This is a genomic window from Marinirhabdus gelatinilytica, from assembly GCF_003353425.1.
GTDB classification, from domain to species: Bacteria; Bacteroidota; Bacteroidia; order Flavobacteriales; family Flavobacteriaceae; genus Marinirhabdus; species Marinirhabdus gelatinilytica.
Genome location: NZ_QRAO01000008.1, coordinates 1 through 57,671 on the forward strand (window position 1 = coordinate 1; position 57,671 = coordinate 57,671).

The 57,671-nt window shown below is 40.5% G+C and carries 49 protein-coding genes and 1 other RNA gene (1 of these 50 running past the window's edge); 23 read left to right on the forward strand and 27 right to left on the reverse strand.

Annotated features, from left to right (window positions below):
* Positions 1-577: 577 nt before the first annotated feature.
* The 4 genes from thrS to rplT all read left to right on the forward strand — a co-directional run bounded on the left by thrS (position 578) and on the right by rplT (position 3,962).
* On the forward strand, positions 578-2,524 hold the full coding sequence (thrS, locus tag C8D94_RS14375; RefSeq protein ID WP_115124670.1) for a threonine--tRNA ligase: 1,947 nt from the start codon (positions 578-580) through the stop codon (positions 2,522-2,524).
* 77 nt (positions 2,525-2,601) lie between these two features.
* Complete coding sequence (gene infC, locus C8D94_RS14380; protein WP_262510553.1) at positions 2,602-3,120, forward strand: translation initiation factor IF-3; 519 nt, start codon at positions 2,602-2,604, stop codon at positions 3,118-3,120.
* A 171-nt stretch (positions 3,121-3,291) separates the two neighbouring features.
* Positions 3,292-3,489 carry a 50S ribosomal protein L35 gene (gene rpmI, locus C8D94_RS14385; protein WP_115124672.1) on the forward strand — a complete coding sequence of 66 codons (198 nt, stop codon included), beginning with the start codon at positions 3,292-3,294 and terminating at the stop codon, positions 3,487-3,489.
* A gap of 128 nt (positions 3,490-3,617) precedes the next feature.
* The gene (gene rplT / locus C8D94_RS14390) at positions 3,618-3,962 is read left to right on the forward strand and encodes a 50S ribosomal protein L20 (protein ID WP_115124673.1); all 345 of its coding nucleotides are present in this window, start codon (positions 3,618-3,620) and stop codon (positions 3,960-3,962) included.
* A gap of 75 nt (positions 3,963-4,037) precedes the next feature.
* Here the strand turns inward: rplT and C8D94_RS14395 are convergent, their stop codons facing one another.
* Complete coding sequence (locus tag C8D94_RS14395; RefSeq protein WP_115124674.1) at positions 4,038-5,300, reverse strand: asparagine synthetase B; 1,263 nt, start codon at positions 5,298-5,300, stop codon at positions 4,038-4,040.
* Between the two features lie 67 nt (positions 5,301-5,367).
* Positions 5,368-5,862, reverse strand: coding sequence for a YkgJ family cysteine cluster protein (locus tag C8D94_RS14400; protein ID WP_115124675.1), 495 nt, complete (start codon positions 5,860-5,862; stop codon positions 5,368-5,370).
* Positions 5,863-5,994: 132 nt separating this feature from the next.
* Here C8D94_RS14400 and C8D94_RS14405 point away from each other — a divergent pair, with 132 nt between their 5' ends.
* On the forward strand, positions 5,995-6,711 hold the full coding sequence (locus C8D94_RS14405) for a class I SAM-dependent methyltransferase (RefSeq protein WP_115124676.1): 717 nt from the start codon (positions 5,995-5,997) through the stop codon (positions 6,709-6,711).
* Between the two features lie 23 nt (positions 6,712-6,734).
* Here C8D94_RS14405 and C8D94_RS14410 read toward each other — a convergent pair whose 3' ends face one another.
* The gene (locus C8D94_RS14410) at positions 6,735-7,004 is read right to left on the reverse strand and encodes a hypothetical protein (RefSeq protein ID WP_115124677.1); all 270 of its coding nucleotides are present in this window, start codon (positions 7,002-7,004) and stop codon (positions 6,735-6,737) included.
* 45 nt (positions 7,005-7,049) lie between these two features.
* Here C8D94_RS14410 and C8D94_RS14415 point away from each other — a divergent pair, with 45 nt between their 5' ends.
* Positions 7,050-7,808, forward strand: a complete 759-nt coding sequence (locus C8D94_RS14415; protein WP_115124678.1) for a zinc metalloprotease — start codon at positions 7,050-7,052, stop codon at positions 7,806-7,808.
* 14 nt (positions 7,809-7,822) lie between these two features.
* Here C8D94_RS14415 and C8D94_RS14420 read toward each other — a convergent pair whose 3' ends face one another.
* From C8D94_RS14420 to C8D94_RS14435, 4 genes are all read right to left on the reverse strand, one after another.
* Positions 7,823-9,457, reverse strand: coding sequence for an amidohydrolase (locus C8D94_RS14420; RefSeq protein ID WP_115124679.1), 1,635 nt, complete (start codon positions 9,455-9,457; stop codon positions 7,823-7,825).
* Positions 9,458-9,605: 148 nt separating this feature from the next.
* A complete protein-coding gene (locus C8D94_RS14425) occupies positions 9,606-9,821 on the reverse strand; it encodes a hypothetical protein (RefSeq protein WP_115124680.1) in 216 nt (71 codons plus the stop codon).
* A gap of 35 nt (positions 9,822-9,856) precedes the next feature.
* On the reverse strand, positions 9,857-11,716 hold the full coding sequence (locus tag C8D94_RS14430) for a TonB-dependent receptor (RefSeq protein ID WP_245946347.1): 1,860 nt from the start codon (positions 11,714-11,716) through the stop codon (positions 9,857-9,859).
* Between the two features lie 42 nt (positions 11,717-11,758).
* Positions 11,759-14,779: a tetratricopeptide repeat protein gene (locus C8D94_RS14435; RefSeq protein WP_115124681.1), complete on the reverse strand. Its 3,021-nt coding sequence runs from the start codon at positions 14,777-14,779 to the stop codon at positions 11,759-11,761.
* Positions 14,780-14,928: 149 nt separating this feature from the next.
* Between C8D94_RS14435 and C8D94_RS14440 the strand changes: the two genes are divergently transcribed.
* A complete protein-coding gene (locus C8D94_RS14440; protein ID WP_115124682.1) occupies positions 14,929-15,393 on the forward strand; it encodes a tail fiber protein in 465 nt (154 codons plus the stop codon).
* A gap of 37 nt (positions 15,394-15,430) precedes the next feature.
* Complete coding sequence (locus C8D94_RS14445) at positions 15,431-16,117, forward strand: cell division ATP-binding protein FtsE (protein WP_115124683.1); 687 nt, start codon at positions 15,431-15,433, stop codon at positions 16,115-16,117.
* Here the strand turns inward: C8D94_RS14445 and C8D94_RS14450 are convergent, their stop codons facing one another.
* Entirely contained in the window at positions 16,118-17,764 is a 1,647-nt protein-coding gene (locus C8D94_RS14450) for a S8 family peptidase (RefSeq protein ID WP_147278570.1), read from the reverse strand.
* A 173-nt stretch (positions 17,765-17,937) separates the two neighbouring features.
* On the opposite strand from C8D94_RS14450, the gene C8D94_RS14455 reads away from it, so the two are divergent.
* The 5 genes from C8D94_RS14455 to C8D94_RS14475 all read left to right on the forward strand — a co-directional run bounded on the left by C8D94_RS14455 (position 17,938) and on the right by C8D94_RS14475 (position 23,178).
* A complete protein-coding gene (locus tag C8D94_RS14455) occupies positions 17,938-19,446 on the forward strand; it encodes a glycosyltransferase family 87 protein (RefSeq protein WP_147278571.1) in 1,509 nt (502 codons plus the stop codon).
* Positions 19,447-19,485: 39 nt separating this feature from the next.
* Positions 19,486-20,481, forward strand: coding sequence for a glycosyltransferase family 2 protein (locus C8D94_RS14460; RefSeq protein WP_115124686.1), 996 nt, complete (start codon positions 19,486-19,488; stop codon positions 20,479-20,481).
* A gap of 110 nt (positions 20,482-20,591) precedes the next feature.
* Positions 20,592-21,332, forward strand: a complete 741-nt coding sequence (locus C8D94_RS14465; protein ID WP_115124687.1) for a class I SAM-dependent methyltransferase — start codon at positions 20,592-20,594, stop codon at positions 21,330-21,332.
* A gap of 15 nt (positions 21,333-21,347) precedes the next feature.
* On the forward strand, positions 21,348-22,238 hold the full coding sequence (locus tag C8D94_RS14470; protein ID WP_115124688.1) for a glycosyltransferase family 2 protein: 891 nt from the start codon (positions 21,348-21,350) through the stop codon (positions 22,236-22,238).
* Complete coding sequence (locus C8D94_RS14475) at positions 22,231-23,178, forward strand: glycosyltransferase family 2 protein (RefSeq protein ID WP_115124689.1); 948 nt, start codon at positions 22,231-22,233, stop codon at positions 23,176-23,178. The genes C8D94_RS14470 and C8D94_RS14475 overlap by 8 nt, the downstream gene beginning before the upstream one ends.
* Here the strand turns inward: C8D94_RS14475 and C8D94_RS14480 are convergent.
* Positions 23,161-23,580: a sugar 3,4-ketoisomerase gene (locus C8D94_RS14480; protein ID WP_115124690.1), complete on the reverse strand. Its 420-nt coding sequence runs from the start codon at positions 23,578-23,580 to the stop codon at positions 23,161-23,163. The genes C8D94_RS14475 and C8D94_RS14480 overlap by 18 nt on opposite strands.
* Positions 23,561-24,643, reverse strand: a complete 1,083-nt coding sequence (locus C8D94_RS14485; protein WP_147278572.1) for a glycosyltransferase — start codon at positions 24,641-24,643, stop codon at positions 23,561-23,563. The genes C8D94_RS14480 and C8D94_RS14485 overlap by 20 nt, the downstream gene beginning before the upstream one ends.
* A gap of 158 nt (positions 24,644-24,801) precedes the next feature.
* On the opposite strand from C8D94_RS14485, the gene C8D94_RS14490 reads away from it, so the two are divergent.
* Entirely contained in the window at positions 24,802-25,947 is a 1,146-nt protein-coding gene (locus C8D94_RS14490; protein WP_115124692.1) for a glycosyltransferase, read from the forward strand.
* Between the two features lie 134 nt (positions 25,948-26,081).
* On the opposite strand, the gene C8D94_RS14495 is transcribed toward C8D94_RS14490, so the two are convergent.
* The 3 genes from C8D94_RS14495 to C8D94_RS14505 all read right to left on the reverse strand — a co-directional run bounded on the left by C8D94_RS14495 (position 26,082) and on the right by C8D94_RS14505 (position 29,554).
* Positions 26,082-27,377 carry an O-antigen translocase gene (locus C8D94_RS14495; protein WP_115124693.1) on the reverse strand — a complete coding sequence of 432 codons (1,296 nt, stop codon included), beginning with the start codon at positions 27,375-27,377 and terminating at the stop codon, positions 26,082-26,084.
* Between the two features lie 90 nt (positions 27,378-27,467).
* Positions 27,468-28,568 carry a DegT/DnrJ/EryC1/StrS family aminotransferase gene (locus C8D94_RS14500; RefSeq protein WP_115124694.1) on the reverse strand — a complete coding sequence of 367 codons (1,101 nt, stop codon included), beginning with the start codon at positions 28,566-28,568 and terminating at the stop codon, positions 27,468-27,470.
* On the reverse strand, positions 28,565-29,554 hold the full coding sequence (locus tag C8D94_RS14505; protein ID WP_245946348.1) for a GNAT family N-acetyltransferase: 990 nt from the start codon (positions 29,552-29,554) through the stop codon (positions 28,565-28,567). The genes C8D94_RS14500 and C8D94_RS14505 overlap by 4 nt, the downstream gene beginning before the upstream one ends.
* 86 nt (positions 29,555-29,640) lie before the next feature.
* Here C8D94_RS14505 and C8D94_RS14510 point away from each other — a divergent pair, with 86 nt between their 5' ends.
* Positions 29,641-30,936: a hypothetical protein gene (locus C8D94_RS14510; RefSeq protein WP_115124695.1), complete on the forward strand. Its 1,296-nt coding sequence runs from the start codon at positions 29,641-29,643 to the stop codon at positions 30,934-30,936.
* Positions 30,926-32,071: a glycosyltransferase family 2 protein gene (locus tag C8D94_RS14515; RefSeq protein WP_115124696.1), complete on the forward strand. Its 1,146-nt coding sequence runs from the start codon at positions 30,926-30,928 to the stop codon at positions 32,069-32,071. The genes C8D94_RS14510 and C8D94_RS14515 overlap by 11 nt, the downstream gene beginning before the upstream one ends.
* Here the strand turns inward: C8D94_RS14515 and C8D94_RS14520 are convergent.
* Positions 32,068-33,561 carry a hypothetical protein gene (locus C8D94_RS14520; protein WP_115124697.1) on the reverse strand — a complete coding sequence of 498 codons (1,494 nt, stop codon included), beginning with the start codon at positions 33,559-33,561 and terminating at the stop codon, positions 32,068-32,070. The genes C8D94_RS14515 and C8D94_RS14520 overlap by 4 nt on opposite strands.
* A gap of 131 nt (positions 33,562-33,692) precedes the next feature.
* Here C8D94_RS14520 and C8D94_RS14525 point away from each other — a divergent pair, with 131 nt between their 5' ends.
* Positions 33,693-34,412: a glycosyltransferase family 2 protein gene (locus tag C8D94_RS14525; protein ID WP_115124698.1), complete on the forward strand. Its 720-nt coding sequence runs from the start codon at positions 33,693-33,695 to the stop codon at positions 34,410-34,412.
* 8 nt (positions 34,413-34,420) lie between these two features.
* Here C8D94_RS14525 and C8D94_RS14530 read toward each other — a convergent pair whose 3' ends face one another.
* The 5 genes from C8D94_RS14530 to typA all read right to left on the reverse strand — a co-directional run bounded on the left by C8D94_RS14530 (position 34,421) and on the right by typA (position 40,887).
* On the reverse strand, positions 34,421-35,893 hold the full coding sequence (locus tag C8D94_RS14530; protein ID WP_170134788.1) for a sulfatase-like hydrolase/transferase: 1,473 nt from the start codon (positions 35,891-35,893) through the stop codon (positions 34,421-34,423).
* A 23-nt stretch (positions 35,894-35,916) separates the two neighbouring features.
* Positions 35,917-37,377 (reverse strand): sulfatase-like hydrolase/transferase, encoded by a 1,461-nt coding sequence (locus C8D94_RS14535; protein WP_115124700.1) that lies wholly within the window; start codon positions 37,375-37,377, stop codon positions 35,917-35,919.
* A gap of 25 nt (positions 37,378-37,402) precedes the next feature.
* Positions 37,403-38,806 carry a class I SAM-dependent methyltransferase gene (locus C8D94_RS14540; RefSeq protein ID WP_115124701.1) on the reverse strand — a complete coding sequence of 468 codons (1,404 nt, stop codon included), beginning with the start codon at positions 38,804-38,806 and terminating at the stop codon, positions 37,403-37,405.
* Positions 38,790-39,002, reverse strand: coding sequence for a hypothetical protein (locus C8D94_RS14545; protein WP_115124702.1), 213 nt, complete (start codon positions 39,000-39,002; stop codon positions 38,790-38,792). Before C8D94_RS14545 ends, C8D94_RS14540 begins: the two co-directional genes overlap by 17 nt.
* A 91-nt stretch (positions 39,003-39,093) precedes the next feature.
* A complete protein-coding gene (gene typA, locus C8D94_RS14550) occupies positions 39,094-40,887 on the reverse strand; it encodes a translational GTPase TypA (RefSeq protein ID WP_115124703.1) in 1,794 nt (597 codons plus the stop codon).
* A gap of 197 nt (positions 40,888-41,084) precedes the next feature.
* On the opposite strand from typA, the gene C8D94_RS14555 reads away from it, so the two are divergent.
* Positions 41,085-42,500: a T9SS type A sorting domain-containing protein gene (locus tag C8D94_RS14555; protein WP_115124704.1), complete on the forward strand. Its 1,416-nt coding sequence runs from the start codon at positions 41,085-41,087 to the stop codon at positions 42,498-42,500.
* A 2-nt stretch (positions 42,501-42,502) separates the two neighbouring features.
* Here the strand turns inward: C8D94_RS14555 and C8D94_RS14560 are convergent, their stop codons facing one another.
* The gene (locus C8D94_RS14560) at positions 42,503-43,234 is read right to left on the reverse strand and encodes a hypothetical protein (RefSeq protein WP_115124705.1); all 732 of its coding nucleotides are present in this window, start codon (positions 43,232-43,234) and stop codon (positions 42,503-42,505) included.
* 145 nt (positions 43,235-43,379) lie between these two features.
* Here C8D94_RS14560 and kdsA point away from each other — a divergent pair, with 145 nt between their 5' ends.
* A complete protein-coding gene (gene kdsA, locus C8D94_RS14565) occupies positions 43,380-44,198 on the forward strand; it encodes a 3-deoxy-8-phosphooctulonate synthase (protein ID WP_115124706.1) in 819 nt (272 codons plus the stop codon).
* Here the strand turns inward: kdsA and C8D94_RS14570 are convergent.
* Positions 44,188-44,547, reverse strand: coding sequence for a DUF1801 domain-containing protein (locus C8D94_RS14570; protein WP_115124707.1), 360 nt, complete (start codon positions 44,545-44,547; stop codon positions 44,188-44,190). The two genes, kdsA and C8D94_RS14570, sit on opposite strands and share 11 nt — an antisense overlap.
* Positions 44,548-44,867: 320 nt before the next feature.
* On the opposite strand from C8D94_RS14570, the gene C8D94_RS15580 reads away from it, so the two are divergent.
* The 3 genes from C8D94_RS15580 (at position 44,868) to C8D94_RS14585 (ending at position 49,441) form a co-directional block, all read left to right on the forward strand.
* Positions 44,868-44,915 (forward strand): DUF1361 domain-containing protein, encoded by a 48-nt coding sequence (locus C8D94_RS15580; RefSeq protein ID WP_115124732.1) that lies wholly within the window; start codon positions 44,868-44,870, stop codon positions 44,913-44,915.
* Between the two features lie 221 nt (positions 44,916-45,136).
* Positions 45,137-47,098 carry a DUF3857 domain-containing protein gene (locus tag C8D94_RS14580; protein ID WP_115124708.1) on the forward strand — a complete coding sequence of 654 codons (1,962 nt, stop codon included), beginning with the start codon at positions 45,137-45,139 and terminating at the stop codon, positions 47,096-47,098.
* A 129-nt stretch (positions 47,099-47,227) separates the two neighbouring features.
* Entirely contained in the window at positions 47,228-49,441 is a 2,214-nt protein-coding gene (locus tag C8D94_RS14585; protein WP_147278573.1) for an ATP-binding response regulator, read from the forward strand.
* Between the two features lie 386 nt (positions 49,442-49,827).
* On the opposite strand, the gene C8D94_RS14590 is transcribed toward C8D94_RS14585, so the two are convergent.
* From C8D94_RS14590 to C8D94_RS14600, 3 genes are all read right to left on the reverse strand, one after another.
* On the reverse strand, positions 49,828-50,481 hold the full coding sequence (locus C8D94_RS14590; RefSeq protein ID WP_170134789.1) for a hypothetical protein: 654 nt from the start codon (positions 50,479-50,481) through the stop codon (positions 49,828-49,830).
* 264 nt (positions 50,482-50,745) lie between these two features.
* Positions 50,746-51,372 (reverse strand): hypothetical protein, encoded by a 627-nt coding sequence (locus C8D94_RS14595; RefSeq protein WP_115124711.1) that lies wholly within the window; start codon positions 51,370-51,372, stop codon positions 50,746-50,748.
* Between the two features lie 127 nt (positions 51,373-51,499).
* Entirely contained in the window at positions 51,500-52,708 is a 1,209-nt protein-coding gene (locus tag C8D94_RS14600; protein WP_115124733.1) for an NAD(P)-dependent oxidoreductase, read from the reverse strand.
* A gap of 268 nt (positions 52,709-52,976) precedes the next feature.
* Between C8D94_RS14600 and ssrA the strand changes: the two genes are divergently transcribed.
* Positions 52,977-53,375, forward strand: a transfer-messenger RNA (tmRNA) gene (ssrA, locus tag C8D94_RS14605).
* Positions 53,376-54,035: 660 nt separating this feature from the next.
* Here ssrA and C8D94_RS14610 read toward each other — a convergent pair.
* The 3 genes in view from C8D94_RS14610 to C8D94_RS14620 are tightly spaced (at most 8 nt apart) and all read right to left on the reverse strand, a layout consistent with a single transcriptional unit that may run on beyond the window.
* On the reverse strand, positions 54,036-55,460 hold the full coding sequence (locus tag C8D94_RS14610; protein ID WP_115124734.1) for a TolC family protein: 1,425 nt from the start codon (positions 55,458-55,460) through the stop codon (positions 54,036-54,038).
* An 8-nt stretch (positions 55,461-55,468) separates the two neighbouring features.
* Complete coding sequence (locus C8D94_RS14615) at positions 55,469-56,815, reverse strand: HlyD family secretion protein (protein WP_115124712.1); 1,347 nt, start codon at positions 56,813-56,815, stop codon at positions 55,469-55,471.
* On the reverse strand, positions 56,808-57,671 hold the 3' portion of the coding sequence (locus C8D94_RS14620) for a peptidase domain-containing ABC transporter (RefSeq protein ID WP_115124713.1). 804 nt of this gene lie beyond the right edge of the window; 864 of the gene's 1,668 nt are visible here — the last part of the coding sequence; its start codon lies beyond the right edge, outside the window; the stop codon is at positions 56,808-56,810. The genes C8D94_RS14615 and C8D94_RS14620 overlap by 8 nt, the downstream gene beginning before the upstream one ends.

Consider the following 57,671-nt stretch of genomic DNA (forward strand, 5'->3'; position numbering starts at 1 on the left):
CCCGTGTTTCTGAGTCACTCATCCGTTTTGCGGGTGCAAATATACAACCATTTTCCAAACCTGCAAGCAGTTTTAAAAAAATATTCCAAAAAAAATCCTGAACGTTGCCTATCCGACTATCCGCTATCCAGATCTCTCCTTCAAAGCGGGTGCAAATATACGACCGCCACAACATAACAAGCAAACATTTTGCAATGTTTTTTCAAAGAAAAATACACCCCGGACCACAACACGCTGTGGGTATTGGATTTAGCCTCAAAAATTTTTTTCAGCCAAGATCCATAGGGCACATTACCTTTATATATAACCTAATATATCCTCAGTTCAATTTGCGTTAGGGATAGAGGCGGCATCCCCTCCTTTGCCCTTCAAGCCACGGAGGGATATAGCCGAAAGCCCGACCCCCTGAACAGCCGACTAAAAGACTTTAGTTATACTACATTGATATGTAGGTTTTTTCCAAAGATGGAGGAATGATGATGAGGGGGTAACGCCCAAAATATCTAATATAAACTGAAAACCTGTATTGTGAAACGTAGAAAACCGTAGTATCTTTGCGGCTTAAATTTGTAAGATTATGATAGGGATTACCTTGCCTGATGGCACTGTGAAACAATTTGAACCTGGTAGCACTCCTATGGATGTTGCCAAGAGCATAAGCGAAGGCTTGGCCAGGAATGTTATTTCGGCTTCCTTTAACGGCACCAAGGTTGAAACCACGACCCCGCTTAACACAGATGGTGATCTCGTATTGTTTACATGGAGGGACAAAGAGGGGAAAGAGGCTTTCTGGCATTCCTCTGCACATATCTTGGCACAGGCACTGGAAGAATTGTACCCAGGGGCTAAGCTGACCATTGGTCCAGCTATAGAAACTGGCTTTTATTACGATGTAGATTTTGGGGAGCATACCATCTCTGAAAAGGATCTTCCTACCATTGAGAATAAGATGCTAGAGATTGCCCGTGGAAAGCATACGTTTGCGATGCGTGAAACCTCTAAAGCAGATGCATTGGATTTTTATAAGCGCCAGGGCAATGAGTACAAGGTTGAACTTATTGAAAACCTGGAAGACGGCACTATTACATTTTGCGATCACGATACGTTTACCGACCTGTGCCGAGGAGGGCATATTCCCAACACGGGCATTGTAAAGGCTGTAAAACTTATGAGTGTTGCGGGAGCTTACTGGCGGGGTGATGAGAACAATACCCAATTAACCCGTATATATGGTGTATCCTTCCCAAAGCAAAAAGAACTAAAAGAATATCTTGAGTTGCTGGAGCAGGCCAAGCAACGTGACCATAGGAAATTAGGGAAAGAACTGGAGCTGTTCACTTTTTCGCAAAAGGTGGGGCAAGGACTCCCGTTATGGCTGCCCAAAGGAACAGCTTTGCGCGAACGATTGGAAAATTTCCTCAAAAAAGCCCAAAAGAAAGCTGGCTACGAAATGGTAATCTCCCCACATATAGCCCAAAAGGAACTGTATGTTACTTCGGGACATTATGCTAAGTACGGTGAAGATAGTTTTCAACCCATTAAAACACCCAATGAGGGTGAGGAGTTTTTCTTGAAGCCCATGAACTGTCCGCACCACTGCGAAATGTACAAGAACAGGCCTTGGTCCTATAAAGATTTACCAAAGCGGTATGCCGAATTTGGGACCGTGTACCGTTATGAGCAAAGTGGTGAGCTGCATGGCTTAACTCGTGTACGTGGTTTTACACAAGATGATGCGCACATTTTTTGTACCCCAGACCATCTAGATGAAGAATTTAAAAAAGTAATTGACCTTGTGCTGTATGTATTTGGGTCACTAGGGTTTGAAAAATTCAAGACGCAAGTTTCTATTAGAGACCCAAAAAAACCTGAAAAATATATTGGGAGCCCAGAAAATTGGGAAAAGGCAGAACAGGCCATTATCAATGCAGCAAAGGAAAAAGAATTGGACTTCATTATTGAAGAGGGCGAAGCTGCTTTTTATGGACCTAAATTAGATTTTATGGTCCAGGACGCATTGGGCAGGAGCTGGCAACTGGGAACCATACAGGTAGATTATAACCTGCCAGAGCGGTTCGACCTAACCTACAAAGGCAGCGATAACGAGCTACACCGCCCAGTGATGATACACCGTGCACCATTTGGAAGCATGGAACGATTTGTGGCTATTTTACTGGAACATACAGCTGGAAATTTCCCGCTTTGGCTTATGCCAGAACAGGTTAGCATCCTGTCACTCAGCGAAAAATATGAAAATTACGCCGAAAAAGTTTTAAATTTGTTGGAAAATGACGAAATTCGCGCCCTTGTAGACAATAGAAACGAAACTATTGGCAAGAAAATACGGGAGGCCGAAATGAACAAGTTTCCGTATATGTTGATTGTTGGTGAACAGGAAGAGAAAGACGGCACGGTAAGTGTAAGGAAACACAGTGAAGGCGATATTGGAACGATGACCGTGGCAGAATTTTCTGAACTCATTAACACAGAAATTAAAAATAATATCGTAGATTTTAACGTATAACCAATCTGCCAAAAGCAGATATTAAATATTTATAAGCCATAGCAATACGAAGAAAAAGAAGTAGAGGTCCTGCAAGGATCAAAAAAGAAGACCAGCACAGAATTAACAAGAAAATCCGTGCCGAGAAAGTGCGTGTGGTTGGGGATAATGTTGAAGTTGACATTTACCCAATAAAAAAAGCACTGGAAATGGCAGAGGAGCAGGGACTGGATCTTGTAGAGATCTCCCCAAATGCCGAGCCACCGGTAGTGAAGATCATGGACTACAAGAAATATGTCTATGAACAAAAGAAGCGTGAAAAAGCAATGAAGGCGAAAGCCTCTAAAGTAACCGTTAAAGAAATTAGGTTTGGCCCTAATACCGATGATCACGATTACGAGTTTAAAAAGAAGCACGCAGAAAAATTTTTAAAGGACGGTGCCAAATTGAAAGCGTATGTTTTCTTTAAAGGACGTTCCATTATTTATAAAGACCAAGGGGAGATTTTATTGCTCCGTTTGGCTCAAGAATTGGAAGAAGTTGGAAAAGTAGAGCAGATGCCAAAACTTGAAGGAAAGAGAATGATCATGTTCATTGCTCCCAAGAAAACGAAATAACCCTTCGACTTTGCTCGGGGAACTTGTTCTGGCGTTAGTCCAGTAAGCCATAGTTACCTCTTGCAAATTTGAAGAAACTATAAAGATATCCCTTCTGTTTTTACAGGAGGGTATTCCCTTTAGAACACCTAGAGTGAAGAAAAAAGCGAAATAATAATTAAAAACAAAGACATGCCTAAACAAAAGACAAATTCTAGTGCCAAGAAGCGTTTTAAGCTTACAGGTACTGGGAAAATTAAGAGAAAGCACGCGTTTAAGAGCCACATCTTGACAAAGAAGAGCAAAAAACGTAAGCTTGCACTTACTCACGACACCTTGGTACACAAGGCAGATGAGGACAATGTTAAGCAAATGCTTCGATTGAAGTAAATCTTAACCGGTTAAAACAAATTTTTAAACCCTGGAGTTGGGCCTTGAAGATTTAAGATTTCGATTTTAGATTTTTGAACTAAAGTGTTTGGTAATACAGACCGCCTACTACAAAAAACAATTAAATTATGCCAAGATCAGTAAATTCAGTAGCTAAAAGAGCCCGAAGAAAAAAGGTGATTAAGCAAGCCAAAGGATACTTTGGAAGACGTAAAAATGTTTGGACGGTAGCAAAGAACGCTGTTGACAAAGCGATGCAGTATTCTTACCGTGACAGACGACAAAAAAAGAGAACCTTTAGAGCGTTGTGGATTACCCGTATCAATGCGGGTGCGAGACAACACGGAATGTCTTACTCTCAATTTATGGGAGGGATGAAAAAAGCAGGAATCGAATTGAACCGTAAGGTACTTGCAGATTTAGCGATGAACCATCCTGAAGCTTTCGAAGCCATCGTGAAGAAAGTAAAATAAATTAGAAACCTATTATTTCGCAAAAAAGCCCGCTCGATTTGAGTGGGCTTTTTTATTTTAAAAACATTTTACAAATCATGTCTTCTGCTTCTTCTTCTTGGCCGCGGGGAACAGTACATTATTAAGTATCAATCTGTATCCAGGAGAATTGGGGTGTAGCGCCAGTTCGGTCTTGGCATCCCCTACCCTGTGTTGGTAGTCCTCTGGATCGTGACCGCCATAAAAGGTAAAAAATCCTTTTCCTTTTATTCCGTGGATATAGCGGGCCTCCCCATTCGTTTTGTTCTCCCCCATTACCAAAACATTTGCTTTTACCGTGTTTGGGTCGTAGGATGTGGTTTGTCCCATAAAGCCCTTTACCAAAGCTGTATGATTCTGTACCAGCATACAAGGGATGGGGTCCCACTTGGCACTATAATCCATAAGGCTGAAATAGTCTGTCTCTTTTGGAATACGTCTTTTTCGCGTCATATCTATGCTAGAATATTCATACACCATCGGGCTACGTTCCAATATAAATTCCTTGAACGCAAAAGTTTTATTATAATCTATTTTGCTTTGGTAACCTGGTTCGCTGGGGTCACCATCGAACATAGGCTCACAAATATCTACCCCTTCGGCCGCTAGGGCAATGTCAAAACTATCGGTAGCACTGCACATAGCAAACATAAAACCGCCACCTATCACATAGTCACGAATTTTAAGGGCTACATCTCTCTTTTCTTCTGAAACTTTATCGTACCCTAATTTGTTGGCGAGCATTTCGGCCTTTCGCTTTTCTTCAATATACCAAGGTGCCGCTCGGTACGCACGATAGAACTTTCCATATTGACCCGTAAAGTCCTCATGGTGCACATGTAACCAATCGTACAACAGCAATTGGTCGCTCAACACTTCTTCATCATAAACAACAGTATAGGGAATTTCGGCATAGGTCAACACCATGGTCACTGCATCGTCCCACGGTTGGTTTCCTTTAGGTGAGTACACGGCAATCCTAGGGGCTTTTTCAAGTACCACGGCTTCCATATTTTGTGACGGACTGGAAATTTCCAGCAGAATCTGCTCTGTCTTCGAGTCGCTCAAGATTTCAAAGGATACGCCACGAATCTGGCATTCCTTTCGTATTTCTTCAGCATCCGGCAATAGAAAAGAGCCACCACGGTAGTTGAGCAACCACTTTACTTTTTGGTTTTTCTCAAGTGTCCAATAGGTGATTCCGTAGGCCTTAAGGTGTTCCTTCTGCCCCTCGGCATCCATGGGTATCAATATATATGAAGCTGAAGCCGAGAGGCTACAACCCAAAAATAACAAGACTATTAAAATACGTTGTATCATACGGGGGAAGGTACAAATTTTGAGCCAAAGTAAAGTATAGAATATATTGTCATAAATTAGCAACGTACTACAATTTTAGACGGCTCTTCATTGCTTCTAAAATATTAAAAGCCGCTGGACAAATAGCTATATTTTTTAGGGTTAGGTTCGAGATTTGCTGAAACTTCCTCCTATCGGTATGTGGAAATTCACTACAGGCTTTTGGGCGCACGTCATAAATACTGCAGTAATTATCGGCTCCCAGAAACGTACAGGGCACCTCTTGCAGTACATAGTCGTTATCTTCGTCTACCCTAAGATAGGTTTCAATAAATTGCTGGGGCTTCATCCTGAAATGTTTGGCGATACGTTCTATATCCTTATTGGTAAACAACGGTCCTGTGGTCTTACAGCAGTTGGCACAGGTTAGACAGTCGGTTCGCTCAAATTCAGCCTCGTGCAATTCCTGCATCAAGCTATCCAAATGTTTTGGCGGTTTCTTCTTCAGTTTACTGAAAAACTTTTTGTTATCGTTATGTGTATCTTTGGCTTTTTGTGGGAGCTGCCGTAGAGTATCTTCCATAGTGCAAAGGTAGGGCGATTTTAGAAAAGAATGTATTTTATCCAACAATGAGGGGCTTGACCTCAAAACTATTTCTAAAAGTATTTCCAATCAATGTGAACAGTACCATTGGACAAATTTTTAACAATTAGAATGAAAGATATTCTTGGCAAAGCGTTATTGGATTATCACAACGGAAACTATTCCGAAGATATTATAACCGCTACCAACATTAGTGAGGAGGATACCCTCCCGCTTCCCTATCTGTTCAGGAGTTTTGTCGAAATGCCCAAAATTGAACAACGCGCACTGGAACTTTGCCGTGGTAAAATACTTGATGTGGGATGTGGGGCCGGAAGCCATTCGCTTTGGTTGCAGGAGAAAGGGATGGAAGTTGCCGCAATAGATGTATCGAAAGGAGCCATACAAGTAGCAAAAGCACGGGGTGTACACAATGCATCACACAAAAACATTCTTGACATAACCGAAGAAACCTACGACACTATCCTACTACTTATGAACGGTACGGGAATTTTTGAAACTGTAGAAAAAACGGCAACCTACCTTCAGCATTTAAAAGGTATTTTAAAACCTGACGGACAAGTACTTATAGACTCTAGCGATCTGCAGTATATGTACGACCGTAATGAGGATGGTAGTATCTGGGTGCCTATGGAACGTTATTATGGTGAGCTGGATTTTACTATGGGCTATAAAGGTGAAGCCACACCTGTGTTTCCTTGGCTATGCCTTCACGAGAAACTTTTCAAGGATATTGCTGTAGCAAATGGGTTTCATTTTAAAGTGGTGCAACGGGGCAATAATTTTGACTATCTGGCACGTCTCAATGTGGCAAATGACAGCCTTTAGCCTCAAGTTTTTGAGCGGTCTGCTTAAAAAGGTCCCGGCTTCAAAGTGAGTATTTCCTCCACGCTGGTATCTTTATCGCTCTGTAGTTCCTCCCACAGTGCATCCGGCACCTCCTGGCTGCTACATTGTTGCCGCAGCATTACAAGCAGTTGGTCGTACGCATTGCTATATTGCTCTTGCGTTCTGTGTATGTGCATATATTTTGTCAATTTTTCCTGAAAGTTTTGCGCGGTAATGGCGACCATAGACGAAATAAAGAAAAATAGCGTTAAAAAAAGGCGTGTTATTTTCATAGTGCCATATTTACATTATGTTTGCTAAAATTACTAAAATTATACATGAAAACATTCTTTCCCAAATTCCTCTTCCTTCTCTCTCTACTTATACTTACCGGGTCTTGTAAAAAGGACGATGACAATGGTATAGACGATACTAAAGCTGAAAATTTATTAGGACTGGGCGAATCTGCCGAAGATCTTCTCTCTGACGATATCTACAAAAGTCTTGTGATAGAATTTGTGTACAGTAACGGTTTTAGGCCAGAGCAGGAAACTATTGACGGATTTAGGCAGTTTATTATGGAACGTGTAAATAAGCCAGAGGGTGTTTCGATTGTTGAGACCGTAATTGCTCCTCCCGAAGGTGCGCCCTATTCCACTCAGGAAATAAGGGATATTGAAGATGCGAACCGTACCCGTTATACACAAGACGACCAGATTGCAGTATACGTGTTTTTTGCCAATGGTAGTTTTGTGGGAGATACCAATACTTCTGTTACATTGGGTACTGCCTATAGAAATACATCTATAGTTGTGTACCAAGAAACACTGCAAAGCCTACAAGTAGATAGGTTTTTGATAGAATCTACCACATTGCGCCACGAGTTTGGGCATATTTTTGGCTTGGTGAATATATTGAACGACGATATACATACAGACCACGAAGACCCAAGCAGCAATAAGCATTGTGTGGTTGAGGATTGTTTAATGTACTTTGCCAGTACCGTCCCAAAAACCATTCCCAATCCTACCGAGAAAGATATCCCCGTGCTAGATCCACTTTGTCTCGCAGACCTTCAAGCAAAAGGTGGAAAATAGATTGTCTTAATAGTTTAATATAGACTGAAAACTTTTTCTCCGTTTATAAATGTAGCGAGTACTTTTACTTTTGGGATACTGTCCGCTGGTATTTCCATGATATTTCGGTCCAGTACCGTGAAATCTGCTGGTTTACCTTCTTCAATACTACCTTTTTCATCTTCCTCAAAATTTGAAAAAGCCGCCCATAAGGTCATTCCCTTTAAGGTTTCTTCCCTAGTTAGTGCATCGTCCACCCTAAAGCCATTCTCGGGATAATTATTTAAATCCTTACGGGCAACAGCACTATAGAAGGTATACATTGGGTTTACCTGCTCTACGGGGAAATCGGTCCCCAACACTACTATTCCTGCTTTTTCCAACAGGCTTTTGTAGGCATAGGCTCCCTTTATTCGCTCACCACCTACTCTATCTTCGGCCCAATACATGTCACTGGTGGCGTGGGTGGGCTGTATAGAGGGAATTATATTTTTTGAAAACAGTTCGAAATCTGTTGGGGTCACAATTTGGGCGTGTTCTACTTTCCACCTAGCATCGGGATGGTTCGCCAAGGCTTTTTTATATGCTCGCAATACTGAAATATTCGCCGAATCCCCAATAGCATGTGTATTCATTTGAAAACCTGCACTTGCTAATCTTTCCGCAAGTTGTTGTAAACTATCGCTAGGGGTAATCATTGCGCCAAAGTGGTTTTCCTTATCTGTATATGGGGCTCGAAGCGCAGCACCTCTAGAGCCAAGGGCACCATCGGCATACACCTTGACCGAGCGTACATGCAGCCTATCGGTTTTTAGGATTCCCTTTGTTAAAAAATGGTCCAAATTTTCAGGAGTGTTGCTAATCATTGCATACACTTTTATCTTCAGTTCGCCTGCTTTTTGAAGGCTATCTATCAATTCAATTATATTTTTGTCCAGTCCAGCATCGTTCACTGTAGTGAGACCGTTTTCCAGACATATCGCTTCGGCATCCTTCAATGCCTGTATGGAAAACTCGCGAGTGGGTTGAGGGATAGACGCACGCACCAGCCTCATGGGGCTGTCTATCAAGATTCCCGTAAAATTCCCTAAACTATCCAGAACCACTTCGCCACCTTCCAGTTTTGTTTCCTTCGTGATATTTGCACGCTCCATAGCTTTTGTGTTTATAATCATAGCGTGTCCATCCACTCGTGTAAGGGCAACGGGCGTGTTGGGAAATAGGGAGTCCAGCTCGTTTTTGCTAGGGAACTCTTTAACGTCCCAATCGTTCTGGTCCCAACCGCGACCCGTAATGTAGTCTACATTTTTTTTCTGCTGAAATGTTTGCACACGCTCCAAAACCTCGGCATAGCTGGTAGTACCCACCAAGTTGACCTGCTGCTGGGTAACGCCTAGATTGTACAAATGTGCATGCGCATCTATCAGTCCCGGGACAATCGTGGTCTCGTTGGCATTGTATATTTTTTCTACGTTGTATTTCAGTTCCAGTTCGGGCTTAAGGCCTATTTCCAGTATTTTTCCATCTTTGACCACAAAAGCATTTGCGGTATCAAAATTTTCGTTCACTGTGTAAATGGTGGCGTTTTTAACTAAAAGGTCTGCTGAAATTTTATCCGGTGCACAACTGCTTAGAAACAATACCGAAAATAGAAAAAAGATATATCTCATCGTGGATTTGGTTTTCAGTAAAAATAGAGATTTTAAAGGAAAACCACTCGCTACACTTGTTGAAAGAATTATGAATAGACAGTAAAAAAATAGGCAGGGTTGCAAGCTTCAAGGAAAAACGGACAGCGATTACAGCTAAAGTTTCAGCTTAATAAATCCTTCCGCGAGATACCATTTTGTACATTCCGTACCCAAAGAAGTAGCATACTGCCTGTATGGCAAATACCAAGAAAGAAAGCAAAAAGAATTTAACCGCTAATTGCCAGATACTTGCGTAGGGCTCTTCACTACCAATCCAAAAGCCCAAGGAGATGAGGACAATGGAAATCCCGGCAAAGATAAAAAGCATTTTTCTGTGGTTCATACCCAACAGATGGAGTGCTCTTTAAAAGGTTGCGTTTACCAATCGAATTTATAGGTAGCGCCCAACAATCCCTGAATCCCCAAAACGGGATAATTAATCCAACGCTCGTAATTATCGCTCAACAAATTACTGCCCTTCGCAAAAATAGAAAGGCGCTCACTAACCTTATATCCTAAATGTACATTTGCATCCAGATAGGCATCTACCGTAACTATTTCAGCTGGTGAATTCATAAAAATACCACCTTTAAAAAATGTATCCTGCCGCTCTCCTACATAGAACAGACTGGCCCCGCCGTATATATTTTCAGTGATGCTGAAATTTGAGAACAACGTTGCCTTTAGTTGTGGTAAGTTCCAGGCTTCTTGTTCATGGGTTGTGTTATAGCTTAAATATTCTGCGTTTACACCCAAATTGAAATTTTCGGCAACATCTACCTTCAATTCCCCAAAGACAGAAAGTGTGTTCACATCGTCATATACCACCTGAAAAGAATTTCCGTAGCCATAGCCCTCAGAAGGGCTGGTATCCGACTGTACATCTGGATTGTTCCTAAAAAGAGCTTTATCATCTTCTTTACCGTAAGAAGCACGTAAGTTGTAACCCACACTATTGGTAAGTTTTCCCTTTATCCCTCCAAAACCATTGTACAACTGGCTGGTGGGCATTATGAACAACGTTGGGGAAACATAGGGGTTTTCTTCTTTAAAATCGTAATAGCTGTTTTGCGTCAAGCCACCTTCTACCCCTCCATACAAGATGATAAACTCTTCCAACACTCTATAGGAAGCATTTATCTGGGGGTATATAAAAAAGTCCGTATCGCTATTTTCCAAATCCATTCCTGCCATTGCGGTAATTCCCAAAGAAAGCGTGAGGTCCTCGTTGGTATATACCAATGATGGTGAGATACCAGCATTTAACAAGCTATACTCAATACCTCCCAGTCCTACATCGATATACTGTTTTTCAAAACTACCTCCCAGATAGTCTACTTCTCCATCAATTTTTAAAGTGAAGGTGGAAAGTGGAAATGAAAATTCGGGCTTGGCTCTAAAGTTAAACTCCGACGACCCAAAGGCATCGCTCAAAAACCGGATGTTCGCTGCGGCTTTTTCAAAAAAGGAATCGTCCACAGAGATGCTCCCGCCCAAATTTCCACTAAAGTAGGTTTGTTGGGGATCCAAACCGTTTATAAATTCATCATCAGCTTCGTCATAGGTTTCATTTAAGCCGTACCAGTTGAACAATTGATGCTGTATCCCAGCATCCAATTGATATGACACATCACGTTGCCTGCTCGTGTAATTTGCATCCAGTTGGGTGTCGTAATATTTATTCTCCAACCTAACACCATCTATCCCTCCTTGGGCAGAGTTATGCCTAAAGAAGAAGCCTGCATTATCTGTCCTACTGATCTGGAAATTACTGTAGAGTTCGGCCAAAATACTAGTATAGCTACCAAAACCTAGTGTAGCATAATTATCGTACAATTTTATGGGTTTAGCTTTTTCAACTGTTGCAGCTTTCCCCTTAGCTGGCGTAAACGTTGAAGCCACGGGTACCGAAAAGATCTGGTACTGTACCTTCTTTTTCTGTGTATTTACCGAATCGTTGAGCACTGGGGTTTCCTTTACCTTGAAAGCATCGCTAATGGTGGGCGTGTAGGGCTTTACGATGTTTACTACTTCTGTACCTATGTTATCATCGTCTTCTTGGGCAAAGGTGATGAAGGGGGACAGTAGCAAGAGCAGGATGAACACCCCCCTAGCCCGTTCAAGTAGGGATTTAAAGTTAAATCCTATAACCTTAGTTAAAGGCTTATCGATTCCCCTTTTGAGGCGGGCTAGTGAGGTGTCTTGCACAGTGTTTATATTTTTTAAATTACGAACCATATCCGTACAGTATTATTTTGATAAATTGATGAATGTTGAGGCTTAGTTTTTATCGGTCTCTACTGAAGCATTGGTCTTTGCCTCGGTGTTTTTGATGAGAGAAAGTTCAGCCTTGGCCTCGTTTACGATCTCGGGGTAGTCGGTAAAATTTTGTATCACACTTTCCAGGATATAGGTTGCCTGGTACGCATCGCCCAGGGCATAAAAATTCTTTGCCATGAGCACCAACCCCTTGGCACCAAATTCCTTATAGCCCGAATAGTCTTTTGCCAAGGCCTGTACCGAAACATTGGAAGCCTCGTATTGTTGTGCCTTATTCTTAAAATATGCGTCGTAATAGAGCGCTTCTGCAGCTAGGGCACCCGTGGCTATTTTGGAAACTTCGGCATAGGCGGTTTTTGCTTTATCCTCGTCCCCGGTTTTTATGGCAGATCGTGCAATGATAATTTGCGCATCACTCTTAATGGTATTATCAATCTTTTCATTTTTCAGCACCTTTTCAGCATAGGTTACGGCTTGTGCATATTGTTGCAGTTCATAGCTAGCTTTCATACTATTGGTCTGCGCAAAGATGATGTTCTGCGGAAAATCGGCTTCGGTTTCCAATCGGGCTAGGTATGTAAGGGCATTGTTATAGTCCTTTTGGCCAAGGTATACTTCTGAGATACGGGCCAGTGCCTGTTCGGTAAATTCGTTTCGCTCCTTGGAAACCACAAACTCGAAATGTGGTATGGCCTTGGTTTTGTTTACTTCAGTAAAATATAACTGTCCCAAATAAAAATGCGCCTGCAGTGCGTGCTGCCCATTGGGGAATTGCTGCAAATAATTCTCGAACCTGGTAATGGCCTGGCCTGTATTGTTTTCCAGATAGGGTTGTTCGGCAGCTTTGTAGGTAGCATCGTCCAGCTCGGCATCTTCAACTTGTACATAGTCCAATCCTTGGATCCATTTGGCATATTCGTTCACCCGCCCCTGGTCTATATAGATAAGTTTTGCTGATGTCACTGCCTGCAATGCCTCGGGAGTGGAAGGAAAGTCTCTCGCCACGCGCTTAAAGATATTGAGTGCCTCGTTGCTCTTTCCCGAATTATCGAACACCAGCGCTTTTTTCATCAAGGTCTTGGCCACGTAACTGCTCTTGGGCATTTGTGAGATAAGCTTATCGTAGGTACGCAATGCTTCGGCAGTCTGCTCTTGGCCCAAATAGGTGTTGCCCAGCTCATACAGTGCATCGTCCCTATAGATTGAATTGGTAAATTGGTTCACAAAATCCTGCAAGCCCTCAATTTTCTGAGGCGTGCGGTCCACAAAGCCATAGCTAATGGCTTTCTGGAAGGAGGCATAGTCCTTATCTGGTGTACCCAGTTCCAATGCTTTGTTGTAGTTTTCCATAGCAGGCCAGTACTGGCTGGTCACAAAATAACTATCGCCCAAGCGTACATAGGCATCTTTAACACGAGCACCATTACTGGTAGTGTTTTCCAAATATCCCTTGAAATGGGTAATAGCCTCTGGGTACTTTTTCAGTTTGAACTCATTGTACGCCAAGTTGTACGTACTGTTCTCCCATTCGGGTGTTTGGGAGGCGCTGGGCAATTGCATAAACTGTTTGTATCCAATGAGGGCTTCCTCAAAGTTGTTCAGCTGAAAGCCGCTCTCTGCTTTCCAGTAGGTGGCTCTTGCAGTAAATGTGGTATCCCGTGGCTCCTTTAGTGATTTATTGAACATTGCAATGGCTTCGCTGTAATTACCTTGACTGTACAATTCAACACCACGGTAAAAAGCTACTTTTTGATAGGCCAGCTTATTCTCGAAATTCTTGTTGTTTTCCAGCAGTTCCATCGCTCCCTTGTAGTTTTTTGAAGTGATATAGCTATCTATCAACAAGTCCTTTAGAGCATCGTTGTTCGGGTTTTTAGGGTAGGTTTCCATAAAGCCCAAGAGAATTTGGGGTGTGCTCTGGTAGCTGTTCCCAATCTCGTAACTCAGTTTTGCATAGTTAAGGTAGGCATCTTCTTGGATTTCAGCAGAAAAATCCATTTCCGAAGCATTCTTAAAAGCATTCAACGCCTGTTGTTTTTGATCTAGTTCCAGGTAACTTTCGGCTAGATGATAGTAGGCATTTTGTGCCACAGCGTCGTTTCCATCGATTATTTTGTTGAACTCCCCTATGGCACTTTGGTAATCGCCCTGTTTGTAATAGGCATAGCCAAGCTGGTAATAGTCGGTATTGTTCCAGCGGCCTCGCTTTCCTTTATACTCCCTTAAGTATGGGATTGCTTCGGCATACTGTCCCAAATTAAAATAGCTTTCTCCAATAATTTTTGATAGCTCACTTTTTTCCATGGGACTGGAGGTATCAAACTGTTCTTTACCCAAGTCTATCGCTTTTTGGAATTTGCCCAGCTTAAAATTCATATCTGCCTGGTAGTAACTAAGCCCCTCGTTGTAGCGCTCGTCTCCTTTTACTTCTTCGAAGAGGGTATTGGCTTCGGTATAATTATCACCCTCGTACGCTATAAACCCTAAATAGTATTTGGCCTGGGAGCCATAGGTTTCAGAAGTGTTTACCCTGTTAAAATATTTCTTGGCCTCTTCATAGCGCTTGTTCTTGAAATAGGCATACCCGTTGTTGAAGTAGAATTTCTCCCTTTCGCTACGGGGCAGACTAGCTTCGTCCACTTTATCGTACCATTTGCGGGCGTAGGAGTATTTTCCGTTCTCAAAATAATAGTTGGCCACATTTATGTAGGCATCGTTGCGCTTGATACTGGTGGGGTACTCTTCCACAAATTCTTCCATCAATTGGTCTGCATCCTGCTGGTTAAGGCGTACCGCACAATTGGCAATGTAATAGGCGCAGTCTCCCTCTATGGTAATCTCGCTAGTGTTCCCCTTTACTTTGGCAAACAGGGATTGTGCAGCCAGAAACTGGTTGTTGTTATACAGTTCAACTGCCTTGTTATAATCTACAAGAGCATTGGTATGCGTTGCTGTTTGTTGCGAAAACGATGTAACGGAAAGGCACAGCAAAAGTGCAAAAAGTACGAGGCTTTTGGACATATTTGTAGGGTTTCAGAATTTTTAGGGTAGAGGTGTTGCTAGGATAGTAACGTTTTTCTGGCAGGTTAATTATATAGTTCGGGTTGTTTCTGTTTTGAACATAAAATTACCTAATTTTAAAGCACGAAAAATTGAAAATTCAAATTCTTATGAAGAATATACTGTTAATAGTAGTTGCCCTAGTCTCAATAGTATGCAATGCGCAAAGGGACACGTTCGAGAATATTTCAGAAAAAAATGGGAAAATTGGCATTGGCACCAACAATCCAGACGAGCTGCTCACCGTGAAAGGGAAAATACATACCCAAGAGGTGCTGGTAGACCTCCAAGGAGCCGTGGCACCAGATTATGTGTTTGAATGGTATGCACAGGGAACCTCAACACTAAAATCAGAGTACCAGTTGTTACCCCTACCAGCTCTTGAGGAATTTATACTAGAGCACAAACATTTGCCCAAAGTGCCAAGTGCCGAGACGTTGGAGAAAGAAGGAATGTCGCTCAAGGAAATGAATCTCCTGCTACTGGAAAAGGTGGAGGAACTTACCTTGTACACCCTTAAGCAACAAAAAGAAATTGACGGGTTGAAAGAAAAACTTTTGGAGTTGGGAGAATAGCGTTACTTTTGAAACGTTATACACAAAACACTTTCTAATGGCCGAAAACACAGTACTTTCCCTAAAAAACGCATCTATATTCCAGCGTGAAAACCTGATCCTTTCTGATGTTACGGTCTCGATAGAAAAAGGTGAGTTTGTGTATTTAATAGGTAAAACCGGGACAGGGAAAAGTAGTTTTATGAAAACCCTTTATGGAGATTTGCCGCTACAAAAAGGTGAAGGACATATAGTGGGCTACGACCTCCCTACGCTGAAGGAAAAGGACATTCCATTTTTACGCCGAAAGCTGGGGGTGGTTTTCCAGGATTTTAAGTTGCTGAACGACCGCACGGTACATGATAATCTTCGCTTTGTACTCACAGCGACGGGGTGGAAGGATAAAACCGAGATGAAGAACAAAATCGAGGAAGTTTTGGACAAGGTGGCAATGAAGACCAAGGCATTTAAGTTTCCCTATCAATTATCCGGTGGTGAACAACAACGTATTGCCATTGCAAGAGCATTGTTGAACGACCCCGAACTTATTTTGGCCGATGAGCCCACGGGAAACTTGGACCCACAAACTAGCGTAGAGGTAATGCAAGTATTGCAAGAGATTAATAAGAATGGCAATACCATTTTAATGGCCACGCACGACTATGCGCTGCTATTAAAGTATCCTTCAAAGACCCTGAAGTGTGACGAGAGCCAAATTTTTGAGGTGGTGCAAAAGACGGTTTAATTATTCCTCTTCGAACAACGAAGGATCCCTAAAACGCAAATCACAATCCCTTTTAAGCTCAGGTGCTATTGTAATGCGTATATAGCCTTCTTTATTAGGCTTCAATACTGTTCCAGATTGGATTACCACTTTGTTTTTTGCCTTAAGCTTTAATTGTGAGCTATCCCTGAATTTTTGATTTTTTATCACCGTTCTTTCAGAAAACGAACGTACCGTAAATTTCCATCTAGAAAAATCTTGGTTTTGGATTGTTGAAGTGGCATCTTCAGTATACAGATCATAGAGTAGTTTAATAGTGTTTCCAGTACTCAAAGCTCCCGCACCGTACCTTCCTTGATAGGGCTTGTTTTCTTCAACATAATCTATATTTGTAGATGCCATCTTTAGGATTGGCTCAATTTCCTCAACGGGAAGACAGGGCACGAGGCTGAGCATAAGGCCAATAGTACCGGACACAAGAGGAGCTGCCCCAGATGTAGTGGCATACTCACTATACATTAATTTGTAGTCTTCCAGCAAGTATCTCGAGTACCTAAACAATCCAACTGTAGGCGTTAACAAATCTACATCGGTATTTAATGTAGGGATGGATATAGGCCAAATTATTGGTTTTGTGAGGGTATCATTATTCCTGAACCCCATGGTTCTCCCTAAGTAGTGCCTAATATTTTCTCCATAATACCTATTTGTTTGGCCAACTTTTAAGTTGCCATGCCAAGTTTCATTTCGATACATCACTGAACCCACAGAAATCACATGGTCATACGATGCTGGATAGTGGTATACTTTCCCTTTTGTATCTTTCCATTTTTTGTTTCCCGACGAGGCTATCACAATAGTACCGTTGTCCCACATTTCGTTTATAATCTCCTGTGCTGTATCGTATCTGCGAGTGGTGGCCCAACTACAATTAATAATACGAACACCCATATCCGAGAGCTCTTTAAGGTAGCTCAACTTACTCAAATCGATATAGGAGGTACCATATACAGAGCAGTTATAACAAACCCCTACGGTACCGTGCGCATTATTTCCTTGTGCAGCTGCATTTGCAGAGCTACTATAGCCGTGTCCATCTGCAATGCTGGATTTTTTTATAATCTTGGTTTTTCCTTTAAAATCTGGGTCAATAGTATCTACACGGCCATCAGATATGCCTATAATCACATCCCGCTCCCCTACTGTATAATACCAAGCCTCCGGGGCTTTCAAGTAATCCAGGTAATCTAAGATTATAGGTTCTCCCAAATTTTCGCCAATGGTACTGGTAAGTCCATAATCGTTGGGTTCGAATATTTTTTTATCTTCTCCCAAAATGGTTTCACCAAACACAAAGAGTCTTGGTAGCCCATCAAGCAGCTCCTCTTTAAAGCTTTCACTCTCGGCAATCACAAAGAATGTTTTTTTAAGGTTTTTTCTAGTGGCTTTTCTGTACGTTTTTTTGAATTCGTAGATTGTGTGGTTTTCAAAGAAACGCCTCATTTTTCTATTGGTACCGGAATATTTCAACACTTCTCCTACCCTTTCAAATTGCGGTTCAATAAGGGTATCTGCAGCTCGAATATAAAACCAAGGTTTATCGTATTGCTGTGCGGTCGCCGAGAAGCCCAAGCAACAGATGATAAAGAAAATATGTATTGATTTCAATGCTAGAAAGTTTCAGTTTAAACAATAACAAGCCCAGTCTTTATTAAAAATGTATATTCGCAGTACAGCTAAAACCTATCGCCATGGGCTTGCAGCAATTTGCAGTTTCAATTTACAAAAACCCTTTTACTTTTCTGTTTTTTGCAGTGCTAATTTGCTATATACTGGTGTATATGCCGTACGGATTGGAAGATGGCGACATGGGAACTATCGTGAGCATTTCTTGGAGCATGTACAACGGGTATTTTCCCCATCTGGACTTTGTGTACATAAAACCTCCATTTTCCCCTTACTTCCACTCTTGGCCTTTCTATATTTCAGAAACGTATGGGTATTTGATCAATCGCACGATGTACTATTTGCAAATTTTCCTGTACTCCTTATGGGCCATTAAGATATTATGCAGGGAATTCAATATTGAAAGGCGGGATACCGTCTACTTCTTAGCATTGTTGGGAGCGCTTATCTCAATTCACGATTATCCACCAATGCCCTGGAATACTGTAGATGGCGTATTTTTTACGATACTTGGTGCCTGGTTTTTACTCAAGCCAAAACACAAATGGTTCCATATCGCTTTGGGTGCCTTTTTTGTATCTCTAGCAGTATTGTGCAAACAGTCGTTTTTCTTCGTGCCGGTACTGTTGGTAGTCTATTTTTTGTTGAAAAAAGATTTTAGGCAATCAATCTATTTCATACTATATGGATTGTTTTTTGCTATGCTCTACGTAGGAATTATTTATATAAATGGGGCTTTTGATGCGATGTGGGAACAGCTCTTCAGTTTTACTACCTCTTCCAGTTTTAAGCGTACTGGGTTTTTGTCCTATATAGATTCATTACGATTATATCCTTGGATAGTTCTTGGGTATCTAGCCATTGTGTTTACAGTACGATATTTTGCAAATAAGAATACGGTATTTGCCGTGGTTCTTGCTGGTCCAGCTATCTGTTTTTTGTACATATACCTTACCGAAGAAAACTACGGGCTTTTAAAACAGGTACTCATACAGGCCATGTGGATGCTCGCCACAGGTTTCACCTTTTTGAAATCACTACAAAACAAACAGTATAGAATGTTGCTTTTATTCTTAGGATTTGGGTGGTGTGCCTCCATAAGCAATGGCTTTAATACCCCTGTAGATTTTTCGGCACCCATACTATTCGCATTTTTTGTGTTTAGTTATTCTGAAACTTATACACTGAAGAAAAGCGTTGGATTGGCAAGTATCGCAGTATTCTTGGCATTATTTTACTTAGGATATCAAACTCCTTATCTGGATAGCCCTCGGAAGGAGCTTACCTATAATATGGGTGAGGTATTCCCGCAACTGAAGGGTATAAAAAGTGATGCTGAAACTTTCAATAAATACAAGGAATTGAAGCACCTTGCTTCCAAATATGATAATTTCACCATCCTTCCTTCAGTTACACTTGGACATTATCTCACCAACACCAAAAACCCCATTGGCGTGGATTGGGTGTTCAACCACCATTTGGCAGATCAAATCCCAGAATACATCAACAAACTAGAGGATAAAGATGTAACCGTTTTTCTGGAGAATTTTGAAAACCACGCAAACAATTACGAAGAAACCTCTACCCTCACTATGTACGTTAAAGAAAACTGGCAACTTGTGGCAACGTATGACTATTTCCGCATCTATCAAAAACAAAGATAGGCCTACCCCAAAAATGCTATATTTGTAACACACATTTTTATGAAAAACCCTGATGCCTTGCTATCTGTTGTAGTACCTGTTTACAACGAAGAAGAAAACGTCCCCCTACTTACCCAAAGGATAGAGAAGGCCTTGGAACCTTATCGTTTCCAACTAATCTACATAGACGATTTTTCTACCGATGGTACTGTGAAAGCCCTTAATACACTGGAAGATCACAATGTTCATATAATTGAGCTTAAAAAGAATTATGGCCAGAGTCTAGCATTGGCAGCAGGGATAGATTATGCCACTGGAGACTATATCATCACGATGGATGGGGATTTACAGAACGATCCCGCCGATATCCCCAAAATGATCGAAAAGCTGGAAACCCAAGAGGTAGATGTTGTCACCGGTATACGTGCAAAGCGAAAGGATTCTTTCTTAAAAAAGATACCTTCAAAGATTGCCAATTTCATCATACGCAAGACAACAAGATTGGACATACAGGACCAAGGGTGTGCTTTAAAAGTTTTTACCAAGGAAACAGCCAAAGAGCTCAATCTTTATGGCGAAATGCACCGTTTTATAGCACTGTTGGCATATTTAAACGGGGCCCGTGTTCGTGAGATGCCCGTAAACCATTTGCCTAGACAGTTCGGGAAATCCAAATATGGCCTAGGCAGGACCTTCAAGGTTATAAACGATTTGTTGCTTATCCTCTTTCAGCGTAATTATTTACAAAAGCCATTGTATCTTTTTGGGAATATTGGATTGTTTTTCTTCAGCTTGGGAGTTATCATAAATATTTATTTGGTTATCGAAAAGATTATGGGTGAGGACATAGGAACCCGCCCACTATTATTCTTGGGGGTACTCTTTATATTGGTTGGTATACAGCTATTTACCATTGGTATTGTTATAGACCTCCAAATGCGCACTTACTATGAGTCGCAGCACGAACGCCCATACCGTATACGGAAGATAACCCGCAAAGGAGCCCAAATACCACATGAAAAAGTTGCGGGCAACCAACCTTCACAAAGGTCATAATAAAAAGATGGGACAAACAGTGTGTAACAATAAACAACTTTTTATAAACACGCTTCCAAAAATGCGAATTCCCAAAGTAGAAAAGATGCTAATATTTGTAATTTAGTTTTATGTACAAAGCGGTAAAGAAATTGGCCTTAACCATCATTCCAAAAGATTTTTTGGTCAAGAACGAGCTATTTTTCAGGTCTTTATTTGCGCAGCGCTTTAAAGGGAAAGATCACCTCTGTAACATTTGTGAAAATTCATTAAAGAAGTTTATAATACTAGACGATGGAGACCAACTATGTCCATTTTGTGGCAGCAGGCCCCGTACGCGGCGACTCTTTCAAATTTTAAATTCTGAAGAGATCCTTAAGGGAAACGTATTGCACTTCTCGCCTTCTAGAAGCCTATATAGGCTATTGAGCAAAGATCAAAATATACAGTATACAAGTACCGATTATGAAGATGAGTTTATTGCAGACCACAAATACGACATCACCAATATAGACTGTCCAGATGCACATTTCGATCTAATTATTTGTTATCATATTCTAGAACATATCGAAAAAGACCAGAAAGCAATGCAAGAGCTGCACAGAGTATTAAAACCAGGTGGAATATGTTTGGTACAAACACCGTTCATGGGTAGAAACGGTATTTATGAAGATGCTAGCATTACATCAAACGAGGGCCGTTTGGAAGCTTTTGGACAGGAGGATCACGTGAGGGTATATTCTGTAGCAGGATTAAAAGATAGATTACAGGACAACCTGTTCACCCATGTACAGCATAAAGAGTATGCCGAAGACCCCTATAAAGGATTTGCTGCTGAGACCGTACTTTTCTTGAGAAAAAACAAATTATAAATTTAATCCAAACAAATGCTTTCAATTTTAATTCCTACATACAACCACAATGTGTACCCATTGGTCACCAAGTTGGATGAGGAATTGGCGGCTACGAACAGCACCTATGAAATCTTAGTTTTTGACGATGGCTCTACCGAACCACTTGTTCAAAATGAAAAAATAGAAATTTTTAAAAACACTTCGCTACGTAAACTACCACACAATATTGGTAGGAGCGCCGTTCGTTTACAATTGGCAAAAAACGCCACCTATAACTTCTTACTATTTATAGATGCAGACGTAATGCCCGTATCTACTTCTTTTGTCACAACCTATATCAAAACTATTAAAGAGAAAGAGCCAGAAGTGGCCTTTGGGGGTATCTTCTACACTGAAGTAAAACCACCAATTGAAGAGCGATTACGCTGGGAATATGGTAAAAATCGTGAGGTCCAACCTGTTGCTGAACGAGAAAAAAAGCCACACTTTATAATCACCCAAAATGTTTTGATTAAAAAAGACGTTTATTTAAACCTTTCCATCCCTACTGAAAATTTCTATGGAGATGACCTTGTATTTTCACAACAACTCAAAACAAAAGGGATTGAAGTACTCCATATAGACAATCCGGTGATCCATTTAGGGCTGGAATCTTCCAAGCAATATCTCGAAAAAGCATTGAGCGCAGTTTCATCTATTGTAGCCTTAGAAAAGAAAGGAGTCTTGGATCCGGATCTAACAAAACTACAACAAGCATACAGCACGTTAAAAAAATGGAAAGCTATACGTTTATTTAAATGGTATGTAGCTTCAAGAAAACGTAAAATGGAGCAAAATTTTCTATCCGAAAACCCAAATTTGAGATGGTTCGACATGTACCGCTTGTTATATTATATTGAACTAAAAGAAAAAAGACATGCCTAAATTTTCTATCATAATTCCGTTGTACAACAAAGAAAAAGATATAGGCAAGACCCTTAATAGTCTTTTTTTGCAAACCTTTACAAATTTTGAAGTAGTAATCGTGAACGACGGCTCTACAGATAATAGTGAAGCTGTTGTCAACCAATTTAAGGACGACCGTATAGCATATTTCAGCAAAGAGAATGAAGGTGTTTCCAAGACGCGAAACGTTGCTGCAAGCAAAGCCAGTAGCCAATACATCGTGTTTTTAGACGCAGACGATTATTGGCACGCCAACCATTTAGAAAACCTCAACAAGCTCGTAACAAAATTTCCCGACAACCTTTGGTACGCAACAGCTTACGAGAAGAGGCACAACCACAAACTTACAACCCCCATGATTTCTCCTATCTTGGAAAAAGGGGGAGATTGGATGGGGTTGGTGCACAATTATTTTGAGAACAGCTTGGTAGATCCTCTTGCTTGGACAAGTGCCGTATGTTTTAAAAAATCTTTTTTTGAAAAACTGAACGGTTTCGACACCGCCATAACCCACGGCGCCGGTGAGGATACCGATTTGTGGCTGCGGGCAGCATTGGAGGCCCCATTGGCATTTAGCAATACCATTACCGCAAGACATAATCTGGATGGTAGTAACCGAATATCACACACTCCTACTTTATTGAGAAATTTCATGGCGCTCGATCGTTATGAAAGTCAAACCGAAAAACATCCTGGTTTAAAAAGATATTTAGATTTAAACCGTTTTTCCTTTGCCATGCAACACAAAATGGCAGGCGATAGTGAAACTTTTAAAAAATTTGCAAAACAGATCACCCCCGAAAGCCTCACCACCAAACAGCGCTATATGCTGAAGCAACCCAAACAAATGTTGAAATTATTATTAAAGGGAAAAGCCTTTGCTGAAAGATTGGGTATACGCTTAACGTCGTTCAATTGACTTAAAATCCTTATACTCCCGGATGTAGTCGTCCTCGTCATATTCCTCGCTCACCAACGAGAGGCACACCGCGCCGGCCGAAAAATTTTCCAGCTCACGCCATACACCGCTTGGGATGAGCAACCCTTTGTTCGGTCTGTTCAAATGAAAGGTCTTGCGTTCTTTCCCATTGTCCAATACTACCGAAAAACTACCCGCAACCGCAATTAAAAACTGTTGTAGCTGCTTGTGTGCATGCCCTCCACGGGTAGAATCGCTGGGCACATCGTAGAGATAGTACACCCGTTTTATTTTATAGGGCAATAAATCCTTCTCTACTACCGAAAGATTGCCACGCCCGTCCGGTGCCGTAATTTTTGGGATGTCTATAAGTTGTATATTGTTAAGGTCTACGTAGTGCATGTTGTATTAATTGGTTCCATTTTTCTCCTATTTCTATGGTAGAAAATCTAGCTACCGATGGTTTGGCGTTCTTTGCGCATTGTTCCCTCAAGATGCTATTGGTTGCCATACGTTGCATCGCTTGGGCAAATAAAGATACATCCCTTTTAGGAATGAGCAAGCCGTTGCTGCCATCCTCAATAATTTCAGAAGGACCCGAGACAATGTCCAGCGATACAACAGGTACCCCAAGCGACAACGACTCTACCAGAACCATAGGGAAACCTTCAAAACGGCTCGTCAAGGTTACAAATTTTGCTTTTTGGATAATAGAAAACGGTGATTGGTGTGGTAAAAAAACGATCTGTTGTGCTGAAGGCAATGTACTGGCAAACTGTTGCAATGCTTCTTTATCTTCTCCTTCCCCCATAATCACCAATTGCACTCCCTTTTTCCAGACTTGGGAAGCTGTAAAAGCATTCAGCAAAAAAGTAAAATCCTTCACTGCTTCCTCTATTCTTCCGTAGGAAAGGATGTAGTTGTGGGGTGTGATATTTTTAGGCAAATTAGCCGATTGGGAAGCCCAACCCCCATTAAAAGCATTGTGGATAGTGGTGGCATTCGTTATCCCGAAAGAGGGCAGGATTTTTTCAGTGATATGGTTAGAGACAGCTACCGTAGCAGAGTTCTTGTTATAGATTTTTGAAAACTTTTTAGGTTGTTTTGTAAGATACAGATTAGGATTGGCACTATGCACCACGTATATTTTTTGAAACCCCTTGTAAATAATATTATGGTAAAAACGTTCGCGATAGTATTGGTTTTTGGTGCGGTGGTCTATAACTACCTCAATAGCATGTTGTTTAAGATATTGCCTCAATTTCAGTAATCGCTTAAATCTTCCCCTGAAATTTTCATTTTCTTTTTTAAAGTCTCCCAAGTTGAACAAAGCACCCTTGTAAGGATAGTCCACTTGGTTGTTCAAAATGGCAATATGTACCTCATATCCCTGTTCGTGTAGCATTTCAGAGAGCATAGCGCAGGAGCGTTCTGCACCGCCCTTTCCCAGTGAAATACTTACCAAACAAATTTTTTTATGCGTATTTTGCAAGCGTAAAACCGTTTTATTGGCACCGCCAAAGGGTATAAGTCCCAAAGGCTTGCCTCGAAATTAAAAGTTTTTTTCCAACGAGCACCTCGTGGGCGTGCCCAGAGGTAGTTTACTTTAAGCACCCAAGTTACATGAAAATACTGTTGGTTGGCGAATATAATTCCATTCATTATACCCTAAAGGAGGGCTTGCAGCAGTTGGGACATACCGTGACCGTTGTAGGTTTGGGTGATGGTTTTAAAAAGAGAACGGTAGATGTAAACTTTGTGAAGCCCTATGAAACGGGCATCAAGAATTTTTTGAAAAGGGTTGTGTATAAACTTTTCAAGATAGACCTGAATTCTGAGAGCATTAAAAAACAATTCTTCCAAAATAAGCATATTTTTCAAGGGAATGATATAGTACAATTGGTGAACGAAAATTCATTCAGCACTGTTCCGAAAGTTGAAAAGGAAATGCTCCAGTTTATTTTTCAGAACAACAAAAAAGTATTCCTCCTTTCCTGCGGAACGGACTATCTGAGCGTAAAATATGCCTTGGAAGAAAAATTTGCCTACAGTATCGCGACTCCCTATTTACAAAAAAAAGGGACCGAGGCCCAGTTTCAGCATATGACGCAGTGTATCACAGCACCTTTTGAGGATCTGCATCATTTTATCGTTAAAAATGTGGAGGGCATCATCGCTTCAGATTTCGATTATGACATACCCTTGCAGGGGCACCCTAACTATTTGGGGATGGTGCCCAACCCCATAAACTTGGACAAACTGAAATATACCCCTTTAGTCATTGAAGATAAAGTGGTGATATTCCACGGTATCAACCAAAACAACTATTACAAAAAAGGGAACGATATTTTTGAGAAAGCGCTGGAAATAGTCTCCGAAACACATTCAGAAAAAATTGACATTACCACCGTACGCAGTATTCCGTATGTTGAATACATCAAGGCTTTTGATACCTGCCACATCTTACTGGACCAAGTATTTGCTTACGACCAAGGGTACAATGCCCTAGAAGCCATGGCAAAGGGAAAAGTAGTGTTCACTGGTGCTGAAAAGGAATTTTTGGACTATTATAACCTCTCCGAAGATGAAGTAGCCATTAACGCGCTACCCGACGCCCAGAAGATTGCCAAGAAATTAATTTGGCTTGTTGAGAACCCTCAAAAGATTCTCGAAATCTCCAGGAACGCCCGAAATTTTGTGGAACAGGAACACCACCACATACTTGGGGCCAAACGCTACCTCTCCAAATGGGGTGTTGATGTTATTTAGGTTTCGGCTTGTGCTGTAGAGCTTCGAGGGCAAAGCAGATTCACAACAGGTGAAGAATAGCAACTATCAAACCTGAAAAACTTTTTGGCATACAAACAAAAAAGCATTTTTTGGTTCTTAAAATTCAGTTTGGTCTATTTAGCTGCTGAACTTTTTCCCTTTTTGTCAAAATAGCGCCATACCAAGAAAAGTACTACGAAGAAATAAATGACATATCTTAACAAATGCGCCAGTACTACTCCCTCAACCCCGTAAGTATCTACCAGCAAGTGTGAAAGGCCGAAGAAGAGTGCAAGGGATAGAATTTCAGTAAAAATAAAATTACGCACCATTTTCTTCGCCAAGAATTGATGTGCCAATACCAGGGCCATCAAACGAATAAAGTCGCCTATGAGCTGCCATTTAAAAAGCGGTGCCATTTCATTGAAATCTATAAATACATATTCAATAAACTGATAGCGCAAAAAATAAATTGCCAACATTCCCAACGCAAAAAGAGGTAAAAGCGTTTTATAGATTGTGCCCACTTCCTTGACAAATTCATTCTTTTGGGTGATTCCTGCAAATTTCGGGATTACGTACAGGGTGAAAATGGCACCTGAAAACACCATATAGTTTTGCGACAGGGTGGTCATGGCCGTCCAGATACCCGCATCGTCCTCCCCCATTTTATCTACCAACATATTACGTAAATCCAGTTCAACAAAATTTACCAAGACCGTTGCCGTAAAGGACATTAACGTAAAGGACAACAATTGCTTCCCGTAGGGTATTTTAAATGAAATTTCAGAAAAAACAATGTACTCCCTCAACACTTTCACAAAAACAAAAAGCAATACGAGAACCTGTATAATCGGGATGGTGGCTATGGCAAGTAATGCTCCGTCTATATTGTATTGGTACAATAGAAACAACGTGAGCGCTGCACCCAAAATATACGCCAACAACTCAATTTTAGCATAGTGTTTGTAGGCAGAAAGCCCATTGACAATTCCATTAAAAACTCGCTGTATGGAAATAAAGGGAACTACCACGGCCACTATCTTAATGATATATGCAAAGTCTTGAGTGTAGAAAAAATAGCTACTGAAATATTCCGCACCAAAGAACAGTACCAAAAAAGAAACCACACTCCCAATAATCGTAAATACAAAGGTGGTGGAAAACAGTTTTTGAAGCTCTGGTCTATTTTCCTTGTGCTGCGCAACGTATTTTAAAACACCATTGAAAACTCCCAACGATGTAATGGACATTAGGATGTTCATTAAATTACGAAGCGAGCCTACTTTTGCATATCCATCTTTTCCAACGAGATCGGTTAACTCTCGCTGCAGAAAGAACCCAATAAACAGTCGTACCACGATTACCATCGCGTTTAGCGAGGTCATCTTAAGCAATAAGTTGGTACGTATAAACTGAGGGATTTTCATTGGTTAGTTATTGGAACTTGGCATGTTTGTTAGCATAATGGATATACACCTCTCTAGCTCCTTACAGGGTAGATTTTATGAGTACACCATTCAATACATATTTAGTATTTCAATTACTTTATCTACTTGCGTTTCAGGCATTATTGGGCTTATGGGGAGGCTCAATACTTTTTTGTGTATGCTTTCGGTTATGGGGAACTGTAATCCATGTAGTTCGGGCAATGCTTTTTGTTTGTGGGGTGGGATGGGGTAATGTATCAAATGCCCAACATCGTTCTGTTTCAAATACGCTATACATTTCTCTCTATCCTCCACTTGCACTACAAAAAGGTGAAAAACATGGTTTTGTGAGTTATCATATTCAGGAAGGTTTATTTTTTTATTGTTGATCCCCGAAAGATAGCGTCTCGCAATTTTTCTCCTTCTTTCGTTATCGGCATCCAGCGAAGCTAGTTTTATATTTAAAAAAGCAGCTTGCAGCTCGTCCAACCTAGAATTTACACCTAACAACTCGTTCACATATTTTGTTGCGGTACCATAATTCCGTAGTTTTTTTATCGCTTCGGCAAGGTCTTCGTCATTAGTGGTTACGGCACCGCCATCTCCCAGAGCTCCCAAATTCTTTGCAGGGTAAAAACTGAATCCCGCCGCATCTCCCAAATTTCCTGCTTTTTTTCCAGTTTTGCACTGTGCGCCGTGGGCCTGTGCGGCATCTTCAATAACAAGTATATTATGTTTTTGGGCCAGTTTATTTATTGCGTCCATAGGTGCTAATTGCCCATAGAGATGTACGGGCATGATAGCTTTTGTGTTTGCTGAAATTTTCGCATTTATATCCTCAATATCAAAATTGAACGTTTCAGCTTCAGCCTCTACCAAAATGGGGGTAAGCCCAGCTTGTTTAATGGCAATAATAGTGGCGACAAATGTATTTGCGGCTACCAAAACCCCATCACCTTCCTTCAGTTTGTTCAATGCTTTGTACCCTTCCAGAATAAGCCGAAGTGCATCCAGCCCATTACCCACGCCAATGCAGAATTTTGTTCCGCAGTAGTTGGCAAAATTGGTCTCGAAATCGCGGACGCTGTCCCCAAGGATGTAGTACCCAGAATCTAAAAATCGTTGGAACTGATGTTTGAACTCAGTTTCAAAACGCTGGTTAATGCCGTGAAGGTCTAAAAATGGAATCATACAAAAACCGAATCTAATTTAGTGTGGTTTGCCGTATCCACCTCGTAAAACTCATGCACGATGCTCCTTGCACCAAAACATTCCTTCCAATATTGAAGGCCCTTGTTGATATTCTTTCCATGGTTCACGTTGGAGATACCAAAATTGAAATATTCTTTCTCCCTATATGTGGAAGTAATAAGGTGATGGAACAAGAAGTCCAAACTCCCCAACTGCTGCTTCTCCTCGTTTGCCGAAATGTACTGTACATGGGCCACCTGCGGGGTAATGAACATAGTTGCGCCCGCAACAATTTCAGTTTCCTTCATTACATTAAACTGCACAATTTTCTCAGGGAAAGCGGCGGCCAATTGCTCTATCTCTTTTAACGAATGTACTGGTTTGGCATCGTGACGCTTTTCAAGATTGGGTATTAATATCTGGTTCCAAAAGGGATTGAATTTTTGTTCTGCTTCAATCCAGAGCCCATGTTTTTCTGCTTTTTTTACTCCTTCCATCCTATTCTTTTGAATCTTGAGCGCACTATCGGTCTTGATAGTTGCAGAAACATCCATCCGGAATTGTTTGGCTTCAGCTAAAAACAGAAGATAGTTAATTTCATCAGCCGGCAGGGAATTATAAATCCTTGGCAACAGCTTTAACTGCAGTGTTGTGGCACCCTCCTGCTCCAAAAACTGTAACAAGACCTTGAAAGCGGCTGTAGCATCCTCCATTTTGGTTTTGTTGGAGAGTACCAATCCACCATACGTTAGGCCCTGGTGTGAATACACAGTAGTATCCTCTCTATTTGCTGGCAGTATAGCAATCAGCTTTTTATCCTTGAACACCAACAGTGAAGCATCCTTAAAACGGTGCGAATGGTACTCCATAAAATCCCTATGGAACAGAAAAGTAGCGTTCTTTGCACGTGCCACAAATTGGTTCCATAGATTTTGGTGCGCAGAGTTGTATGTTTCAACAGTAAAATGGGGAGATGATCGGCTCAAATAAAACAGTTGTTGGTTATGAAATGTAAAACTAAAATTATTTTTACTTTTATCGCTGCTTCTATAACGCTTAAATAGCTTCAAAATTGAGTATACCAAAAACCTTGCTTTCTAAGAACACGCTGGAAAACAGGTTGCTCTTACTTATATTCTTGTTTTTTTTCGGTTTTTTTATCCTGCAACCGCCTTTGTACTCGCCAGACACGTATAGTTATCTTAGGGCAGATATTACCCGTTTCCCTGGCTATATTATTTATTTGAGAGGGCTGCAGGCTGTATTTGGAAGTAGTTTTGATGTGGTCGCCCTCGCAGGCCATTTGGTGATGGGATATGCCGCGATTGTTTTGATATTCAAGAATTTGAGCAATTTATTCAAACTCTCTTGGGTAGCAAAAGGATTATTATTAGCTGCATTAGTGTTCCCCTACTTTAAGCCCATCGAGGTAGCGGTGAACCTTACTTCTGAAGGATTGGCATATCCGCTGTATCTTCTCCTACTATCACTTACCATAGATTTCTTGTTCAGAAAGCAAGAAAAAAAAATAATACACATCACGTTTGTCTACTTAGCCTTGGTGCTTACCCGCGGACAATTTATCATCCTGGGACCCATTATTGGATTTTTATATGCGCTACAACTGAAAAGGAACATCTTTAGACCAAAAGCTTTTTTAATAATTCTCTTGTTATTTATTTTACCCATAGTTTCAGCAATGGCAGACCGAACCTACCATTATATCTTTTACGGTTATTTTAAAACCACACCGTACAGTTATGTGAACGTGGTTGCCCTGCCACTTTATATTTCTGAAGCTAGCGACGCAAAGTATTTTCCAGATGAAGACATAAAAGTGATATTTGAGCATTCACATAAAAAATTGGACAGTCTACAGCTATTGAGCAGTGATGTTAAGGGTAGTTATCACGAGAAGTATATGCGTTTCCACTATAATTTTCCGGAGATATGCAACCAGAACATACACGATTTTGGCCTGAAATATTATTTGGAACAAGGCGAAGCACCAGGGGATAATGCATTTGCCATTGAAGCTGCATGCAAGACCATTACGACCCAGCTTGTACCTGCGCATTTTAAAGAATACCTCTCCCTTTACTACACCAGTATTATCCACGGTTTTAAAAGTGTTTTTATTCTCTTTTTTATGGTGGCGCTCTCTATTCTTAGTCTGTTTAAGGTTTTTAAGAGGTTTGGGCGCAATAGTGGTTTAATATTTCTTGCTACTTTGCTCATAATATCCAATGCCATGATCGTGGCCGTGGCATCCCACAGCATTATGCGTTATTTATTTTACAATTATTTTCTTGGACTTCTTATTTTAATCATACTTTTGAAAAAATTTATCCCACGCCATGAATCCTGAGCTTTCCGTAGTAATGCCCTGTTTAAACGAAGCCGAAACCCTTGCTGTCTGTATTAAAAAGGCACAGGGATTTTTTGAGCGTGAAAACGTGAACGGGGAAGTAGTGATTGCAGATAATGGCAGTACGGACGGCTCCCAGGAAATTGCAGAAAACCTTAATGTCCGCGTAATACATGTTTCGGAAAAAGGCTACGGTAATGCACTAATAGGAGGTATCACCGCAGCAAAAGGAAGGTATGTGATGATGGGGGATGCAGACGACAGTTACGATTTCAGTAATATGATGCCCTATCTCGAGAAATTAAGGGAAGGCTACGACCTAGTAATGGGGAACCGGTTTAAAGGAGGAATCGAGAAAGGGGCGATGCCTTTTTTGCACAAATACTTGGGAAATCCCGTGCTTTCTTTCATTGGGAGATTGTTCTTTAAATCTAAGATTGGTGATTTCCATTGTGGGCTACGTGGCTTTAGCAAAGATGCATTTAAAAGAATGGAATTGAAGACCACGGGAATGGAATTTGCCAGCGAGATGATAGTAAAGGCTAGCTTAAAAAAAATGAATATTGCCGAAGTGCCCACTACCCTATCACCAGATGGTCGTAGCAGGCCTCCCCACCTCAACACATGGCGTGATGGATGGCGCCATTTGCGTTTTTTGGTACTGTATAGCCCCAAGTGGCTGTTCTATTATCCAGGGTTTTTATTGTTTCTTTTCGGGTTGATAACCTCTGCCCTGCTCATTTACAAACCCATTACCATAGACAGCGTAACGTTTGATGTACATACACTGTTATTCACATCGGTTTCCTTGCTCATTGGATTTCAGTTTATACTATTCTACGGGCTTACCAAGGTTTTTACGGTTGAAAATGGGCTCCTCCCAAAATCCGATATGTACGATAGACAGTTTAAATTTATAAACTTGGAAAAGGGTTTGATCGTGGGGGCCGTGCTCATTATCTTAGGCGTCGTGCTCAGTTTTTTGGCATACAACTATTGGCAGGAAATCAATTTTGGCGATATTACCAATAGCAGTACGTTACGCTTGGTGATTCCCGCAGTGACCACTATGTTGCTTGGGGTTCAGGTAATCCTCTTTAGTTTATTCTTCAGTATTCTGGGATTGAAGCGTTAATCGATAGCATTAACCCGAATAATGGTTGTAAAACGTGTTTCTTCGGTTATGACATTCGCTTGAATGCCTTCTATTTTTTTTAAGAAATCCAAAACTGTATTGGTATGTGAGGTAAGCAAGAACAATGACCTATGCTGTTCAATAAAGGGCTTCAATTGTTCTATAGCTTCAATTTTTGTTGCGGCAAGGTTTTGCTTTTCCAGATACAGTTCCAATGAAGGTTGGTCCCTTAATTTGAAGGTAACTATAGGCTCTTTATCTTGTATTGAAGCGAGCTGTGTAGTGGTTTCATCTTGTTTGAAGAATTCGGCGAGATAATAATTATCGTATAGATGTTGCGAAACGATATTGTCTTCTATTAAATTTTCAGCAATTCGCTTATCGCTTTTGTAAACTTCGTTAAAAAAGATGCCTATACAATATATACATACCAAAAATTTAATAGCTACCCCCAATCGTTTGGGGACATTCGTTAGCATTGTGAGCAGCGGCACCAACAAGACCAAAACAAACATAGGCGCCAACGGGACAAATACTCTTGCATACGGAGCTTTTTGGTGTAAAAAGGAAGCTACAAAGGCTCCAAGAAAAAGAACTAAAATTGTTATGTATTGAACCTTTTTATCAAAATTCTTCTCTTTATACAGATAATACAGTCCCGGCAAGAAAAGGAGCAGTAACGCATATCTTTCGGAAAAGAATTGTGGCAGTGTCCTCCACAAAATTTTAAATGACAAGAAATAACCGGGCGCACTCCTGTTTGAGAATTTGTTGTACACCAGCTCTTCCCAGATAGGCAGATACAATAGCACAGCAAGCAAACTCCCAACAGCAATAGCCACTATAACCCAAACGCTATTCCTAAAAATAGCACTATCCTTTTTTTGCAGTGCAACTAAACTACCCATAGCTATAGCCATACATAGCCCCAATAGTACATACAGGTTGGATGGGATGGTGTACAAAAGCATCATACTCAAGACCCCCAATAGTACCACATATCTTTTTTTCTGAAATTTTATATACCTCCAAGCGTAGTACAACAACATTAACAATAATAATGTGCTTAGGCAATACCCACGCAACTGGAGTGAAAAATTCATAAAAGGTACTGTAGTAAAAAGTACAACCCAAGTGAGGGCAATGTTTCTAAGCTTAAAAATATGCCTCAATATCTTTAAAACGTAAACCCCACACAACAGGCTTAGCCCAAGTTGCATCATCCTGAACACAAAAGCATACTCTTCCACCAACAAAATATCCCGTAGGCCAGTTACCCTTGAAACCATTTGCATGAGAAGGTTGTAAAAAATATGGTTGTTGGGTGCGGGATAATAAAAAAGGGTTGTATTGATATTTACCAGAGTAAAATGTTTTAGGGAAAACACCTCATCGTACCAAAGATCTGCCCTCAAATTCCTGTAACTCCAAAAAACCATGGGGATACATCCCAATAAGGTAATGAGTATGTGCTCGATTTTGTTTTTCATATCTGGAAGAGTTCAAAAGTAAGTTTTAAAATGCTAAGCTTCTTTTTAATAGCACAAAATTTCTATTTGAAATCAACGGCCTTATTCCAATATTAAGTAATAACCATATATTTGCCTTCTAAAATCCACAAATGTCCAAGACACTTTCTATCATTATTCCTGCATATAACGAACAGGGTACCATCCTGGAAATTCTGGAAGTTTTAAAGAACGTAACCCTCCCCGAGGGACTCCAAAAGGAGTTGGTGATAGTTAACGACTGCTCGAAGGATAATACACTGGCCCTTATAAACCAATTTATTCAGGAAAATGGGCAAATGGATATTGCTATACACTCGTTTACCAAAAACCAAGGAAAAGGAGCCGCATTACACAAAGGGATTGCACTTGCTACGGGAGATTATATTATTATCCAAGATGCCGATTTGGAGTACGATCCCAATGAGTACACCGTGTTACTGAAGCCAATATTGAGCGGTAACGCAGATGTAGTGTACGGTTCTCGGTTTATGGGAGGCAACCCACACCGTATATTGTTTTTTTGGCACACCATAGGAAACAAATTTCTCACATTTTTGAGCAATATGTTCACCAACCTGAACCTGACCGATATGGAAACCTGTTATAAACTCTTTAAAGCCGATATGTTGAAGAGTTTAACACTACAAGAAAAGCGTTTTGGTTTTGAACCTGAAGTCACGGCAAAGATATCCCGGGTGCCCAAAGTGCGCATTTACGAAGTTGGAATTTCATATTATGGCAGAACCTATGAAGAAGGAAAAAAAATAAACTGGAAGGACGGCGTACGGGCGCTATGGTGCATTTTAAAATATAATATCTTTAAACGATAAGCAGCACTTTACTTTGGCGGTTCAACTTTTTTGAACATTAATTCTCCAGCGTCGTTATAATATTGGTACACTCCTGGCTCCACCTCTTTTTTGTGGATTATAAAACTCTCGTCCGGTTGTATGTTTTCAGCATAGGCATCATTCCCTGAAAGATGTGAGAATAAAATCCTGAATACATTTACGGGTGAGTCCATTTTATCGTCAAAAGTTGGGATCTCATTTCCGGGCCAACGTATGGTTAAATTCGATTTTAATATTGAGTTTATTAAAGCAGGTTCTTCAACGGGTGCGTAACACTCCCTTGTGTATCTCAATCCTACATAACCTCCGTGGTCGGCCATTATCAAAATCAAAGCATCGGGGTCTTTTTCTAGTACAGCGCTTATCATGGTAGTGAGCATAGTGTTTGCCTCATCCAGCCTGTCCAGATATTTTTCACGTTCTTCCTCTACTCCGCCAGACAGATGCTCTAGGCTACTTACATGCCAGGGGAATAAGAACTGTACAAAGAAGAATTTTGGTTTATCAATTCCATCATTCAAAAAATTAAGGAAAGGCTCCACTACGGGCTCACGCTCTCCCATACCTTTATGGAGGTATTTTATATTGTCGTAATCTATATTGGTGTGATGATAGCCAAGCTCTGGCCTATTCAGCATGAAATAGCGGGAAGAGGAAACAAAATACGTTTCGTACCCATTGTTCTTAAAGATATTTAGTACTGGATTATCGGTAATAATTATTTCTGAAGCCTTTTCAACTTCTTCTAGCTCTAGGTTAAAGTCGTAATAATGGTGCTTCATGGTGAAGGTTGCGCCATTAGATGCTTGTGTGGTTATATAATTGGTCCTAAAATCTGGATATGTCTTGAAAGAATTTTCAGAAAGAAAACCCTCAAAACCACTGTTGTCAAAACTATAAGGGGGTTCCTTGAGTTGCTGAAACCCAACATAGCCATCGGGTTCGAAAAAATATACATTCGGTTTCTTCTGGAAGACCACCTGCTCTATATCGTCAGGTTGTTCCTTCCAGCTATTATCATACGTAAGCCTGTTGTATAATTCTTTTGTTAGCACGAAAAATGCCACTATTGCCATAAGAAATTGAAGCACGATCAATTTTTTAACATGTTTGTGTAAAAAATAAGCAAACAAGGCTCCAGCAGCAATGCTATAGGCTATCAACTTTCGTTCAATAGGTACGTACAGTAACGTTTTCAGAATAAAAAAGAAAACAAAGACCGAAAGAAAAGGTATGACATATTTTTTGTATATACTAAAAACCGCTAGCTGAGAAATTTTATGCAACACATAAAAAATAGCTACCGGTACGCATACGAACATCCCCATGAGATATACAAAATGCACCCAGGTATCCAACATACTGAAGTTGTTGGAATAATAATACAGTGTAGGGTACAAGCTAGCTGCAAGGCCTGCCACGAGCGGATAGTCCTTTTCACTATTAAGAAATCTTTTCAAAAAGTTTGGTTTATTGGCCATACTTAAAGCTTTTCAAAAACAACCGTTCCAGTACTGTCTATCACTTTATAAATCCCCCTTGGGGCACCATCGCTTATTATGGTGTAACTAGCGTCTTCCTGTAAATGCTCCAGGTATTTGGCATCTTCGCTCAGGTAGGAGAACAGTATCCTAAAGGTATTGATGCCTGTCTTAAAGTGCTTGTCTATCGCAGGAGCATCACCCTTGGGCCATTTCACAGATAATTGTGTGCTAAAGGCAGAGTACACCCAGTCCCTGTCCATAGATTTATTTCTAACTTCCAGCATATACTCATACCCAACATATCCACCGTGGTCCGCCATAATCAGGATAAGACCGTTGGGGTCTTTTTCCTGAATCATAGCTATCATTTTCTTGAGACGTTCGTTGCTTATATCCAGATTTTGCTTGTAAATGGCCGCTTCCTTCTTAGCACCCTGGGAAAGATTTTTTTGTGATTGGACGTGCCCTGGTTTAAATACTTCTATAAAAAAGAATTTGGACTGGTCTTCATCTTCCTCAAGATATTTTTTAAGTGGCACCAAGATGTCCTCTTCTTTCTGAAAGCCATCAGTAATAAAATCTATGTCGTTATAGTCGAAATTACAAGCGTCGTAACCCATCTCCGGAAAATTACTGAGTAGGTACGATGCTTCTGCAAGGAAATGGGTTTTGTATCCGTTCTTCTTAAAAGCATTGAGCACCGGATTATCTGAAATTATCACGTTTCGGGCATTGGCAATCTCACTAAAGTTGAAACCATTGTTGTAGTAATGGTGCTTCATAGTGAAGGTAGAGCTGTTGGATACAAGTGTGGAGGTGTAGTTACTACGAATATTTGGATAAACCGTGAAACCATTATCCTCTAGGAAATCCCAATAGTCACTATTGTCAATCTGGTAGGCACCTTTGCCCATTTCTGAAATATTTACATACCCGTCTGGCTGGATATAATACACATTGGGGCGCTTTTTAAAAACAACCTCTTCAATATCGTCCGGTTGCTGTGTCCATTCGTTGGAATACGTCCATTGGTTGTGTATGGTAGGGAACAACCAGAAGAGCCCAATGAGTGCTAGCACCAATTGCAATACCACCACTTTTTTGAAAAACTTTCTTAGGAAGATTGCAAAAACCGCAGCGATTACCAATAAAATTATGGTGAACACCCATTGTATATTGGCATAAAGGCATATTTGGACAAAACCCAAAAAAGCAGCCATATTTATAAACGGAAAAGCAAAGGGTTTTACTTTTTTTACAAAAGGCAGATAACTAAAAAACTGTATCCCCACAAATGTACACACTGGAGCCACCAAGAAGAGTCCCACAAAAAAGGCGAAATGCTTCCAGGAGTTTATCAGAGAGAAGTTATTGGTGTAAAAAAAGATAATGGGATATAAACCAGCAGCCAGCCCGGCCAATATGGGAAAGTAGTACGAACGTTTTGAACGCTGTTTCAAGAATTAATAGTTTTTAAAGTACAACTTACTTTCGTTTCATAAGGTACAGGATACGCTTGGTTCCCTGCACGGGCTCTTTCTTTACAATAGTATAAAACTGGGAGTAGCCAGCTTCAAAATCGTTTTCATTATAAAAATCGAAATGATTGATGAACTCACGCTTACGCACCAACAGACTCTCCACCCAGGAATCCTCTCTCTTTGGGAACTCAATGATCAAGGTTTCAGAAAATTTAGCAAAAAATTCGGCCGATTTCTCAAAGGGAACATTGCCAGAAAGTGTAATATGGTGAATCAACGCCAATGCCATAGTCACATCTGGGGCATAGGTTTGCAAACGATCGATCAACGAATTTCTTTCGGTATTATTAAAGCCAATACCCGGCGCAGGTTGCAACACATCGCAAACAAAGGGGAGCATGTTGGCCTCCTTATTTTGCTGTACCTGGGTATAGTTATGGTCTACGGCATTACTGTCTATATCTGTCACGATTACATCGGGCACTTTGTCCAGCACGGTTCTCGCAAAGGTGCCGTCGTTTCCACCCACATCTATCAAGCGTTGTGGATTCAAGGGGGTTACCCATTCCTTGATCAGTTTTTTCTTGCCCTCAAAAGCAGCTTTTTCGTAATTCGTTTTATCGTAATAATTGCCCCACTCGGTGGTTTCTTTCAGCTCCAGCTTTTTTATAAAGTTGAAAAGGCTTTCCAGGATATTGTTCTGCGCCTTTTTTGAAAGTTTTGCCACCTTGGTTTCGGCCTTGTAATCTTCGCTGTGCTTACTTTCCATTTTTGCCAGCAAGTGAATGTTGGTATGGATGGTAGCACTCAATTTTGTCTTTCCAGGCAGCATAGAGGAAATCAGTTTTACCGGAATCCCGTCTATATGCGTCTGTAACATTTTAAAGATTTCGGTGCCATGGTATTTTGCCAACACCAATGGCCCAAAGAAATGTGTGATAAATTGTTTATAGGCGCGCCACGGGGTATCTTCCTCATAAAAGTCGAAAGAAAGCGTGTCTATAAAAACAGGTTTTCCCTTATGGAACGTAACGTTATAAGCCGAAGCATCCTTTAATATAAAACCTTTGGAAAGCGCATATTTTTGAATTTTGAGCGTGTGCAGTGCAGCATGTTTAAATTGCTGGAAGCTCCACTCATACGGATTTGTAATAAATGGGATAGGCTCTGGTGTGATAATTATTGTATCGTCTTCAACCTGTGTTTCGGTATGTGGGATAAGCAGTCCCTGCTTTATTAACGTATTGAAAAAACCACTGTCCCTTAATTTTTTGTACTGCGGAAAATAGATCGGTTTTATAACACGGCGAAGGATATCGCCATCGTGAAACATATACCCCGAAGGATCTCTAAACGAAGCTTGGTGCTTAGCTGTAAGTGTGGTAGATGTTTTATTTTTTGTGCTCATCGGTATCATCGGTTTCAGCATCATTATCTTCAATGTCTATGGAGTCGTAAGTGTCATCCTCTTCCTTCAACAAACCAAAAAATGCCTTCACCTTATACCATGCATTTTTTGAAAACAATAAGATTCCTGCTGCTGCAGCTACCACGGCTTGTACGATCATGGCACCTAGCCCTGGATCGAAATACAAAAAATTCATATCTGTTTTTTTTCTGAAACGTTACCGTTACAATTTGGTAACAAATAAACTAAAAAAGAGCCAAAATATTCAATTCTGGCTCTTAAATCTTTTATTGTTTGTTACGCTTTCTATCTACCTCTTTCAGGTATATTTTACGTAATCGAAGATGGTTTGGGGTTACCTCGACATATTCGTCTTTCTGGATATACTCCAAGGCTTCTTCCAAAGAAAACTTTATGGCAGGAACAATCCTGGCCTTATCGTCTGCCCCGGCCGAACGTACATTGCTCAATTTTTTTGTTTTGGTCACATTCACCACCATGTCATCCTGTCTTGAATTTTCACCAATAACTTGCCCCTCATAGATATCCTCGCCCGGATTTATAAAGAAACGGCCACGGTCCTGGAGTTTATCGATAGAGTATGGAATGGCCGTACCATTTTCCATAGAGACCAAACTACCGTTTTGTCGTTCTGGAATTCCACCTTTCATAGGTTGATACTCCAAGAAACGGTGGGTCATGATAGCCTCTCCGGCTGTAGCGGTCAACAGTTGGTTACGCAACCCAATGATCCCCCTTGAGGGTATATGGAATTTACAGATCATACGGTCGCCCTTAGCTTCCATGCTGGTCATTTCTCCCTTGCGAATGGTTACCATATTTACGGCGGTACCGCTCACGGTCTCAGGGAGGTCTATGGTTAATTCTTCAACGGGTTCGCATTTCACCCCATCAATCTCTTTAATGATTACCTGTGGCTGTCCAATTTGCAGCTCGTACCCTTCACGGCGCATGGTCTCAATCAACACCGAAAGGTGCAATACCCCACGGCCAAAGACCATAAATTTATCGGCACTATTGGTTTCTTCAACACGCAGGGCCAGGTTTTTTTCCAACTCTTTGGCCAAACGTTCCTTGATATGGCGAGAGGTTACATATTTACCATCTTTTCCGAAGAAAGGGGAATCGTTAATAGTGAAAAGCATACTCATGGTAGGCTCGTCTATGGCAATGGTTTTTAGGGCTTCAGGATTTTCAAAATCGGCAACAGTGTCGCCTATCTCAAAACCTTCAATACCTACCAAGGCGCAAATATCTCCTGCCTGTACTTCCTCTACCTTCATTCTTCCCAATCCTTCAAAGGTGTGCACTTCCTTTACACGCGATTTCTTGATGGTCCCGTCACGTTTTACTAGTGAAATAGGCATACCTTCCTTAATGGTTCCGCGTAATAGACGGCCAATGGCGATACGTCCTGTGAAGCTAGAATAATCTAAGGATGTGATGAGCATTTGTGTAGTCCCCTCTTCAATTTTTGGGGAAGGGATGTGCTCTAACACCATATCCAGAAGGGGTTCTATATTGTCAGTCTCATTTTGCCAATCGTCGCTCATCCAGTTGTTCTTGGCAGATCCGTAAACGGTTGGGAAATCCAATTGCCATTCTTCGGCACCCAGCTCGAACATGAGATCGAACACCGCTTCGTGCACCTCATCCGGGGTACAGTTTTCCTTATCAACTTTGTTCACCACTACGCAGGGCTTTAACCCTAGATCAATGGCTTTTTGCAATACGAAACGGGTTTGGGGCATAGGGCCTTCAAAAGCGTCTACCAAAAGTAGTACGCCATCTGCCATATTGAGCACGCGCTCTACCTCTCCGCCAAAGTCGGCGTGACCTGGGGTATCAATGATGTTTATTTTGGTTCCCTTATAGGTAACCGATACATTTTTTGAAGTAATGGTAATGCCTCGCTCGCGCTCCAGGTCGTTATTGTCCAGGATAAGCTCACCTGTTTTTTCGTTTTCACGAAACAAGCTACAGTGGTGCATGATTTTATCTACCAAGGTGGTCTTACCGTGGTCAACGTGTGCAATAATTGCGATGTTCTTTATTTCCATCTTAAACGCCCGTGAGACGGGATACTTTTAAAATTAGCAGCAATACTTTTCTGCGCCCTTTTTTAGGCGGTGCAAAAGTAGTGATACCATGTGGATATTTGCCTATAAGATCACATTGTTTTTTTGGTAAGCACAGTAGTTTTAAATAATTATGTATCATATAGGCACATTGTCTCCCCGCTATATTTCAATATACTATGAGAACAGCAGTACTTTTTATTGTATCAATTTTCGGTTTTTTTGTTTCGAATGCTCAGTTTGGGCCTGAACAGATTATTTCTTTGAATAATAACAATGCAGGAAATGTTTTGCCAATGGATTGGGACAATGATGGTTATGTAGATGTTGTTTCTGGAGCGTATGGAAAAGTTGTTTGGCATAAAAATATGGATGGCAATGGTACATTTGGCCAAGAACAAATAATTGCCAATACCAATGGAGGTGCATACCAATTTGTAGATTTTGACAACGACACTGACCTGGACATATTGTACGGGTATGTAGTTCCCCCAAGTTCTTACAGGATTGTTTGGATAGAAAATGAAGATGGTGTGGGAGCTTACGGTCCAGAACAATTAATTGTAGAAGGGGAATCTACATTTAATATGAGAGTTGCTGATCTTGATAATGATAGTGATGAGGATATCTTGGTGGTGCATAATTTAAATTCTTTCCAAGAAGAGTTAGTATGGTATGAAAATATGGATGGGCAAGGAACTTTTAGTTCAGAACATTATATCGCCACTGATTATTTTTCTGGGTACCCAATAATCATTGACGATATAGATGAGGATGGAGATAACGACATCATAGCTTGTACTTGGGATTTACTTCCCGGAAAAATTGATCTATATAGAAATGATGGGGCTGGCGACTTTGGAACAGCAGAAAATTTGTTTCAATTTGATTCCTTTGTTTCAGATACTTACAAAGCTGAGAAGCTTATCATCACAGATTTGAATAATGATGGAATTAAAGATCTACTAATAAATGCAGGGCACGATGAATTCCTTAATCGGATTATATGGCTTGAAGGAATTGACGAATCACCTACATTTAACGAATCTGAAATTATATACAATTACGAAACAGAACTTTACCTTAGCTCCATGGAGCCCCATGACATAGACAATGATGGCGATCAAGACCTGTTACTTGGCTTTAGTATGGGCAATAGTTATGGCAACTTCAGCTATATGTTAAATGTTGATGGGTTTGGAAGTTTTGGCGACATTGTAATTGTAGATGAGACCATTGTAAGAACGGGAGAAGTCACTGCCGCAGATTTAGACCATGATAACGATTTAGACGCCATAGTATGTTCCGCATTTGCCCAAAGGCTCTCTTGGTATGAAAACATGGGCAATTTAGGAGTAGGAAATGCAACTATGCTAACTTCAACACTATACCCCAACCCTACAAAGGGAAAGCTTTACATCAATTCTTCAGAAAAGGTCTCTTTTGTTACAATTCTAAACACCTACGGTGCAATTGTTTATGAAGAAGATAATCCAGTCGAGATAGATTTGAGCACATACCCCACAGGAATATATTTTGTTAAACTAACCACTATTTCTGGACAAAAAACTGCTAAGAAAATTATTAAAGAATAACCCTAGGCACTCAGCTGGTTATCTTGCAACTCACTTACCCTATCTGCTGCCTGGTTAAAGTTCACCACATAATACGCCAGATAAGAAACCGCAATTATATAAAAGGCCCTCTCAGCATAGTATGCTGGGTCGTACCCCAAGAAATAGGCCGCAAGGCCCCCTAGGTCCGAAAAGATAAACGCCAAGATACACAACAATAGATTTAAGGACTGTTTCCCCTCGTACGCTTCATTATATAAAAACCCGAACAACGCCATAAACAACATTACCGCACTCTGGGTAAAAAACAATATAAGTTGGGTATCGTTATCCAGCGAGGGGATAATGATATCGGAAAGATAAAATACATTAAAGATATTCAACACAATAATCCCCAACCCAAAGAGAACCAATGTTAAGCTAAAGCGCAATACAGGAAGTCTCCTAAACACAAACAAGGTTATAACCGTATACAAAGATACAGTGCACAACAAGGAGATTGTCTTAAACAAAGGCGATTCGTAAAAAAGGATAGATACGTCCTTCGCTACCAATAACAATAGCCCCAAAAAGAGCAAGCTTTTCTTAAATCCGTTCTTAAAAAGTACAAATAGTAGTATTGCAACAGAAGAAAATAACCGTACTGCCCTTGATATTTCAATATCGAAAAAGAAAATGACCGATAGATTCAGCAGAACTAATAATATCCCCAAATGTAGCAACCCCATATTGCTACCAAAAGTAGTTTTCCCCATAACTTTGCTAATATGTTGTAAGTTACAATTTTACGAAATTTCCTACAAATTGTAAAATATCCCCAATCTATTTTAAAGTACGAAGGCTATTGGGCTTCGGTTTTATTATTACGTATCTTTGTTATTAAATATCATTACCACAAAGATGAATCTAGATGCAATCCCAAAGCTAAAACATACCAACTCCAACAATTTCTTTCTGTTAGCGGGTCCTTGTGCCATAGAGGGTGAGGATATGGCACTGCGCATAGCTGAAAAAGTAGTAACCATAACCAATAGACTTGAAATACCTTACATCTTTAAAGGAAGTTTCAGAAAAGCAAACCGGAGCCGTATAGATAGCTTTACCGGTATTGGTGATGAGAAAGCTTTAAAAATACTTCAAAAGGTTTCAGAAACCTTCGATATCCCAACCGTTACAGATATCCACGAAAGCAACGATGCTGCCATGGCCGCTGAATATGTAGATGTATTGCAAATCCCTGCATTTTTAGTTAGGCAAACCGATTTGGTGGTAGCCGCCGCTAAAACCGGTAAGGTGGTAAACCTTAAAAAAGGGCAGTTTATGAGCCCCGAGAGTATGCAGCACGCGGTGAAAAAAGTAACCGATAGTGGGAACAACCAAGTATGTATTACCGAGCGTGGGACCATGTACGGCTATCAAGATATGTTGGTAGATTTTAGAGGGATCCCCACAATGCAAGAATACGCTCCAGTTGTTTTGGACGTAACACACAGCTTGCAACAACCCAACCAAACTATTGGGGTTACGGGCGGCAGACCTGACATGATAAGCACCATTGCCAGAGCAGGTATAGCCACTGGAGCGGACGGCCTTTTTATTGAAACACATTTCGATCCCGCCAATGCAAAAAGTGATGGAGCCAATATGCTAGATCTGTCTCACCTGGAAAAACTCTTGACGAACCTCACTGCGATCAGAAAAACAATAATCACGCTGTAAATCCTGGCTTTCTGGTACGGTAGGCCTCATCGACACATTCCACAATTAGTTGTGCATCCATTTGGTCTGGATGCGTATAGCGTAACGATTTTACAAACTTCCTGTTTTCTGTGACCAAGGTATCCAAATGTAATTCCCAAGAATCCCGAACCCAAAAACAGAGATCAAAGTATCCTTTTGTAATATTAAAATAACAAATAGGCGCCTTCTCCACAAAATACATGGGGAGACTCCATTTGTATTTTAAATCGGCTTCTGGCAATGTCTGCTCCACCAATACCTGTGCTTCCAGCAACATGGTCTTGAAGGGTTCAGGTTGCTTTAAGATGTAAGTTTCAGCTGGATTCATAATTGCAAAATAGTACAACTATCTCTCATTTAAAAAAGAAAAGGCCACTTACAACAAGTGACCTTTTATGAAGTAACCCGCCTAGACTAACTCCCCAATTAATATTATGACGGGTTTTAAATGTATGGTCGGGATTATTCCTCTACCACCAAATCATTTTCAAAATTCTATTTTTTTTAGTTTTCATACAAGAGGGTTTTTCCTGTTTATTGGGGGGATTTTTCCTGTTTCTGTTAAAATTTCTGAAAATGGATTTAAGACAAATAAATAATTTATAAAACAAACCGAAGTGTGAGTGATTTTTTTCTTTATGGTATTGGATTTATCTGGGCAGGTTTCTCAGGTTCAACTCTTGGGATATTGTCTAGGATTTTCCTGGGTTGCTCATTTCCATTGCCAACATAATTATGTATCCATCAGCACATTGGGTAGCTTGGGCGGTTACAATTGTGTTTGGAGTTGGGTTGCTTTTACTTCAGAAGCTATGTTTCAAGAGGAATATGTCCAACAACAAACCTACTATCAGCTAACAATATTTTAGACCAAAATTTATTTTCATATTATGTAGATTTGCCAAAAACCGAATTTTATGAGACCCCTTTTATGTATGTTGGCCGTAGTATTCTCGTGCCAAGTATTTTCCCAAGAACGACAAACAGCCACCTTTGGCGAGCCCAGCAGTATAGAACTTAACATGAAATCCTACCCCAAGGATCCCGAAGCCGCAGGTGTGGTACTATTTGAAACTGGCCGAAACAGCGTACAGCTGGTTAACGATAGGATAAGGCTCATAAAAGAGGTGTTTGTAAAAATGAAGGTGCTGGATGCTAAGAATTTTGATCATGCAACCGTAACGATACCCTATTACGTAGGTGGAAAATTTGATGAAAAAGTACAGGACATAAAAGCCATTACCCATAATGGCACCATGAAAACATACCTAAAGCCAAGTAACATATTCACGGAGGATCCCACCCAAAACTGGGCCTTAAAAAAATTTACCTTTCCCAATGTACAGGATGGAAGCGTACTGGAGTACAGCTACACCATAGAGTCGCCGTATTTTTCACATCTGGGTGGTTGGGATTTCCAGAGTACCATCCCTAAAATGTATACCGAGTTTGAGTCTGAGATACCTGGTAATTATGTGTACCGAAGAAGTCTTTTGGGTAGTGAACCGCTGTATATTAACAAAATTTCTGTAAAAAAGAATTGTTTCTGGCTACCTGGTATCGCACAAAATGCCGATTGCGAATGGGGCCAATATGCAATGAAGGATGTGCCCGCCTTTAAAACGGAAAAGTACATGCTCTCTGAAAAAAATTACATGGCACGTATAAAATATGAACTGAAGGAATACACAGATGTAAGGGGCAATAAAACTGAAATCACCCGAGAATGGAAAGATGTTGACAAAGAGTTTAGGACCGATAGGGATCTGGGACGGCAGCTTGGCTACAAAAACTTTTTTGAGAACAACCTGCCTCCCAACATACTTGCCATAAAAGACCCAATGGAAAAAGGGAAAGCTATTTATTATTTTATACAGGACCATTTTAACTATAATGGCAAACAACGCATCCTTACGGACATTCGCGTAAAAGAGGCGTTTGAAGAAAAGGTGGGAAACAGCAGCGAGATAAACCTTTCGCTAATAAACGCATTGGAAGCTGCTGGACTGGATGCTTTTATTGTTTTAATATCTACAAGGGATCGGGCATTGCCAACAAAAGGCTACCCCGTACTTACCGATTTTAACTATGCACTTGCCCTGTTAAAAATTGGCGACACCAATTATTTGTTGGATGCCACAAGCAAGTTTACACCCTTTGCAGTACTCCCCTATCCTGCACTCAACAAAATAGGGCGTGTTTTGGACAACAAGAACGGAAGCTATTGGATAGACATACTACCCAAGAAGAAAAACGTTACCTATATAAACGCACAACTTAGTTTTACTGAAAACAACGAAGTCACAGGTAAGGTAAGCGAAACCTACGTAGGATATCCAGCTATGGAAGAGCGCAAGCAAATTGTAAAATTGGGCAAGGAAGACCACAAAAAGGAAAAGGAAAAACTTACGTTCGACACAACTATCAACGATTTTAATATAGAAAACCTAAACAATGTAGCCGAAAACTTAAAGGAAACCTACACCTTGGAGATTACTCCAGAGACCACAGGAGACAAACTATATCTTTCCCCTTTTTTCTTAAGGACTTTTTATGATGAAAACCCCTTTAAATTGAACGAGCGCAACTATCCGGTAGAATTTGGGTTCCCTTATTCCGAAACTTTTTTGATGAGCCTGGATTTAAACAACCAGTACACCATAACTGAAATACCTCAAAATACCATTGTTAAACTTCCCAATGGTGCTGGCGAGTGTTCAGTCGTGTATGGTGCCACTGGAGGGAAGTTGTCCATCAGGTTCAGTTTAAAGGTGAACGAGTATTACTTTACCCCTGAAAAATACCAAAGTCTGAAGGAATTTTTTGATGCCGTAGTTACCAAACAGAACAAAGAGGTTGTGGTACTGGAGAAAATCTAACAACCTAAAATTTGTTGACAACTCAAACTTTAGTGATGATATTTGGGTAAAAACCAGCGTTTTTACTGTTTAAATTTAATAAAGAAGGTAATTTCTTCTATATTTATAATTCAACTAACAAATTTTCTTTTGAATAAAATAGTACCTGTTTTAATCTTCAGTTTATATTTTGGCCTCTATGGTTTAGCCCAAAACCCAGATACTCAAAAAATAGTAACAGATTCCGTAGCAAAGACTGCAACGCAAAAGGAAATCGATACCCTTTATAAATTCGTTGAACAGCAATATTTTCAAAAAAACTATGACGAAGCAATAGAGAAAGGGAAATTCGCTATTTCACTTGCTGAAAAAGAAGGGTATGTTGAAAAAATAATTGATCTATCCAGTTTAATTGGTAATTCATTCTTAAAGAGCCAGGATACTATTGCATCCAAGAAAATTTTTTCGGAAAATATTGATAGGGCCTTAAAAAACAACGACCCCAAGAGTATTGTAAACGCACAAATAGATCTAGCAAATTTATATGCACTTCAGGACCAGTCACAAGAAGCCATTCAACTTTACGAGGAAGCAATAACATCTGCGCTAAAATCTGCAGATACTATTTCTCTTTTCATTCTGCACAATAACATATCAGATTTGAGCATCAATGAAGAAAATGTAGCATTGGCCTCCTATCATGTACCAAAAACGGTAGAATATGCCGAGTATGCCAATAGTCCATATTTCTCCGTAGCAGCAAAATCCCTGCAAGGCAGGTTGAGTTTCATTAAGGGTGATGCCAAGAGTGCTATAAGGATTTTAGAAGCCTGTGCAGTTGAAGCTAAAGAAATAAATTTTGATGAAATCCTGATTCAAATCTATGAGTACCTGTCAAAATCCTACGTACTGGATGGCGACTATAGGGCAGCCTACAATGCCAATTCAGAACTACAGGTCTATTTGAGCAAACAATACGAAACAGATAAAATACAGGCTATTGAGACGGCTACCGCCAGGTTCAAGTTAGAACAATACGAGCTCGAATTGAAAGAACAGGCACTACAGGCCGAGATAGATAAGCAGGAAACAAAGAGACAAACCCAGTTATTCTGGGTTAAAATAGCTTCTGGAATACTGTTTATCTTCTTTCTCTTTTTATTGTATACATATCTAAGAAGACGAAAATTACTTAAAAACCTAAAGCAAAAAAACAAGCAATACCTAGAAGAAAAAGAGAAAACCGAGGAGCTGAGCAAAGCAAAAAGCCGACTGTTCTCCAATATGACCCATGAGCTACGTACTCCTATGTATGGGATAATAGGCATAAGCAATATGCTGCTGAAAAATTCAAGATTTGATACCGAAAAAGAGCAGATAAACACCTTAAAATTCTCGGCAGACTATCTGCTTTCCCTCATTAACAATGCCTTATATTTCAATAAAATTGATGCCGAAAAAAATGAAGAGCTTAAAGAAAACGTATTCAATATTAGAAAAATAGTAGCAAGCGTTGTTGACTCTATCAAGTTCTTGAACAATGGTCACCCAAACGAATTTATCATAGAAATTGATGAAGATATACCTGAAAAGCTTAAGGGAGACGAAATAAAATTATCTCAAGTCTTAATGAATCTCTTGAGCAATGCATCAAAATTCACGGATGACGGTATCATAGTAGTAAGACTGAAAAAATTGGAGACCATAGGTGAGGATAAAATCAAGATAGGTTTTTCAATCAAGGACAACGGTATTGGAATACATCCTGAAAAACAAAAAGACATCTTTAATGATTTTGTACAAGACAATGATTTTCAACAAAACAATATAAACGGAACAGGACTGGGGCTTCCCATAGTAAAAAAAATCTTAAAGCAACTCAAGTCTAAAATACAGCTTACCAGCGAAGTTGGCGATGGTACCGAAGTTCAATTCGATATAATATATAAGGTAGCAAAAGCTATCGATCTATCCATAGACAACAAAAGGGTTGATACTGATGCCCTAAGAGGAAAAAAGATATTGATCGTAGACGACAATAAAATAAATAGAATGGTGACCCAAAGGGAGGTGGAGAATTATGGAGCAGAAGCTACATTGGCTCCTGGGGGAGAAGAGGCCATAAAATTATTTAAAGAGCAGGATTTCGATTTAATTTTAATGGACATAAATATGCCCGGAATGAATGGATTTGAAACCACCGAGTATATTCGCAACATTAATGAAACTATCCCAATATTAGCCCTCACTGCGGTTGAGCGTGAAAAGGTCCTTGAGCAAAATAGGTTTAGCTTAATGGACGATATAGTGATAAAACCCTACAAGGGCGAACAGTTTATCAATACCTTGGCAAAACACTTATAAGCCAGAATATTCTGAAGTGTTACTACTTAAAACCAATCCTATAGGTAAAAAAACATCTAGAATTGACAGCATGGTTTATAGGGTCTCTTTATACATATATCCATCCAATTTATTGGTTAGTACTTCTTTAAGGTTTATCTTATAAAGAAAACATTAGATAATCAGGTCATACTGGATTGTTTTCTTAAAACTTAAAACAACAACTTTTATTGAAGGCTTAACCCACAGGTGTTTTTTAAAACCCGCAGAATACACAAATATAGTTGGCGTCAAGAGCTTATAACCTTATTATGGTTCTTTCCACTAGATTAAAACAGCATTAAATCCAAACAAAAAACCAATCTAACTAGTTAGATTGGTTTTTTTTCATTTTAAGATAGTTACGATTAATCATCGTCATCATCACTATCTTGGGTCATCACTACCCAGCGCTGTATCGTAGCATCATACATAATACGAATCATTCCATTTTCATTCACGTCCACATCTTCTCCACCTGGCGCGGCTATTCTATTTTCTGGTGAAGATCCAATATCTTCGTTTCTTAATTTAAGATCATTATCTGAAGCATAAAGCCATACCGAGAATCCATCGGCTGCGGCTGGTCCACCAAATTCACCTACATCAAAACCAGTGATGGAAATATAAGCACCTGTACCGCCATTTGACATACGTATTACAGACTTACCACCATTAGTGCCCCCCGGAAAAATTATAAGCGATACATTATGTTGTTCGCCAGCTGGGAAAACAGGTATTGAGCCTACTCGCTCCTTAGACGTGTAGGATTTTATAATGTTATCTTCAATATATATGTTTGTATCTAATGTGAGCGCGATTATATTACCGTTTTCATCAAGTCCCAATACCTTAGTAGCGGTTATGGGTTCGCCAGCTAATGTTTCACCTCCTGTATTCGTAACAATTAAATTTCCTTCTATATGAAGTGTTGCATCAGGTTTTGTTGTATTGATACCAATTTGTGCATAGGTGGCTAATCCAAACATAATGGTGAGGCAAAAAAGGAGTAGTTTTTTCATAGTTTATCAGTTTAACAGAATAAATATAACGTTTAATCGATTAAACCTAAAACTATTGTAGTCTTTTTCTTGCGAAATGAATGTAAAGCGTTACGATTAGTTTCAATAGCGTTAATTTACAAACTAGAATACGCCATCTGAATGTATGGTTTGCTTTTTTCAACTACTATCCTATTTTAACAGAGAGCGGTTTAGGGGTATATCATAAGCATAAAAAAAATCCGACCCAATAGGTCGGATTTTCTTGTACTATAATATAGCGTTTTAATTTCCTGACGACATTATTACCCAACGTTGTAACGATCCATCATAGAGAAGTTGCACCATTTTATACCTTTCTATCACTACATCGTTTTCAGATAATATTCTGTTAAAAGGTAAAGATAATATGCTATTACTCTTAAGGGTTAGGTCACCATCTACTGGGTAGAGCCATACTGTGGTGCCATCGGCTGCAGCTGGACCTCCCATAAGGAGTACATCTATTCCAGTGATTTGACTGTCACCAAACAAGTTTCTAACTCTAATAATAGATTTACCTCCGTTAGATCCTCCTGGAAAAATAATTAAGCTTATGTTATTTACTACCGGAGCCAAGAGCGTGGGTATATCCCCAATTTCTTTTTTTCTCTCTACCAGTTTTAAAACATTATTTTCTAGATAAAGGTTCTCGTCAGTGGTGATTTCAACAATGTTTCCATCATCATCAATACCCACAATCCTAGTTGCCTCTATTGATTCGCCTTCTAAAGTTGTACCTCCTGTATCTGTAATAATCAAGTTACCATCCACGTGCAATGTTGCATCAGGTCTAGTAGTATTGATACCCACTTGTGCATAAGCTGTATATCCTATCACTACGGTGAGGCTAAAAAGTAGTAATTTTCTCATAGTTAATTGAAATAAGACGATAAATCAAACATTTAATCGGTTATAAAACAACTACTTATCAGTATATTCGTGTTAAATAAGTTGAAATATATTGTTTTTTCGATAAAGCGCAAATTAATTTGTTTAACTACTGTGCACCTTGTATATAATCTTTCAGATAATTGTAACGATCTGTCAAGTTTCCGCTTGGAGAAGTCATTCTGGCCCGTTTTAGAATACCTTTTCCGTCACCGTTGAAAAAGGCGGGTATTACATTTTCTATAAACATCTCACCAAAGCCTTCGCTGGCATCCTTGGGCAGTTCGCAGGGAAGGTTGTCCACAGCCATAACTGCTATGGCACCTGGAGCATCCATAGCGACTTCCTGTTCTTTAATTGGGTCGTATCCATAAAAGGGATCGGCTATAGTACTGGGGCGTATGGTACTTGCCACGGGGCCATCTATGTCGCAAGAAATATCGGCCACTAAATTTATGTTGAAGCCCTCACGCTTGGCATCCTCGCGCGTAAATAAATACGGAGCACCATCGCCATAAAAGTGTCCTGCGATAAAGTAGTCGGTCACTTTTGCATAGGGCATAAAATTACTCTCATAGCCCGATGGGTCTTTGTAAAACGCGTACTTATCGCCTACTTTTCCGTCTTTTCTTTTGGCATATTCCATGACATCTGCCATACAGTAGACAGGCTCGGTGAAATCTGCGGTTAGATACAGGGCGTCACTTACTTCTTTTATCTTTAAATGATCCAGGATTTCTTTGGCTCCCTTGGCTACTTTACCTGTTCCGGTTAATAGAATCTTGATAGGCGGGATGGTTATTTTATCGAGTTCGGCTTTTACGGCATTTAGATCTGGCAAGGTTTCTACCTTGGGCAGGTTGAACAGTCCGTCACGAATCCCCAACGCCCTAAACCCATTGTACGCACCCACCAGTCCTGCGTAGCGGCCAAAACCTATAAGCCGTGCACCATTTTGTTTTACAATGGTCTCGTGGTCGTACAGCTCTATATTCTTTTTAAGTATAGCCTGCAGCAGCTTTCGATTGTACGGTTGCTTTTTTATGGTATGGCTGAAGAAAAAGTACTTCTTATTAGGGATCAATGCATCTACCGGTACCTCCTTAACGCCTAGCATTACATCTGCTTCTGAAATGTCCTCTAATACCTCAAATCCTGCTTTTTTATAAGCTTCGTCCGGAAAAACCCTAATATCACTGGACTCCACGATAAAAAGGGCGTCAGGAAATTTTTCTGAAGCTTCTCTTAAGGCTGAGGGTGAAAAAACGACACGACGGTCTGGCGGGTTTTTACGTTCTTTAATAATGGCAAAGGTAATTGGCATTTGGTATGGATTTTGAAATATGTAAATGGGCTACGAAGATACTATTATTCTTGTATCTTTGCCACCCGCGTGAGGGATTGAATACGCTACCGCGTAGCGATGAAAGCCCGACCCGATAAAGGGGCACGCCCTCCTCGATACAATGCTGAACAATTCAGCATCCCTTGGGGACCTTAGATTTTTAGCAGATCTATGTATGTTCATTGAAAGCTTTTACGGAAATAACTTCAACATTTGTTGTTTGTACTTCGTAATTTAAAACGGGGCCGACTGGTTTTGACAGCGGGTCTTGTGGTATGGTAAGCATGTAGAGCTTTGGATGATGGCTCTTTAATATCATTGTCAATCTTTTTTAAACGGCGAGAATAACTACGCCCTAGCAGCATAATCTGAATTATAGTAGGATATGCCTCGGCCCGTAAGACGGGCATGCAGGAAGTCACTCGAAGGCCTTGGTTTACGGCGTTCGACAAAGTGGCTTCGTAAAAGTAAACCTATTGGGAATGGTGCCCAGACACTCCCGAGACACTCAAGTTGGGATAAGGGGTGCGTTGGTGGTTTTTGACCGGCAATCCCTCGAAAACCTGAACAGAAACTAAACATGTAGAAAGCTGTAACGCAACGCGTTTGGACGAGGGTTCGAATCCCTCCGGCTCCACGATCACTCACAACTGTGTTGTGGATGAAAACTATAAAATCTCAACAAGCTCGCTTGGTTGGGATTTTTTGTTTTTAGACACCTGCCTTGCAAAGACAGACAGTTGTATTTACAATATTGGTAAGGTGGGACACCCCAGGCAATCCCTCCGGCTCCACTTGACTCAAAAATACGCAGGAGATTTAATTTGGCAAAAATGCCAAGCTTGCTTGAGTATTTTTGAAAAATTAAAAGATGCCCACAGCTTATAGCTGTGGGTATTTTTATTTCCAACAGTGTATCTTAAGGGAAAGCTAATCCCTCCGGCTCCACGATCACCCAAAAAGCCACGCTCATGAGTGTGGTTTTGTTGTTTTATAAAATTCCCGAGTTTGCTCGAAGGGATAGAGTAAAACAGCAAACAAGGGCGCAGCCCGTGGCTTTTTATTTGTAGGACGGGCGCCAATAGGGATCACTATTTTGTAATCCCTCCTGCCTGCCGGCAGGCTCCACGGCACAGATACAATCACGCTCACAAAGTATAGTTAAATTGTTTTATGGAGGTTCTGGGCTAACTTTATGAGATGGATTAGAATTACAAACCTAGAGTTCGACTCACGGTTTTTCACTTGAAACTTAAAGGTTGATGACGGCACACTCCCCTTTCGTTCATAAGTAGGCTAGTTATTCCACCTCTCCAATACCTACACCTAAAGTATTATACAATTTTGCATTGGCATCCAGAAATTTTACCTGTAGCTCAATTTCCCTTAAACTTGCCTCTATCAATTTCTGCTCTCTGGAATTTACCAAGAACAAGGAACTCTCCCCCAATTGAAATTTACGTTCTTCGGCAGCTACCAAGCGTTCATAATCTGTAACTATTTGGCTCACTAATGAATTCTGCTTTTCTAGGGAAAATATCTCGGCTTGCACGGCAAGTATTTTATTCTGTAACGAAAGGGATGTCGCTGAAAGATCGAAAGTTGCATCCTGTAATTTTAAGTTGGCCAGCTTTAATGCTCCACGCTCTTTTCTTAGAAACACAGGGAAGCTTAAATTAAGTGCAGCTTTGTAATTTGCGGTATTAAAACTGGACAGTTGGTCATTCTCTGTAGTAAGAAAATTGTATTGTAGATCAATTTTCGGCAACAGTTTGTTTCGCTTTAAGAACCTCTCCACCTCCAAACCATCAATCTTTGCATTCAAGCTACGCAACTTTGGATGGCTCGTAATCGTTAGTGGTGAAATTGTAATACCATCTAGAAAAAGTGAAGTCTCCAATACGGCTTCGCTAGGTAGTTGTGGAATAGTATTTTCCTCCAAGACCAAGGGAACATCTTCCAGCCACAAGTAGTTACTCACTTTTAATGCAGCTTTTCTACGTTTTAAGTTTGCAACCTCAAGGTTCAGTTGTCTTGTTTGGAATGTAATATGCGCCTCGGTACTATCGATAGCAGCCTTATCTCCTTCTTCCACGCTACGCTTTACTCCTTTAAATCGCATTAGGGCATTGTCGAGAAAGTTTTTGTAGATCCGTTGCTCATTATGGGCCTGTATCCACTCAAAATATGCCAGGCTAGCTTCAAAAACCACTTGGTTCACCAACAGATCCCGCTCGGCTTTGGTCTGCTCCACAAAATACTTGGCTTGTTTCAAGGTTGCCATACGGTCATTAATAAGCAAACCCTGCGCCAGTGAAAATGAAACCCCTGCACTATAAAGGCCTTGTGTTGGGACTGTAAGGCTTGGATCCAAAAATTCGCCTGAATTTTCTTCAAAATCGGCTTTGAACTCTACCCCGTACCAGGTCGGAATCTTGAATGCCGCATTCAATTCGTCATAATACTCGGTTCCCTTAAACTTTTTACGGTTGAAATCGACCTCTATCTTTGGGTCGAAACCTCCGCGGGCCCTAAGCAACGTAGCCTCTCCTTCGGTTAGCTTTAGGTTGGCTTGTTTTACCAATGGGTGGTACGCTTTTACGTAGCCCAAATATTCCTGAAATGTAAGTACGCTATCCATAGCCACATTAGCCTCTTGCGCCAAAAGGTTTGGAATAGCGATCCACAAAAAAGGCCACAAAACAATATTGAACAATCGTTTCATATTTTGCATTATTTTGAAGGGGTTTCGCTAGTGTTCGGTTTATAATAATTAGGTGGAAAGCCATTGAGTCTTCGCCATATTTCGTACCAAATGGGCACATCCTCTAGCAAAGCAATGGTATAGGCTCCAGAACCCACGCGTATATTCTCTGGCCAGTTCTCGGCATTTTGGTCCGGGGCTATAAGCACCCTGAATTTTCCGTTCTCGCTAATAAAAGTTTCTACAGCAACTATCTTACCTCCGTAAGTTCCAAAAGAAGCATTGGGCCATCCGCTAAAGAATATGGCTGGCCAACCATCAAATTGGATACGCACCTCCTCTCCTAAATGTATCAATGGCAGGTCCAGTGGCTCAACGTAGGTCTCTACGGCCAAATCGTAATTGGCAGGCATTATTTTTACCAGCTGCTCGCCTTCTTTAAATGTTTCTCCGAGACCTCCACGAATGGCCTTGTTAATAAATCCATCCTGTGGGGCAGTGATATAGTACATAGAGTTCCTGATCGTGTAATTGGCTGATTGGTTCTCAAGCTTTTCTACCTCGGCCACGGTTTCCAACTGGCTGGACTCTGCCGTGAAAAGCTCACTACTGGCTTTTGAGATCTTATCGGAATATTCGGCACCTATCCTACTGATTTCCACTTGTGCATTAAGTACTTCGTTCTTGCTGGCCAAAAATTTATTTTCCTGCGAAATGAGCTTGGCCTGGTTTTCCTGTAACTTCAACCTTTTTTGCTCTACGTCTACCATAGATTTCAATCCCTCCTGCTGTAGCGTTTGGGTACGGTTAAACTGTCTTTCGGCAATATCTAGATTGGTATTTGCAGCCTGTAAGTCTATACTGTCACTTTTCACCTTTAAACGGGCTTGTTGTAATTTGTTCTTTGCCTGTTGCAGTTTCAGGTTTCGTTCTTGGTTCAGGGCAGTGATTTGGTTTTTCAATGCTGAAATTTTTCCATCGTATGAAACCACGGAACGTGATTTTGCATCGCGCTGGGCATTGGTTCTTTCAACCAGTTTGGGATCTTGATATTCGGTTTTTATTTCAGAAATAAATAGGATGGTATCTCCTTTTTTTACAAAATCCCCTTCTCGAACGTACCATTTTTCAATACGGCCAGGAATTTGTGATTGTATGGTTTGTGGTCGCTGGCCTGGGGTAAGGGTTGTAACGTAGCCATTACCTGTTACATTTTGTGTCCAAGGGAGCAACATAATTATAATAGTAATGATACCAAAGGCCAGCAAAAACCTATTGAACATTTTATAGTGCTTGGTCTTCACAGCCTTGGAAAAAGCCTTGTAGCCCTGCAGGGTAACTTTTTTGTTAAGTTGGTTGTGCGAGATATTAAGCATTGTGAGATCCTATTAATGTTCCGTTTTTCATCTTTAAAGTCTTTGTACAGTGCTTCCTCCACAAAGGGTTTCTGGAGGACACCACGAGTGCCCACGGACGGGAAGCATCGGTTAGATAGGTTATTATCTTTTGTGCCTCTTCATGCTCAAGGTTCTCCAGAGGATCCTTAAGCAATAACATTTCGGGGTTGTGGACAATAGCCCTGGCCAACACGATACGCTTTGCCACAGAGTACGGCATTTGCTGTCCTTCTGGGTACAACATTGTTTTTAAACCATTGGGTTGTGCTTTTATGAAAGGTAGCAATCCTAGCTCTTCAAGAACTTCATTTAAACGATCTCTCGATATACTAGTGTCGCCAAAGGTTATATTATCTAGAATAGTACCCTCAAACGGTTGTTGGTCTGGAAGTACTTGTCCAACTTTACTCCTGTACCTATTGGGCCAAATTCCTTTTATAGAGTTATGGTTTACATATAGAGAGCCACTGGAAGGAAATATAAGCCCTGAGAGTAGTTTCAACAATGTTGATTTTCCCGAACCAGAAGCACCTTGCAACAAGATGCGCTCTTTGGCTACCACAGCAAAATTCACGTTTTTAAGTATTCTGCAGCCATCACTGGTGGTGTAATGAACATCTTCAAGCTCTACAGAAATAGGCTTATCACTATCAAAAGGATCTATGCCATCTTGAGGCTCCAGCTCTTTATCCACTACCTGCCCTATCTTTTCCAGCGAGGTAAGTACATCGTAAAAAGTTTCCAGCCCTGTAATTAGCTTTTCAACCGATGCTATGACCAAAAGAATGATAATTTCAGCCGCTACAAACTGCCCGATGTTCATTTGCTGGTTGAG

Bases quoted from the DNA above. Each gene is read 5' to 3' on its own strand.
- C8D94_RS14595 (WP_115124711.1), bottom strand. From the start codon at position 51,372: ATGAGAAAATTACTACTTTTTAGCCTCACCGTAGTGATAGGATATACA.
- C8D94_RS14460 (WP_115124686.1), top strand. From the start codon at position 19,486: ATGAAAAACCCTGATGCCTTGCTATCTGTTGTAGTACCTGTTTACAAC.
- C8D94_RS14490 (WP_115124692.1), top strand. From the start codon at position 24,802: ATGAAAATACTGTTGGTTGGCGAATATAATTCCATTCATTATACCCTA.
- C8D94_RS14415 (WP_115124678.1), top strand. From the start codon at position 7,050: ATGAAAACATTCTTTCCCAAATTCCTCTTCCTTCTCTCTCTACTTATA.
- C8D94_RS14420 (WP_115124679.1), bottom strand. From the start codon at position 9,457: ATGAGATATATCTTTTTTCTATTTTCGGTATTGTTTCTAAGCAGTTGT.
- C8D94_RS14470 (WP_115124688.1), top strand. From the start codon at position 21,348: ATGCTTTCAATTTTAATTCCTACATACAACCACAATGTGTACCCATTG.
- C8D94_RS14500 (WP_115124694.1), bottom strand. From the start codon at position 28,568: ATGATTCCATTTTTAGACCTTCACGGCATTAACCAGCGTTTTGAAACT.
- C8D94_RS14455 (WP_147278571.1), top strand. From the start codon at position 17,938: ATGCCGTACGGATTGGAAGATGGCGACATGGGAACTATCGTGAGCATT.
- C8D94_RS14445 (WP_115124683.1), top strand. From the start codon at position 15,431: ATGGCCGAAAACACAGTACTTTCCCTAAAAAACGCATCTATATTCCAG.
- typA (WP_115124703.1), bottom strand. From the start codon at position 40,887: ATGGAAATAAAGAACATCGCAATTATTGCACACGTTGACCACGGTAAG.
- thrS (WP_115124670.1), top strand. From the start codon at position 578: ATGATAGGGATTACCTTGCCTGATGGCACTGTGAAACAATTTGAACCT.
- C8D94_RS14610 (WP_115124734.1), bottom strand. From the start codon at position 55,460: ATGAAACGATTGTTCAATATTGTTTTGTGGCCTTTTTTGTGGATCGCT.
- C8D94_RS14570 (WP_115124707.1), bottom strand. From the start codon at position 44,547: ATGAATCCAGCTGAAACTTACATCTTAAAGCAACCTGAACCCTTCAAG.
- C8D94_RS14475 (WP_115124689.1), top strand. From the start codon at position 22,231: ATGCCTAAATTTTCTATCATAATTCCGTTGTACAACAAAGAAAAAGAT.
- C8D94_RS14425 (WP_115124680.1), bottom strand. From the start codon at position 9,821: ATGAACCACAGAAAAATGCTTTTTATCTTTGCCGGGATTTCCATTGTC.
- C8D94_RS14555 (WP_115124704.1), top strand. From the start codon at position 41,085: ATGAGAACAGCAGTACTTTTTATTGTATCAATTTTCGGTTTTTTTGTT.
- C8D94_RS14590 (WP_170134789.1), bottom strand. From the start codon at position 50,481: ATGAAAAAACTACTCCTTTTTTGCCTCACCATTATGTTTGGATTAGCC.
- C8D94_RS14430 (WP_245946347.1), bottom strand. From the start codon at position 11,716: ATGGTTCGTAATTTAAAAAATATAAACACTGTGCAAGACACCTCACTA.
- C8D94_RS14405 (WP_115124676.1), top strand. From the start codon at position 5,995: ATGAAAGATATTCTTGGCAAAGCGTTATTGGATTATCACAACGGAAAC.
- C8D94_RS14615 (WP_115124712.1), bottom strand. From the start codon at position 56,815: ATGCTTAATATCTCGCACAACCAACTTAACAAAAAAGTTACCCTGCAG.
- C8D94_RS14525 (WP_115124698.1), top strand. From the start codon at position 33,693: ATGTCCAAGACACTTTCTATCATTATTCCTGCATATAACGAACAGGGT.
- C8D94_RS14480 (WP_115124690.1), bottom strand. From the start codon at position 23,580: ATGCACTACGTAGACCTTAACAATATACAACTTATAGACATCCCAAAA.
- C8D94_RS14515 (WP_115124696.1), top strand. From the start codon at position 30,926: ATGAATCCTGAGCTTTCCGTAGTAATGCCCTGTTTAAACGAAGCCGAA.
- C8D94_RS14520 (WP_115124697.1), bottom strand. From the start codon at position 33,561: ATGAAAAACAAAATCGAGCACATACTCATTACCTTATTGGGATGTATC.
- C8D94_RS14410 (WP_115124677.1), bottom strand. From the start codon at position 7,004: ATGAAAATAACACGCCTTTTTTTAACGCTATTTTTCTTTATTTCGTCT.
- C8D94_RS14545 (WP_115124702.1), bottom strand. From the start codon at position 39,002: ATGAATTTTTTGTATTTCGATCCAGGGCTAGGTGCCATGATCGTACAA.
- C8D94_RS14495 (WP_115124693.1), bottom strand. From the start codon at position 27,377: ATGAAAATCCCTCAGTTTATACGTACCAACTTATTGCTTAAGATGACC.
- rplT (WP_115124673.1), top strand. From the start codon at position 3,618: ATGCCAAGATCAGTAAATTCAGTAGCTAAAAGAGCCCGAAGAAAAAAG.
- kdsA (WP_115124706.1), top strand. From the start codon at position 43,380: ATGAATCTAGATGCAATCCCAAAGCTAAAACATACCAACTCCAACAAT.
- rpmI (WP_115124672.1), top strand. From the start codon at position 3,292: ATGCCTAAACAAAAGACAAATTCTAGTGCCAAGAAGCGTTTTAAGCTT.
- C8D94_RS14560 (WP_115124705.1), bottom strand. From the start codon at position 43,234: ATGGGGAAAACTACTTTTGGTAGCAATATGGGGTTGCTACATTTGGGG.
- C8D94_RS14465 (WP_115124687.1), top strand. From the start codon at position 20,592: ATGTACAAAGCGGTAAAGAAATTGGCCTTAACCATCATTCCAAAAGAT.
- C8D94_RS14580 (WP_115124708.1), top strand. From the start codon at position 45,137: ATGAGACCCCTTTTATGTATGTTGGCCGTAGTATTCTCGTGCCAAGTA.
- C8D94_RS14400 (WP_115124675.1), bottom strand. From the start codon at position 5,862: ATGGAAGATACTCTACGGCAGCTCCCACAAAAAGCCAAAGATACACAT.
- C8D94_RS14395 (WP_115124674.1), bottom strand. From the start codon at position 5,300: ATGATACAACGTATTTTAATAGTCTTGTTATTTTTGGGTTGTAGCCTC.
- C8D94_RS14435 (WP_115124681.1), bottom strand. From the start codon at position 14,779: ATGTCCAAAAGCCTCGTACTTTTTGCACTTTTGCTGTGCCTTTCCGTT.
- C8D94_RS14440 (WP_115124682.1), top strand. From the start codon at position 14,929: ATGAAGAATATACTGTTAATAGTAGTTGCCCTAGTCTCAATAGTATGC.
- C8D94_RS14540 (WP_115124701.1), bottom strand. From the start codon at position 38,806: ATGAGCACAAAAAATAAAACATCTACCACACTTACAGCTAAGCACCAA.